This is a genomic window from Pseudomonas sp. UMAB-08 (assembly GCF_900095225.1).
GTDB lineage: Bacteria > Pseudomonadota > Gammaproteobacteria > Pseudomonadales > Pseudomonadaceae > Aquipseudomonas.
Genome location: NZ_LT607421.1, coordinates 170,409 through 211,013, shown reverse-complemented (window position 1 = coordinate 211,013; position 40,605 = coordinate 170,409). Strand labels below are relative to the sequence as shown.

Here is a 40,605-nt window from a genome sequence, read left to right as displayed (position 1 = left end):
CGCCTTTGCTGTTACTATGCGCGAACCGCCGTACGTGACGAGCCTGCGTGTGCCGTTGACGCCAGAAGCACAGCGCGAAGCCGGCCTGATCGAGCGTTTGATGGCCGTCACCGGAGTAACAGATGCAGTGGTGGTGGCTGATGAAGCTGCCATCTATATCAAATTAGACACCGAACTATTGGATCGCACGTCCCTTGAGCGCCTGGTCAACGACCCGGCGCCGACAGCGTGCGAAGCCTAGGAGAACGTTATGGCCCGTGGGGTTAACAAAGTCATATTGGTCGGTACATGCGGCCAGGATCCCGAAGTTCGCTACTTGCCTAACGGTAACGCCGTGACCAACCTGAGTCTGGCGACCAGCGAACAGTGGACCGATAAACAAACCGGTCAGAAGGTCGAAAAGACCGAATGGCACCGTGTTTCGATGTTCGGCAAGGTTGCTGAAATCGCCGGCGAATACCTGCGCAAAGGTTCGCAGGTGTACATCGAAGGCAAGCTGCAAACCCGCGAGTGGGAAAAAGACGGCATCAAGCGCTACACCACTGAAATCGTCGTCGACATGCAAGGCACCATGCAACTGCTGGGCGGTCGTCCACAAGGCGAAGGCGCTCCACAGGGTCAAGGCGGCATGTCCAACTCCGCGCCGCGCCCTCAACAGTCGCGTCCACAGCAGTCCCAACCGCAATCCCAGCCACAACGCGAATCGCGTCCTGCGCCACAGCAGCAGGCCGCACCGCAACCGGCTCCGGATTTCGACAGCTTTGATGACGATATCCCGTTCTAGGGAATATGTTCCTCAGCTGTAAAAAAGGCCCGTAGCGTTTAACGCTACGGGCCTTTTTGGTTTTGCGCGCAGCCTATGTCTGCAATTCATTGACCTCCATCTACCGGCGGGAACCGCCCTACTCTAATAGGTTTCGGCTTGGTTTTCTGGATGACAGAGTTATACGGTTACTTAAAATACTGCGCCACTTACTGCAAAAGTTGTTAATTTCTAATTATGTCAACATGGATTGATGGACGGCTCATGTGGGAATACTCCTGGAAATTATTTTTAATAATTACATGCGCCGCTATAAACCAGCCATTTGCTATGATTTTCTTTTTTAGGCGGCGGTTGGAAATGGAGTGGGGAAGAGGTGACCTAATTAAGGTTCGTATTTCTGAGTTTCCAGGGTATTTTGAAGTAAAGGGTTTTGAACGGAACTACCTTGACTATTTTGATCGCGCCTGTTGTCCGTGGCGTTTTTTGTACGCTATCGGCTTTGTAGTTATTGCTTTTGGTGTGACAGGCTTCTTTGTAAGCCCTACCGCTATCATTTTTGATTCAAAACTCAGCACAATGATTTCGCATCTGATCAGCCTCAATCGTGGGCCCATGATAGTGACTGGCACTCTATGTATGGTGTGTGCCGCCCTGCTGGATGAATGGGCCAATCAGCGTCTGCTTTCACCAAAATTATACTTCGACAAACATTATCGGCTTGAGATGTCTGACACATCAGTTGCCGTGTTGACGACAAAAATACTTTATCAGAAGGGTGACAGATTCTACGTATATTCAGAGCGGGAACTCAAGGCGGCTATACGTGCCGTACAAGGAACGGGTTGAATACGAGGCGCAGTGATGAGTAATGGTTTTTCTCCGGCTGAGTGTTTTTATGAGTATGTTGAGTTATTAGGTGAGGATGATCCCGCTGTCATCGGAAGTGCGGTTATATAGAGCTTGGTGACGTGTAGGTGCGCGCTTGCTTGTGATAAATCGGCTCTGCCCGGTGCGATAGTGAATTCACTACTTTTCCGTCTCTGTTAGCCGATCGCGGCGGGACGCATAGTTGCAAGCGCGCTCTTACATGGTGTTGCTCTCTACCGTTCGATCGTCCGGCTCCAGCGGGCATTTCATTCCGGGCGTTGCTGATTAACCTGATCCCAATCAATCGAGATGGCCGTCTCCAGGTAGGCGTTCATCGCTGCGACCTGAGTGCGGGTTTTATCGGTGGTTGGGGCTTTTGGGTTGGAGGGGATTTGGTCGCCTTCTTCCAGTGCCGGGGCCTGCGCTTCCGGGCTCAGGAGGTAGGCGGCGAGTTTTTGCGCGAGCGCTGGTTGGTTGTTGTGGGCGATGGTGCATTCGGTGACGTTGAGTACCACCGCACCTTCTTTGGGTTGCGCGTATTCAACCGGCACGCCGAGCAGTTTCAGGGTGGAGACCTGGGTCGATGAAGCCAGGGACTGGAACACCACTTTGTCCTTGTAGCGGCAGAGCTGACGCCGGTAACCGGTCGCCGTGTTTGATTTTTTCGAAGGTCCTTCGGACCTTATCGCAGCCTTCGGCAGCTCCTGCATGGGTTTGCGTGATGCCAGCAGACATCCCGAAAATCAGGAATAACCCCGCGATTTTATTTCGCTTGTGGCACATGCGCATTCCTCGCTTAGATGGCCGAGGATTTCTTGACGAGTGTTTTCACGCATGAGCAGCGCATCAATCAGCGGTTCGATATCGATGGTCCACCCCATCACCCTGGATCACGGCAAGAACGCCGAGGTGTGGGATGACGACGGCAAGCGCTACATCGACTTTGTCGGTGGGATTGGCGTGTTGAACCTGGGGCATTGCAATGCGCGCATCGTCGACGCCATCCGCGAGCAAGCGACCAGGCTGACGCATTACTGCTTCAACGCTGTACCTCACGCGCCTTACAAACAATTCATGGCGCGGCTAGCGGCGTTCATTCCGGTCAGTTATCCCGTCGTCGGCATGCTGACCAACAGCGGTGCCGAGGCCGCAGAAAATGCGCTGAAGATTGTTCGTGCTTACACAGGACGCTCGGCGGTTATCGCCTTCGATGGCGGATTTCACGGGCGAACGCTGGCGACCTTGAACCTCAACGGCAAAGTAGCACCTTACAAACAAAAGGTCGGCGTGCTGCCGGGGCCGGTGTACCACTTGCCTTACCCGAGCAAGGATAACGGGGTCACCGCCGCAGAAGCATTGAGCGCCATGGATCGATTGTTCAGCGTCGAAATCGACGCGGAAGAGGTCGCCTGTTTCATCCTGGAGCCTGTCCAGGGCGAAGGCGGCTTCCTTGCGCTGGACGTCGAGTTCGCCAAAACCTTGCGTACGTTTTGCGATGAAAAAGGCATTCTGCTGATCATCGATGAAATCCAGTCCGGGTTTGGACGCACCGGCCAGCGCTTTGCATTCTCCCGGCTAGGCATCGAGCCAGATTTGCTTCTGTTGGGGAAAAGCATCGCTGGCGGTATGCCGCTCGGTGCGGTGGTGGGCAAAAAGGCTTTGATGGATGCATTGCCCAAAGGCGGGTTGGGCGGCACGTATTCGGGCAATCCAATGGCGTGTGCTGCGGGCCTGGCCACCCTGGACCAGATGACTGACGCCAATCTGTCCTCGTGGGGCGAAGCACAAGAACACGCGATCATGAGTCGTTATCAGGGTTGGCTTGACAGCAAATTGTCGCCCTTCCTTGGGCGTCTGACCGGGGTCGGCGCCATGCGCGGGATCGAGCTGATCACACCGGAAGGAAAGCCCGCGACAGCCCAGTTGGCCATGCTCCTTGAAACCGCAAGAAACAATGGACTGCTGCTGATGCCCAGTGGCAAGGCCCGGCATATCATCCGGCTGCTGCCGCCCCTGACCACCGAGCTTGATGTGCTCAGTGAAGGGTTGGATATCTTAGAAAAGTGTCTGGCCGAGCTGGGTTGATGTTTGCGGGCTGCTGGCTGTCAGGTCAGCAAGTCCGGGGTGTTGAAATTGGTCAGCCGCAGATCATCGGGCGCACAGTCAAGCGCCCGTAAATCATGTGCCAATAACACCCGCATCAAACTGCGTTCCCCTTGGTCCCAGCGCTTGCGCAACTCAGGCAGCAAGGCTGTGGGGATCACACTGAACATCGGTTGCCATTGCCCGGCCTGGCGCACCATCAACGGTGAGGCCGCAGGACCTGCGAGGCTCAGCAACTGCTCGATCAGCGGGCGATCAATCCTCGGCGCATCACACGCCAGAACCAGCACCCAGGCATGGTGCGCAACCGAAAGCCCGGCCAATACCCCGGCCAGCGGTCCTGGAAAGTCGTGCTGTTCATCGCCCACTAACTGATCTGCAAACGCCTGATAGCGATCCTGATTGCGGTTGCAGGAGATGATCAGGTCATCGGTCAGCGGCCTGACAACGTCGTGCACATAAGCGATCAAGGGCTGGTCGTTCCACAGAATAAGCCCTTTGTCCTGCCCGCCCATGCGCTGCCCGCGCCCACCGGCCAGTAGCAGAATCGAGCAGGGCACACCTTGCTCTGCGTGGTCATTCGATGAAGCGTTCATGCGTAGCACTCAAAAAATTGATACGGCGACGATCCCATGGACAGTGCCAAGGCGCCAGTCAGCTCAGCACGTAATCCACAGGTTCGAGCACGGGCGGAAGGTTGGTCTCGCCCAGCGCGTCCAGCACTTCACGTTCGATGGTTCGCACGATGAAGTCGGTGGGCAGGTTGTGTTCGTTACGACCAAACGGGTCCTCCAGTTCATCGCCGATGGCGTCGAGCCCGAAGAAGGTGTAGCTGACGATCGCGGTGAAAACCGGTGTCATCCAGCCCAAGGGCTCGGCCATGGCGAAGGGCAGCAGGATACAAAACAGATAAATCGTCCGGTGCAGCAGCAGCGTGTAGGGGAAGGGCAGCGGTGTGGTTTTGATCCGGTCACACGCGGTGAGGGTTCGCGTCAGGTTGCTCAAGCGGGTTTCCATCAGGGTGTAGCGCCATTCACTGATGTCGCCGGCCACGGCCAGATCGGAACACTGTTGGCCAACATGACGCAGGATGCGCTCACTGATATTCGGGGTGCCGGGCGCTGGCGCGAAGTCCAGCCAGGGACGGGCCTCAGCCAATTCGTCTTCCCCGCGCAGGTGGGCGTTCAGCGCATGTGAGAAACCGCACAGATTACGCAGAATGCTCCCACGTTCGGCGGAGTCCTTGATGACCTGGGTTTCGCGGATCATCGAGCGCATGTCCATGATCATTTCCCCCCACAACTTGCGCCCCTCGTACCAGCGGTCGTAGCACATGGTGTTGCGGAAACTCATGAAAATCGACAGCGAGAGCCCGAGCAGCGTGAAGGGTGTGGCACTGACGCGGGAAAAGTAGGCGGGGTGCAGGGTTTCGACCCATACGATGGCCGAGGCCAACAGGGTGACCAGCAAGCTGCGAACAACGATGTGCTTGGCGATGGACCCTTTAAGTGACGTCAGGATCTGCAGCAGGTTCGGTTTGGGTCTGACAATCATGGACTGAGGGTCCTGGAGCAACTGAAGCGATTGAGAACAGACCGGAACGGCTAGCCTCCGGTCATGTTCATGAAACGCACAACTTGAACCTCGTCGTTGACGTCGAAGTTGTGGCGGTAGGGCTTGATCCGCATTGAGTCGATGATGGCCTTTTCCAGCTTCTCCGGCTGCCCCGGATGAGCGCGCAACACGGCCTTGAGGTCGACCGAGTGTTCGTTGCCCAGGCACAGCAGCAAGCGGCCTTCCACGGTCAAACGCACACGGTTGCAGGTCGCGCAGAAATTATGACTGTGTGGCGAGATGAAGCCCAGACGAATATCAGGTGCTTCAGCCAGGCGCCAATAACGCGAAGGGCCTTGGGTCGATTCCGTCGAGTCGATCAAGGTGTAGCGTTCGGCGATGAGTTCGCGGACCTGGTCACTGGAGAAAAAGGATTCCGCGCGGCTGTGCTCAAGGATGGTGCCCAGCGGCATTTCTTCGATGAAGCTGATATCGAGCTGACGGTCGATGGCAAAGCTGACCAGGTCGTTGATCTCGTGATCGTTGCGGCCTTTCATGACCACGCAGTTGAGCTTGGTGCGCCGAAAGCCCGCCGCGTTCGCTGCGTCGATCCCGGCAATGACCTTTGTCAGATCGCCGGTGCGGGTCAGTTCGCGAAAACGTTCGGGGTTCAAACTGTCGAGGCTGATATTCAGCCGATTGACCCCGGCGTCGAACAGTGGCCCCGCCAGCGCGCTCAGTTGCGAGCCGTTGGTGGTCATGCACAGCTCGCGGAGGTCGGGCAGCGCGGCGATTTGCCGACACAAATCGACCACCCCGCGGCGCACCAAAGGCTCGCCGCCGGTCAGGCGAATTTTGCGCGTGCCCAGCGCAACGAAGCGCTCGGCCAACTGGTAAATCTCTTCCAGGGTGAGAATGCGTTGGCGCGGCAGGAACTCCATGTCTTCGGCCATGCAATAGACGCAGCGAAAATCGCAACGGTCTGTCACTGACATGCGCAGGTAATCGACCTTGCGAGAAAAGCTGTCCATCAAGATCCGATCTGACAATTGAACCTCGTTGCTCTGCACTCAAGAGCGCGATGTTGGATTGACCTTCATAGTGGAGGGTCTGAGTCTCCAGAGACTAGAAGGCTGGCCGTTTTTTATCCAATAGCTATTGGTGACTGCATGATCGACTGGCTCTATCAGCAGGTGGATTCACTTTGCGAGTAGAACGAACGTGCAGGGCAAATGTCGATCAGTGTCCAGAAGCCTCATACTCACTGGATAATCAAATGTAAGGGGGGGCCGCGCTTTGTTGAAGTTCAAGACCGTGACGCTGTTGTGCATCCTGTTTTGCGCGGGCAGTTTTAACCTCCAGGCCGCTGATGCGCCTGCCGTAGCGCCGGCCTCGGCTGCCCCAGCGGCGACCGTGGCCCCTGCGGCGCCTGCCAGCATCGCGCCGGCTCCTGCCGCCCCGACACCTCCGGAAATTCTGGTGCAAGGCGGTTTGCTCGGCGCCATCAGCTCCAGCATTGATAACGTCCAGGGCCAACTTGATCTGAACAACGATCTGGTCGACTCCTGGCGTTTGCGGGCGGGCCGAGCCGCCGACGAGATAGATAATCTGGTCAATCAGCGTTCCTCACGCTCGAACGTCAGTATCGCCGGGGACTTCCTGATGCTGTCGGCGGTGTGGATCGGTGTGTTCGCGATTCTGTTTTCACTGGGTCGCCTGATAGCCTCGCGCCTCAATCGGCATCGGGTTCTTATTGAGCGCTACCGTGTGCAGGCGCTGTTGAACTACGTGGTGCCCTATACCCTTCCGGCGGTGATCAGCTTGCCGCTGACGTTGTATGTCAGCCACTTCATGTCGGCGTCGGTAGGGCGTGCGTTGGCGCTGTGTTTTGCCTATGCGACCAGCAGCGGGATTGTTTCGACCTCGGTGTTGTTGTGCGTGATCGTGATGTTCAATGCCGGGCACAAACGCGCTGCGGTACGGATCATTCGCCAATACAGCCCACGGCCTTTGTTTCTGATCGGTTTTCTCGCGGCCCTGAGCGACGCGCTGACCAGCCCGCAGATTTCCCGGCAGTTGGGCAGCAACGTCACCAGCAGTATTGCGGTGTTTACAGGACTGTTCGCCTCGGTGGTGTTCTGCATGCTGGTGATCAAGCTGCGTCGGCCTGTGGCGCATCTGATCTGTAATCGATCCTTGAGTGGCCGCCTGCACCAGCCGGCGCTGCAAGAATCGCTGAAGATTTTTTCCGGCCTCTGGTACTTGCCGATCCTGCTGATGATTCTGGTCTCGGCGATCCATCTGATCGGTGCCGGCGAGGACAGCCAGAAAGCCCTGCGCTGTGCCCTGCTGACTACCGTATTACTAATTGCCACGGTATTTTTGAGCACGGTGTTTCAGCACCTGTTCAAGCCGGCCGATGCCGCCGCCGAGCGTGGTGGGCATGTCTACAAGGAGCGCTTGCTGAGTTTGTGTCATGCCGTGCTGCGAATTGCGCTCGCGGTCGTATTCATCGAAGTGCTCGGGCGGATCTGGGGTTTTTCGCTGTTCGAGTTCGCCCAGCGCAATACGGTCGGTCGGGTGATCAGTGACTCGCTCAGCAGTATCGGCCTGATTCTGCTGGTGACCTGGTTGTTGTGGGTGGTCCTCGACACGGCGATTCAGGAAGCCCTGAAACCACCGCTCAATAAACGTTCTTCACGCCAGCCCAGCACCCGGATAAAAACCATTCTGCCGATGCTGCGCAACGCGATAAAAATTATCCTGGTGGTGATTTGCTCGATCACCACGATGGCCAATCTAGGGATTAACGTCGCGCCGCTGTTGGCCGGTGCCGGGGTGGTTGGCCTGGCCATCGGTTTCGGTTCGCAGCAGTTGGTGCAGGACGTGATCACCGGGTTGTTCATCATCATTGAGGACACTATTTCCATCGGTGATTGGGTGGTGCTCGACTCTGGCCACTCCGGTACGGTGGAAAGCCTGACCATCCGCACCCTGCGCCTGCGCGACGGCAAAGGGTTCGTGCACTCGGTGCCATTCGGTCAGATCAAAGCCGTGACCAACCAATCGCGCCAGTTTGCGTATGCCTTCTTCGCCATCCAGTTCACCTACGACTCCGACATCGACTCTGCCACCGCGCTGATTCGCGAGGCAGGGGGGTCGATCAGCGACGACCTGTTGCTCAAGGGCAATCTGCAAGGGCCGCTGGAAGTGTTTGGCCTGGATCGGATGGACCTCAATGGCGTTGTGCTGACCGCGCAATTCCGCACCGTGTCGGGGGGCCAATATGGAGTGAGTCGCGCCTTCAACGAACGGCTGAAAAAGCTTGTGGATAAAACCCCTGATGTGCGTTTCGCCCAGACTTTTCCACAGGTGGTGATGAGCCCACACGCTGAAGCCAATGCGGATGAACCGCCTGTGCCGCCCAAACCGACAGTGACCAACGGTGATGGGTCGGAGAGTCCAGCAAGTGTCTGATCATTGCTTTTGGCCGAAGGCCGTAGGCGCTGGCTTGCCTGCGAAAAGGGCCGAAGGACCTTCCGGTGGGGGCGAATGCACCCATTTTGCCAGCGCTTCGCACTGGATCGCAGGCAAGCCTGCTCCTACAGTTGATCTGCGCCGGGAGCCAAGAAGTCAATGCAGCAACCGATCCTTCACCTGTGCAATCGCCAGCGCATCCAGCTCCAGCCAATACTGTGGTTTGCCAGAAATGATTGCCGCTGCCGGGATGCCATCGCGGTAGATCAGGCGGTTACCGGCCAGCGCCGGGACTTTGCTGCCGGGTAACAGTGTGCCGACCAGATTCAATGGGTCGGCACCGCACAGGCTGATCAGGCTACCGTCGAGTGGGCGCTTGCGGATTTCCCGTAGCAGCGGAATGGCTTCAGGCAAGGCGAACTGCTCGCCCGCCAGGCCGCTGATAAATCGCCCCCCTCGAATCTCGCCACGTGCTTCCAGTCGATGGAAGGTGCGCAAGAGTTCGCGCCAGCTGGGCAGCCAATCGGCCTCGCGCTCCAGTAAACGCCAGAACACCACGCCGTATCGGCGCAGCAGGGTCATCGCGATATGTTCCAGGGTCGGTGCGGCGGTCTGTTGCGGTCGAGGGTTGTCACTGGGTGCTGGCGCAGGTGAACGACGGAGCAAGGCCCAGCGACCGGCATCGTCCATGCCCCCAATAAACGCGCCACGGTTACGGCGGCGGGTGTGTGCAGAGTGTTTGCTGGCGGGCGTGATCAAGGCGCGCAGGCCGGCAAAGCTGTCGGCGTTCACCAGCCCGGCACCGACTAACTCCTGTAATGCGTTTTCCAGTTCGGTGCGCAGTAGATGGGCTTCGTGCAGCAGTTCATCGAAGAACAGCGCGCCATGACTGACCAATGCCGCGTGGACTTTCAGGGCTCGCAGGGATAGCGCTGAAGGCGATGGCTGCTCGGTCAGCTCACTCCACAGGTTCACTTGGCTTCGGGGCAGCAGCACGACAGGCGTACTGCGCAACGCCGCGGCGCCGGTTTTATTGCGCGGCGCCAATCGCGTCCACACCACTTTGCCCGAGCGGCACAAATCGTCGAGCCAGGTCAGCGAATAGTCCTTGAGTCGGGCCGGAAGAATGTCACTGTCCCAGGCGCTGGCGGCCGCCGAATAGCCTTCCAGCTGATTGACGATCTCGGGCAATGCGGCTTTTCCCTGGCTGCGGGTAGTGCTGGACAGGTGCTGCCAGTCGAATAAAAAGCGCATGAAATCCTGTAGCGACACCGGTTCGATTTCCCGGCGCAAGCGTTTGACGGTGTAGCGATGGATGCGCGCCAGCAGATGGCGTTCGCACCATTGATCGTCGGTTGCGCCGGGGCTGAATCGCCCGCGTAGAACATACCCTTCACCTTCCAGTCGAGCCAGCGCCTGTGCCACGTTGGCGATGGGCAACGCCAGGGGCTCAGCGATCTCGTGCAGCGGTAACGGGCCGAAGCCACCTAGGCGCGCGCGGACGACCTCCAGCGTCGCCTCGTCTTCGTTCCAGTGGTCATCGAAACCGGGCAGCGCCTGCAATGACGGGTGCATTTCGGCCCGTGGATAAACTGCGCGCAGGCACGTCAAGCGTTCCAGGGTCAGCCACAAGGCGTGCTCGGGGCTGACCTGCAGGCGTGTTGCGCGCCCGGAAGTTGCCAGGGTTTCCAGCCACGCCAGCCACTGAGGATGTTGACGCGCTTCGGCGCCGCTGATGCAACTCAGGCTCATCAACGCCTCGTGCATCTCATCGATGTTTTGCGGCTGTGGCCATGCTTCCTCACACACTGCAACAATCGCGTCAGCGTCCAGTGCGCCCAAGTCATCGGTTGATTGTGGGTCGCTCCAACGCCGATTGAGTACCGCCTGCGTGCGGCGCTCCTCCAAGGGCGCATCGTCAAGAAAGGCGTAAGGTCGCGCGCTGAGAATTTCCGCCGCGAGGGGCGAGGGCGCAGGGAGATCGCGGCTGATCAAACGCACCTGGCCCCGTTCCATGCGCCGCAGGAGCGCCAGCCAGCCTTCGCAGTCCATGGCCTCGTGCAGGCAATCGTCGAGGGTTTGTTCGATCAGCGGGTGATCGGGGATTTCACGTTCACCGACCACATTCTCCAGGCACGCGATCTGGTCGGGGAACACGGTGGCGATCAGGTCTTCACTTTTCATCCGTTGTATTTGCGGCGCGACCTTGCGTCCTCCGACGTAGCGCGGCAGGGCCAGCGCGGTGCTGGCGTTCCAGCGCCAACGGACGCCAAACAACGGCGCATCGAGTACGGCCCGGACCAACAGATGCTCGGCGCTGTTGGCGTTCAGATAACGCCAGACCTCATCCAGCTCGAAGCTGTGGCTGGTCGATAGCGACAGCACGATAGCGTCTTCACTGGCGGCGGCTTGCAGCTCGAAATTGAAGGTGCGGCAAAAGCGTTTGCGCAACGCCAGACCCCACGCGCGATTGACGCGGCTGCCGAACGGCGTGTGGATAATCAGTTGCGTGCCGCCGGACTCATCGAAAAAACGCTCCATGATCAGGGTGTCTTGCGACGGTAAGGCACTCAACGCCAAGCGGGCTCGCGCCAGGTAATCCACTACTTGCCCGGCGCTGGCCAGATCGAGTCCGAGGGTGTCGATCAGCCAGTCGATGCACGGTTGTAGGTCGCCGGGGCTGGCGCTGAGCAGTTCATCGATCTGCGCGTGCAGGCGCGCCACGGCAAACGACAGCTCGGCACTGCGTCCCGGCGCTTCGCCCAGCCAGAACGGGATGTTCGGTGGCTGGCCCTGCGCATCCTCGACCCGCACCCGACCGGTTTCAATGCGCAGGATGCGGTATGAGGTATTGCCCAATTGGAAGATGTCGCCTGCGATGCTTTCCACGGCAAAGTCTTCGTTCACCGTGCCGATGTTCAGGGCTTGCGGTTCCAGTATGACGCTGTAATCGGCGTTGTCCGGAATCGTGCCGCCGCTGGTGATGGCGGTCAGTTTGCTGCCGCGTCGCCCGCGCAAGGTGCGGGTCAATGCATCGCGGTGCAGGTAGGCACTGCGTACGCCCTGACGGCCGCTGTAACCTTCGGCGAGCATGCGCAGCAGCGCCTGATAATGTTGGTCATCGAGGGTGGCGTAGGGCGTCGCCCTGCGGATCATGTCCAGCAGCGCTTGCTCCTGCCATTCCTGGCAACTGACTTCGGCGATGATCTGCTGCGCCAACACATCCAGTGGCGCGTGGGGGATGATCACGGTGTCGAGTTCGCCACGCCGCACGCAATCGAGCAGTGCGGTGCATTCGATCAAGTCGTCGCGTGATGTGGCAAACAAGCGGCCTTTTGGCGTGCCGCCGACCTGATGCCCGGAGCGGCCGACCCGTTGCAGGAACCCCGAGATGGAGCGTGGCGAGGCGATCTGGCAGACCAGATCGACGTCACCGATGTCGATGCCCAACTCCAGCGATGCAGTGGCAATCAGCACCTGCAAGTCGCCACGCTTGAGGCGTTGTTCGGCCTCCAGCCGATGCTCTTTTGCCATGCTCCCGTGGTGTGCGGCGACGGCGTGTTTGCTGAGGCGCTCACTCAGATGCCGGGCCATGCGCTCGGCCATGCGCCGGGTGTTGACGAAAATCAGCGTGGTCCGATGCTCGCAGGCCAGTTGCGCCAGCCGGTCATACACCAACTCCCAGACATCGTTGGCCATGACCGCGCCCAGTGGCACGGGCGGCACCTCGATCCCCAAATCGCGTGGGCGGGCGTGACCGATATCGACAATCGCACAGGGCCGTTTGACGGGATCGCTGCCCACCAGAAAGCGTGAAATGCGCTCGATGGGTTTTTGCGTGGCGGACAGACCGATGCGCAGCAACGGCTCGGGGCACAGCGCCTGCAATCGCTCCAGGCTCAACGCCAGATGACTGCCGCGTTTGCTTGAGGCAATCGCATGGATTTCATCGACGATCACCGTGCGGGTGCTGGCGAGCATGCGCCGACCTGAGTCCGAGCCGAGCAGCACGTACAGCGATTCAGGGGTGGTCACCAGAATATGCGGCGCGGTCTTGCGCATCGCCGTGCGTTCTTTTTGATGCGTATCACCGGTACGCACGGCCGTGGTGATGCGCAGTTCGGGCAGGCCCATGCGCGCCAATTGTTCGGTGATACCTGTCAGTGGATTTTGCAGGTTGATCTGGATGTCATTGGACAACGCCTTGAGCGGCGACACGTAGACCACAAACGTCTGGTCCGGCAGCTCACCACCATGCTCCAGGCCCTGATGCACCAGATCGTCGAGTACCGCAAGGAAGGCGGTCAGGGTTTTGCCGGAACCGGTGGGCGCGGCGATCAAGGTCGAACGCCGCGCCTTGATCAGCGGCCACGCCTGCGCCTGAGCGGCCGTCACCGCCGGGAATGTGCTGTGAAACCAGGCACTGACGGCGGGGTGGAACGCGCCCAGAACCGGGTCCGGAAGGCTGAGAAGAGTCATCAGTGATTTATGCGGGCGGCGTGATCAAGATGCAAGAGGGCGCGGGATTGGCCCGATCTGCGGGATCACCTGTCGGGGGCGGTGCGCCTGCAAACCCCGGCAGGCCTTGCGCCTCTTGGGGGATAGGTTCCAACGTGTTATGTTTGCAGACGTTTTTTGACTCTTTTTGAACTGATTCTGACACCGAGCCTGCTGACTCTATGCGAATGCGCCTTATGCTATTGGGCGGCGGGAATGCCCTCGGGCAGGCGCTGATTCGTCTGGGTGCCGAGGAAGACATTGGCTTCCTCGCGCCACGTCCACCGGAAGCCGGTTGGGACGCTGCGAGCCTGACGCAACTGCTCGACGACACCCGCCCCGATGCCTTGATCAATCTTGCTTACTACTTCGACTGGTTTCAGGCGGAGACCGTGAGCGAGCAACGTCTGGCTGGCCAGGAGCGCTCTATCGAGCGCCTTGCCGAACTGTGCCAGCACCACAATATCGTGCTGTTGCAGCCGTCCAGCTATCGGGTGTTCGATGGCTCGCGAGCGACCGCCTACAGCGAAAAAGACGAGCCGATACCGTTGGGTCAGCGCGGTCAGGCGTTGTGGCGCATCGAACAAAGTGTGCGCGCGACCTGCCCGCAGCATGTGCTGCTGCGTTTCGGTTGGCTGCTCGATGACAGCCGTGATGGTGTGCTCGGGCGTTTCCTTGCACGGGCTGAATCGACTGAAGAAATACCGATGGCCGATGACCGTCGCGGTAATCCGACGCCGGTCGATGATGCGGCGCGGGTGATTATTTCCGTGCTCAAACAACTCGATTGTGCGGCGCCGCTGTGGGGCACCTATCACTACGCGGGCCACGAAGCGACCACGCCACTGGCGTTGGGGCAGGCGATCCTGACCGAGGCGAGGTTGTTGCACCCACTGGCCATCGAAGCCCCGACCGCGCGAGCCCACGCCGCCAGCCCCGATGCCAGCGAAGAGCCGCAACATGGGGTGTTGGCCTGCAAGAAAATTCTCCATACCTTTGGCATCAAGCCTCGTGCTTGGCGTGCCGGTCTGCCAAGCCTACTGGATCGTTATTATCGTCATGGTTGATGCACCTGTCTTAGTCACCGGCGGCGCCGGCTTCATTGGCTCGCACCTGGTTGATGCCCTGCTTGAGAGGGGTTATGCGGTGCGCGTTCTGGACGACCTGTCCACCGGCAAACGCAGTAACCTGCCGCTGGATAATCCACGCGTCGAATTGATCGAAGGCGATGTCGCCGATGCGGCATTGGTCGCGCGCGCTGCCATCGGCTGCCAGGCGGTTGCGCACCTGGCAGCGGTGGCATCGGTGCAAGCGTCAGTGGACGACCCGGTGCGCACGCATCAAAGTAACTTTGTCGGCACCCTGAACGTTTGCGAGGCCATGCGGCAGGCAGGGATCAAGCGTGTGTTGTTCGCCTCCAGTGCTGCTGTTTACGGCAACAACGGTGAAGGTGAGTCAACCCTCGAAGACACGCCCAAGGCACCTTTGACCCCCTACGCGGCGGACAAGCTGTCGAGCGAGTACTACCTGGATTTCTACCGCCGTCAGCATGGTCTGGAACCGGTGGTGTTCCGCTTTTTCAATATCTTTGGTCCGCGTCAGGATCCGTCTTCGCCGTATTCCGGGGTGATCAGCATTTTTTGCGAACGTGCCGAGAAAGGGCTGCCGATCGCGATTTTCGGCGACGGTGAACAGACCCGGGACTTTGTCTACGTCGGTGATCTGGCGTCGATACTGGTGCAGGCGCTGGAACTGCCGGATGTCCAGGCAGGGGCAATCAACGTCGGCCTCAATCAGGCCACCACGTTGAATCAGCTACTGATGGCGTTGTCTCAGGTGGTGGGTGACTTGCCTGCGATCAGTTACCTGCCGGCGCGCTCAGGTGATATCCGTCACTCACGGGCCAACAATCAACGCTTGCTCGAACGCTTCAAGTTCCCTGAGCCAACGCCACTGAGCGTCGGTCTGGCACGTTTGCTCGGGCGTTAATTCGCCGACGCAAAAAAGGCACCGCGAAGGTGCCTTTTTTGTACGTGCCTGTTGGGGAACGTTAGAACTTGTAGCCGATACCAACCATGTAAACCCATGGATCAACATCAACATTGACCTTGGTGCGGCCTACGCCGAGGGCAGACGGACCGTCCATGGTTGCTTTGGTGTCGATATCGATGTACCAGACCGATGCGTTAAGCATCATCCGGTCTGTCAGCATGTAGTCCATGCCCACTTGCCCGGCCAAACCGAAGGAGTCCTTCAGCTTGAGGTTGCTGAAGCCTTCGCTTTTGCGTGTGCTGTCCAGGTCTTCATTGAAGAACATGGTGTAGTTCAAGCCGATGCCCGCGTAAGGCTGGAACTTGGACGAGGACTCCATCGGGTAGTACTGCAACGACAAAGTGGGTGGCAGTTGTTTGATGTCGCCCAGTTTGCCATCCAGTGCCGGGCCGAGGCCTTTGACTGCAACGGTGTGATTGAACGGTGTTGCGGCCAGCAGCTCGATACCGATGTGGTTGGTGATCATGTAAGCCACTGCGAGACCCAGTTGGGTATCGCTGTCCAAGGTCGCTTTCGTGCCCGAAACTTTGGCACCATCAAGCTTCAGGTTGCCGCTGTCTTCATTAGGGGCAACGGTTGCCGCACCCGCACGGACGATGATGTCACCGGCTTCGTGGGCGTGGACGAGAGGTGCGCTGAGCGCTAGCGCGAACAGGGACGCGCTGAGCAGTGACTTGTGCATGATTGCTCCATTAGACATTAGTTGTGGCGATGGCTAATGATAGGGGGCGTCTGGAATAGGCCTTTTGACCCAGCGCAATGAAATTGCCATGAAGCTAAAAAAATATCAGGACTCAGGCAACTCATAGACGTAAATCTTGTCGGCCTCCATTTTGTAGCCTGCATCGGCCAGTTCGCTGGTGGAGGCTTCGACCTTCATCGTGCCTTCGATCCAGTAAGGCTGATACAACTCATCAAGTTTTACGCCGACCTTACTGGTGACATGGACGATCTGATTCGAGGGCGGTGGCGGTACGTGGATGCAGGCGCCGAAGTAGGGCACGAGCAAAAACTCGGTGGCCCGACCCTCTTCGCTGACTTCCAGCGGCACGATATAACCGGGCAACCTGATCTGTTGACCGTCCAGTGATTTGACCACGGGTGCGGACGGCGATTGCTGCTTTGCAGCAGGCGCGGCTTCGGCAGACAACGCATCGGCCATGCCGGACAAGTTATGGATCGGCGCCGTTTGTGGGGCGATTACCGGGGCGTCCGGCGGAATCATCTGCGCCCAGGTCAAGTCCTTCGGCGGCGCAGCCAAGAGTGGCGTCGTGACCAGTAAGGGCGCGATCAGCAGCAACAGCGTAAGCAGCGGGCGCGACATGATGGGTGTCCTCATAAACGAATCGACAGGCCGTCAGCCAACGATTGGCGATACGCGCGCCAGGCCGGCACAGTGCCCATCAGCAGCGCGGCGCAGAGAATACCACCGAGCAGGGTCCACTCGTATTCGCTGGGCAGCGACAGCGGCAAGAACAGGCCGTAACTGGATTGCACGTAACCCTGAGCCCCCGCGATGCCGACATACAGCAGGACCAGGCCGCTGACCACGCCCGCCAAGGCCAGAGCGAAGGCTTCGAGTATCAACAAGCTGGCGATATGCCAAGGGCGAGCGCCCACGGAGCGCAGGATCGCCATTTCGCGCCTTCTTTCATTGAGGCTGGTCAGGATTGCGGTAAGCATCCCGATCAACCCGGTCAGTACCACGAACAGCGAAATCACGAACAGCGCTTTTTCGGCGGTGCCCATCAGGCTCCAGAGCTCTTGCAGGGCCACGCCGGGCAGAATCGCCAGCATCGGTTCACCCCGGAACTCATTGATATCGCGCTGCACGGCGAAGGTCGAAATTTTGTTGTTGAGGCCAAGCATGAATGCAGTGATCGCTGTCGGCGTCAGGTCCATGTTGCGTGCCTGATCAGCGCTGACGCGCCCGGCGCCATGAGCCGGTACACCGTTGTGCCAGTCGACATGAATCGCTTCCATGCCGCCAAGGCTGATGTGCAGCGTGCGGTCCACTGGCGTGCCGGTGCGTTTGAGAATCCCGACCACGGTGAACGGTTTGTCGTCGTGCTTGACCAGACTGACGACCGCGACGCCGTGAGCCAGTACCAGCTTATCGCCCAGCGTGTACTTCAAGGCGTCGGCGACTTCGGCACCCAACACCACTTCGAAAGGGTCAGTGGCAAACGGACGACCGTCGGCCAGTTCCAGATGTTGCTGGCGACCGAACTGGTAGTGCTCGAAATAAGATTCGTTGGTGCCCATGACACGGTAGCCACGATGGGAGTCGCCGAGGGAAATCGGGATCGCCCACTTCACATGAGGGTCGTTGGCGAAATGCTCGAAGCTGTCCCAGCGGATATTGTTGGTGGCGTTGCCGATGCGGAACACCGAATACAGCAGCAGGTTGACCGAGCCAGACCGGGCGCCGACGATCAGGTCGGTGCCACTGATGGTGCTGGCAAAACTGGCGCGGGCTTCAGTGCGCACGCGCTCGACGGCCAGCAACAAACAGACCGACAGGGCGATGGCGAATGCAGTGAGAAAGGCGGTGAATCGGCGGTTAGCCAGACTGGCCATGGCTAGGCGAAACAAATACATCTCAGACCTCTGCGGCGATGGCGGCGCGATTAAGTTCGGACAGCGACAGGTTACGGTCGAACAGCGGCGCCAGGCTTTGGTCGTGGCTGACGAACAACAGACTGGCCCCGGCGTCGCGGCACTCGGCGAACAGCAGGCGAATAAACGCCTCGCGGGCATCGGCGTCCAGTGCGGACGTCGGCTCGTCGGCGATCACCAATTCCGGTTGGCCAATCAGTGCACGGGCCGCAGCGACCCGTTGTTGCTGGCCGATGGACAACGAGTCTGCGCGGCGACTCAGCAGCGCCGGGTCTTTCAAACCCAAATGCGCGAGCAGCGTTGCGGCGGCCTGATCGACACTGCCATGACGCTGGGTCGCGCGCGCGGTGCGCAGCTTGGAGAAGCGGCAGGGCAGCTCGACGTTTTCACGCACCGACAGGAACGGCAGCAGGTTGAACTGCTGAAAAATATACCCGGTGTGATCGACCCGGAAACGGTCGCGACCTCCGGCTGACAGCTGTGTCAGCTCCTGACCCAGCAGGCGAATGCTGCCTCGGTTGGGTTTTTGCACGCCGCCCAACAGCCCCAATAGAGTGGTTTTGCCACTGCCACTGGGGCCTTTCAGGAACAGGGTTTCACCTGGCTCCAGACGAAATGCAGGGATATCCAGCAACGGTGCGTGACCGGGCCAGGAAAAGCCAAGATCGGACAGCTCGATAAGTGCTTGGGTCATTTGAGGCGTGTTCACCGGGGGTTATCAGAACTTCAGCGTGGCGTTTTCTGGCGTTGCTTCAACACCCTGCTGACCACTCGGGGCGATCAGTTGTACCTGAATTTTGTGGGTAGCGGGGAAGGTCTTGAAGAGTTGCGTCAGGTCGAGTTTCTTCAGTGCGGACGGTGTGTCGCACACGAATTGGTAATGCGCATGGATCTCGCTGTGCTCGTGATGGTGCTCTTCACCTTCGCCCTTGGCGTGATCATCATGGTCGTCGTCATGATCGTCGGCATCCGGTTTGTCGCCGAACAACGGGCTTTCCAGTTTTTGTGCCAGCACTGCGCACTTGGCCGCCAACGGCAGATTGAACAGCGCCTGCGACTTCAGCAACAGCTCGCGGGCCTCGGCGACCTTGGTCTTGTCTGCATCGGTGCTGGCGGGATGTTCGAAGCCAACGATGTTCATCGAAGGGCTACGCAGCTCGAATTCCAGCGCCTTGCCGTCGAGCACTATATCCAGCTGCGCGACGCCGTGCTCGTGAGCGCCGAGACTGGCATGCTCCTTTTCTTCGGCGGCATGAGCAATGGCCAGTGGAAGCAGGGCAAAAGGCAGGGCGAGCAGCAGGCGGCGCATAAAGAATCTCCGGGCACGGCATGGATGTTGGAAAGTGTTATGTGATCTTATAACATTTGTTGCTTCGTGACACACCGAGTTTTCCATGCGGCGCGTGGGGACGCCCGGTCCTTGCCCGCGATCGATCACGTAGCGGTCGCAAAAGAGGCTGGATTCACCTTCGTCGGAAAGTCCTTCGGCCTTTATCGCAGGCAAGCCAACTCCTACACTGGGTGTTCACTGAAAAAGGTAACGAGATCATGTTGCGTATCCGTGGAACCCTCGGCGAGTGGCCGGTGGACTTGACCCTGGAATTGGATGACGGCGACTGGGCCCGGTTAGGTGCGCAATTGCAGGCGACGAAACCTGCGGCTGAGCAGGCTGCTGCGCTGCCCGTCAATCAGGACGACGCTGTCTGGCAAGTCGCCAAAGAATTACTGCGCAAGGCCGGGCAAATGAGCGGGCCGGATTTGCTCAACCAGTTGGAAGGCCTGACGGGCAGCACGGCAGCGGGAAAACGCCTGATGGTGCGCATGCGTCACAGTGCCGAGGTCAACGTCGTGAGCGGCACAGATGCACCGCTCTATAGCTGGGTCAGTTAATACAACGCAGCAAACAGCTTGCGACGGTAAGTGGTGACCAGCGGGTGATCGTTGCCCAGCAGGTCGAATACCTGAAGCAAGGTTTTGTGCGCCAGGCCTTCGGCGTAGTTGCGGTTGCGGATGAACAGCTTCAACAGGCCATCCAGTGCCGCATCGTATTGCTGGCGTGACAGTTGCTGAATCGCCAGTTGATAAGCGGCTTCATCGTCCTGAGGATTCTGCGCCAGGCGGGTTTTCAGGTCGGCGACGTTGGGCAGTTCGGCGGCTTCGCGCAGGAAGGTCAGTTGTGCACGCGCGCCAGCGAGCTCGGCTTTATGGGCGTCACCTTTGACCGCCTCGAGCACACTCTGCGCTTCTCCCAGTTCGCCGCGTTCGGCCAGGCAGCGTGCGTACAGAATCAGCGCCAGCGCGTTAGTGTTGTCTTCGCTCAGCAAGGCTACGAGCACCGCCTCGGCGTCAGCGATCCGGCCTTCGGCAAACAGCGTTTGCGCCTGTTCCAACGGATCGGCAGCGGCGGGTGGCGGCATTTGCACATGCGGTTCCAGGATCGCGCGAATAGCCGACTCTGGCTGCGCACCGGAAAAGCCGTCTACCGGCTGGCCGTCCTTGAACAGCACCACGGTTGGCAGGCTGCGGATGCCGAAGCGGGCGACGATGTCTTGCTCGGCGTCGCAATCGACCTTGGCCAGCAGCAACTCGCCCTGGTAACCCTCGGTGATTTGCTTGAGGACCGGCATCATCGCTTTGCACGGCGCGCACCATTCAGCCCAAAAATCCACCAGCACCGGCGTGAGGAATGACTTCTGGATAACCAGTTGGTCGAAGTCGGCGCTGGTGGCGTCGAAGATGTACGGGGTGTCCTGGCTCATCGCTAGTCTCGGAAGTCGTTCAATGGCGGCAACTATAAAGGTCGCGGCGTTTTGTCGAAAGCGGTGTGCGTCAGGCCGGGTCGCGGCACGCGTGATAAAGGCTGACGTTACGAAACTCCGCAGGCTCTGCCAGATCGGGCAGGGTGTGCGCTTCAAGCATCGCTAATCGGAGATAAGCCGGGTGCTGGAAGTCGCGCACCCGCGAGTCGGCAACCAATGCCTGGCGGCCACGACTGAGGAATTGATCCAGTAATGGCAGGTTGGCGCGGTCATACAGCACGTCGGCGACCAGGATCAGGTCGAAGCGGTCGGTCTCGGCGAAAAAGTCTGCCGAGTAGCTCAGTTGCACGTCATTCAGCCGGGCATTGGCTTGGCACGCGGCGAGGGCCAGCGGGTCCAGGTCACAGGCCACCACCTCCAGCGCGCCGGCTTTCACCGCTGCAATGGCGGCTACGCCAGAACCTGAGCCGAAATCCAGGACGCGTTTGCCGGCCACCCACTGCGGTTGTTCGGCGAGAAAGCGGGCCAATGCCAGACCGCTGGCCCAGCAGAAACTCCAGTACGGCGGTTCTTCAAGAGTGCGCCGGGTTTCTTCCGGGCTGAAGGCGCGATCCATGTTGTCGGCATCAATCAGCCAGAGTTTCAAAGCGGTGCCCGGCAGCGCAGTGGCAACCAGCTGCGCGTCGCCGAGCAGTTCGCTCAGCGCCCGTTGCAGGTCATGCGGAGGTGTCATGGCGCCGGTACGAACTGCAACGGGCCCATTGCCTGGGTGGTGGCTTCATTGATACGCACCGAAGGCAGGTGCAGGGTCAACTGGCCGGACTGACTGGCACGGCCGCGCAACTCGACGCGCGCACCCGCCGGAAAGGATTCCGGGTTGAAGCGCAGTTGGAACGGCAGGGACTGGTTGTTGCCGATCAGCTTGGTGCTGGCCAGCAAACGTTGCGGGCGGCTGCGCTCATCGATCAATAGCAGCGCCAGCTCGACTTCCGCGCCAGCCGGTACACCGAGCAGTTGACCACTCAGTTCCCGTTGATAAGGCAGCAAGGGGCCAAGACTGGCAGGGTTTTTGATCACTTGCGTCGCTTGTGATTTGGCCGCGACAGGTTTGGGTGGCTCGCTGCTACAGGCGACCAGCAGGCCGACAAGACTGAGCAAAACAAGCGGTCGTAGCGACATGAACAGCTCCAACAAAACAGAAAAAATCAGGGGGCGGCCGAGGCGCGTCATGCAGTATTGCCCAGCCGTATAAATTTCACACCGCCTGCCGCGCGACTATATACCGCAAACCTTAAGTATTGTCTTGCCAGCGGGATGCGCCAGAGGAAAGCCGCAATGAGTTGCAGCGCTGGAAATAAATGACGACTCGCCCTACCATGAGCCTCCCTTTTTTTGTTGCCTGCCACCATGCACTGTCCCTTTTGCGGTGCCAACGACACCAAGGTCATCGACTCGCGCCTCGTCGCCGAGGGCGAGCAAGTGCGTCGCCGTCGCGAATGCCTGGCCTGCGGTGAGCGTTTCACCACCTTCGAAACCGCCGAACTGGTGCTGCCACGTCTGATTAAACAAGACGGCAGTCGTCAGCCCTTCGACGAAGAAAAACTGCGCGCGGGCATGCAGCGAGCGCTGGAAAAGCGCCCGGTCAGTGTCGAACGTCTGGAAGCCGCATTGGCGCGGATCAAGCACAAGCTGCGGGCAACCGGTGAGCGCGAGGTGAAATCGCTGGTGGTCGGTGAGCTGGTGATGGGTGAGCTACAGAAGCTCGACGAAGTGGCGTACATCCGCTTTGCCTCGGTTTACCGGCGCTTCCAGGACCTCAATGAGTTCCGCGAAGAAATCGACCGTCTGGCCCGTGAACCGGTGAAAGAGTGAGCCTGCCATCGACTGAGCAGAGCGCTCTGGACCAGCATTACATGGCGCGCGCGCTGGAATTGGCGCGCAAAGGCATTTACTCCGCGCACCCGAACCCTCGTGTGGGTTGCGTGATCGTGCGCGATGGACAGATCGTCGGCGAGGGCTGGCACGTTCGCGCCGGTGAGCCGCACGCCGAAGTGCATGCGCTACGACAGGCAGGCGACAAGGCTCGCGACGCCACCGCGTACGTCACCCTCGAACCGTGCAGCCATCAGGGGCGGACGCCGCCGTGTGCCGATGCATTGGTCAATGCCGGGGTCGCGCGCGTGGTTGCGGCAATGCAGGACCCCAATCCTGAAGTTGCGGGCAAAGGCCTGCTGCGGTTGATGGCGGCGGGGATCTCCGTGCAGAGCGGCGTGCTCGAAGGCGAAGCCCGGGCGCTGAACAAAGGTTTCTTGAAACGCATGGAACACGGCCTGCCTTACGTGCGGGTCAAGATGGCGATGAGCCTCGACGGGCGCACGGCGATGGCCAGCGGCGAAAGCCAATGGATCACCGGCCCTGCCGCGCGTTCAGCGGTGCAGCGCTTGCGTGCGCAATCAAGTGTGGTGCTGACCGGCGCCGACACGGTGTTGGCAGACGGTGCGCGCCTGACGGTGCGCCCGGATGAGCTGGGCCTGGGGGCCGAACTGACTGCGCTGGCCGTCACCCGGCCGCCGCTGCGGGTGTTGATCGACGGGCGCTTGCGCGTACCCCTCGACGCGCCATTCTTTCAGGCCGGCAACACGCTCGTCGTAACCTGCGCGGCGGCTGAGGCGCGTGAGCGTTATCACGATCAAGGCCATGAAATGCTGGCGTTGGCCAACAGCGGTGGGCATGTTGATTTGCGCAAGCTGATGCACGAACTGGCCGCCCGTGGCGTCAATGAAGTGTTGGTCGAAGCAGGCCCCCGATTGGCCGGCGCGTTCACGCGGCTGGGGTTGGTCGATGAGTATCAGATTTTTATCGCGGGCAAGTTCCTCGGTTCAACGGCTCGGCCGCTGCTTGATCTGCCGTTGGCGCAGATGAGTGAGGCGCCAGCGCTGAAAATCGTTGAAATGCGTGCGGTGGGTGATGATTGGCGAGTGATTGCCATCCCCGTGACCGCTGGCAGCGTATAATTTCCGGCCATCGCACAGCGCTGGCCTTGTTCTCGTGGAGGACCACATGTTTACCGGCATTATTGAATCGATCGGCAGCATCCGCGCTCTGACCCCCAAAGGCGGGGATATCCGCGTTTATGTGGCCACTGGCAAGCTTGATCTCAGCGACGTCAAACTCGGCGACAGTATTGCGGTGAACGGCGTCTGCCTGACCGCCGTCGAGTTGCCCGGCGACGGTTTCTGGGCCGATGTCAGCCGCGAAACGCTCGACTGCACCGCTTTCGTCGATCTGAAGACCGGCAGCCCGGTCAATCTGGAGAAAGCCCTGACACCGACCACGCGTCTGGGTGGTCACCTGGTCAGCGGACATGTCGACGGTGTCGGCGAAGTTCTGTCCCGCGAAGAAAATGCGCGCGCGATCCAGTTCCGTATCCGCGCACCGCGTGAGTTGGCCAAGTACATTTCGCACAAAGGCTCGATCACCGTCGACGGCACCAGCCTGACGGTGAATGCGGTCAATGGCGCTGAGTTTGAACTGACGATTGTCCCGCACACCCTGGCTGAAACGATCATGGCCGAGTACCGGCCGGGTCGTAAGGTCAACCTTGAAGTGGACTTGCTGGCGCGTTATCTGGAACGTCTGTTGCTGGGAGACAAGGCCGCAGAGCCGAGCCACTCATCAGGCGGCATCACCGAAAGCTTTCTAGCCGCCAATGGCTACCTCAAATCCTGAACCGAAAGGGGGTGCCTTGTGGCGCTCAACAGCATTGAAGAACTGGTTGAAGACATCCGCCTGGGCAAGATGGTCATCCTCATGGATGACGAAGACCGTGAGAACGAAGGCGACCTGATCATGGCCGCCGAGTGCTGCAAAGCCGAGCACATCAACTTCATGGCCAAGCACGCCCGTGGCCTGATCTGCATGCCGATGAGCCGTGAACGCTGCGAAATCCTCAAGCTGCCGTTGATGTCGCCGCGTAATAACTCCGGTTTTGGCACCAAGTTCACCGTCTCCATCGAAGCCGCTACCGGCGTTACCACCGGTATCTCCGCCGCCGACCGTGCCCGCACGGTGCAGGCCGCTGCCGCCAAGGATGCCACCGCCGAGGATATCGTCAGCCCGGGTCATATTTTCCCGCTGATGGCTCAGGCCGGTGGCACCCTCGCGCGTGCCGGCCACACCGAGGCTGCCTGCGACCTGGCGCGCATGGCCGGTTTCGAACCGAGCGGCGTGATCTGCGAAGTGATGAACGACGACGGCACCATGTCCCGTCGCGCCGAACTCGAAACCTTTGCTGCCGAACACGGGATCAAGATCGGTACCATCGCCGACCTGATTCACTACCGGATGATCCACGAACGTACCGTTCAGCGGATTGCCGAGCAGCCTTTGGACAGCGAACTGGGCCAGTTCAATCTGGTGACCTACCGCGATTCGGTCGAAGGTGACGTGCACATGGCGCTGACTCTGGGCAACATCTGCGCCGAAGAGCCAACCCTGGTTCGCGTGCACAACATGGACCCGCTGCGCGACTTGCTGATGGTCAAGCAGCCCGGCCGCTGGAGCCTTCGGGCTGCGATGGTCGCGGTCGCCGAGGCGGGCAGTGGCGTGGTGCTGTTGCTGGGTCACCCGCTCAATGGTGACGTCTTGCTCGCGCATATTCGTGACACTGCCGAAAACGTGCCGGTGAAAACCCCGACCACGTACAGCATCGTCGGTGCGGGTTCGCAGATTCTTCGTGACCTGGGCGTGCGTAAAATGCGCCTGATGAGTTCGCCAATGAAGTTCAATGCGATATCCGGTTTCGATCTGGAAGTTGTAGAATACGTGCCCTCCGAATAAAGACCGGTTGGGCAGTGTGTGAAAACCTGATGGCTTTCACGCTTTCTGCCCGACAGTCTGCAATTGGTGGCCTAAAATCCCTCAAAGCGCGCCGATCGGGCGTGCTTGCTCTTTAAGACGAGACTCACCCGAATGACCCTGAAGACCATCGAAGGTACCTTCATCGCTCCCCAAGGCCGCTACGCCCTGGTGGTTGGCCGTTTCAACAGCTTCGTCGTCGAAAGCCTGGTGAGCGGTGCCGTTGATGCACTGGTTCGCCATGGCGTGAGCGAAAGCGACATCACCATCATCCGCGCGCCGGGTGCCTTCGAAATTCCGCTGGTAGTGCAAAAAGTTGCCCAACGCAGCGAATACGTCGCGATCATCGCCCTGGGCGCTGTGATCCGTGGCGGTACGCCGCACTTCGAATACGTGGCGGGCGAATGCGTCAAAGGCCTGTCTCAGGTTTCCATGGAGTTCGGCGTGCCGGTATGTTTCGGCGTGTTGACGGTTGACACCATCGAGCAAGCCATCGAGCGTTCCGGCACCAAGGCCGGTAACAAAGGCGCCGAAGCTGCGCTGTGCGCGATCGAAATGGTCAGCCTGCTTTCTCAGCTGGAGGCCAAATGATTTCCGACGAAAGCGACCAGTTCAACCCGCGCGACGAAAAAGATCCTGCAGTCGCCAAGAGCAAAAGCGCCAAGCGTCGCGAAGCGCGTCAGCTGGCGACTCAGGCCCTGTATCAGTGGCACATGGCTGGTCATTCGATCAATGAAATCGAGGCGCAGTTTCGCGTCGATAACGATTTCACCAATGTCGATGCCACGTACTTCAGTGAATTGCTGCACGGTGTACCGTCCAACAAGACCGAGATCGATACTGCCCTCGTGCCTTGCCTGGACATCACCCTTGAAGAGCTCGACCCGGTTGAACTGGCGATTTTGCGTCTGTCCACCTATGAGCTGCTCAAGCGCGTCGACGTGCCCTATCGTGTTGTGATCAACGAAGGCATCGAGCTGGCGAAAGTCTACGGCTCCACTGACGGCCACAAATTCGTCAATGGCGTACTGGACAAACTGGCTCCTCGCTTGCGCGAAGCCGAAGTGAAGGCTTTCAAGCGCTAAGAGGCTCTGGATGAGAAGTGCCTGAGCATCGCTCGGTACCTTTCTATTCCAGATCCCCGGCGCCTGCATCCTATGGGTGAGTTCGAGCTGATCCGCAATTTTTTCGCCGCTGCGCCGTGTGCGCAGACGGGTGAGGGAGTCGTATTGGGGATCGGCGACGACTGCGCCTTGCTGGCGGTGCCGCCCGGCGAACAGCTGGCGATTTCTACTGACACCCTGGTTGCCGGGGTGCACTTCCCCGACGCCTGCGATCCCTTTCTGCTGGGTCAGCGTGCCCTCGCGGTGGCTGCCAGCGACCTGGCCGCCATGGGCGCAACCCCACTGGCATTCACCCTCGCCCTGACACTGCCCGACGTCGATCCTGACTGGCTGCAAGCTTTTGCGCATGGTCTGAATCTGATGGCGCAGAGCTGCTCGCTGAGCCTGGTGGGTGGCGACACCACCCGTGGGCCATTGAGCCTGACCATGACCGTGTTCGGACGCGTTCCTGCGGGTCAGGCGCTGACCCGCAGTGGCGCTCGACCGGGTGATCTACTGTGTGTCGGTGGTCCACTGGGCGATGCGGCGGGTGCTTTGCCATTGGTGTTGAACCAGCGCAGTGCCGAGGCCTCTATCGCTCACGCGTTGCTGGCGCAATACTGGTCGCCGCAGCCACAGTTGGCGCTGGGCCTGGCCTTACGGGGCAAGGCCACGGCGGCGCTGGATATTTCCGATGGGTTATTGGCTGATTGCGGGCATATCGCTTTGGCCTCTGGTGTGCGTGTGGTGGTCGAGCGCGATGCGTTGCCGCTGTCAGTCTCGCTCACGACGTTTCTCGGACTGGAAGCGGCTCGGGACGCGGCGCTTGGCGGGGGCGATGACTATGTCCTGGCGTTCACGCTGCCAGCGTCGCAACTGGCCGGGTTGCTCGCCGCCGGATTCTCGGTGCATGTGGTCGGTCGGGTCGTGGCGGGGCAGGGTGTGGTCTTGATCGATGGCGATGGGCAGGACGTCACTCCGTCGACACGGGGCTATCAACATTTTAGGGAGACTCCGTGACAGATCATCCAAAACAGGTCCCTGCGGATCAAGTCCCACCCTCGGTGTGGACCAATCCCTGGCACTTTCTGGCGTTCGGTTTCGGCTCCGGCACGCTGCCCAAGGCGCCCGGTACCTGGGGCTCTCTGGTCGCACTGCCGTTCATTCCTCTGTGGCAGATGCTGCCCGATTGGGGCTATTGGCTGATGCTCGGCATCACCATGCTGTTCGGCTTCTGGCTGTGCGGCAAGGTCGCCGATGACCTGCGTGTGCACGACCATGAAGGCATCGTCTGGGACGAAATGGTCGGGATGTGGATAACCCTTTGGCTTGTACCGGAAGGATGGTACTGGTTGTTGGCGGGTTTTTTGATGTTCCGCTTCTTCGACATCCTCAAGCCGTGGCCGATTCGCTGGATCGATCAAAACGTACACGGCGGCGTGGGAATCATGCTCGACGATGTGCTGGCCGGCGTTTTTGCCTGGCTGGGGATGCAGGGTCTCATGTGGGCATTCGCTTAAACGTGTCAGGCGTCTGCGGGTGACTGATCAAGTCTATCGATCTTGATAGGTGATAATTCAGCCTAAGCGTCTGTCAGAACCTGCTGTTACAATGCTGCCTCTGCGAATCTCCAGTCCTCAATATGATCAGGAGCACAACGGTGCCCGTCGTCTTTGTTGCCGCTTCCAAGCTGCCCACACCTTTTGCGCAATTTACCATGCACGGTTTTCTCGAGCAGGCGACCGGGCGTGAGCACCTCGTACTCAGCCTCGGTGACGTGGCTGATGGCGAGCCAGTTCTGGGCCGATTGCATTCCGAATGCCTGACCGGTGATGCCCTGTTCAGCCAGCGCTGCGACTGCGGCTCGCAACTGGAAGCTGCGTTGCGTGCCATTGCTGCTGAAGGCCGTGGTGTATTGCTGTATCTGCGACAGGAAGGCCGGGGCATTGGTTTGCTGAATAAAATCCGCGCCTATGAATTGCAGGACGGCGGCGCCGACACCGTTGAAGCCAACGAACGTCTGGGCTTCGCCGCCGATCAGCGTGATTACGCGATCTGCCTGCCGATGCTCGAACACATGGGCGTCAAATCCCTGCGCTTGATGACGAACAACCCGCGTAAGGTCAAAGCCTTGACCGACATGGGGATTACCGTTGCCGAGCGCGTGCCGCTGCACACCGGGCATAACCCGCACAACAAAGTGTACCTGGCGACCAAGGCCGGCAAGCTCGGTCACATGATGGGCAACGAGCATCTGGACGAGGTTGATCGCGCGTGACGCGCAGTAATGTGCGTCGTCGGCTGGCGCTTGCCTGGTGGTGGCAGCTGTTCCTGACGCTGGCGCCGCTGGTGGTGGTCAACGGGTTTTTCGGCCGCAACGAAGCCATTATTCCAGTGTTGGCGATGCCGATTTTCATTGCCGGCATCGCATCGATGTTTGTCAGCTTGCGCTTCTTTGGCGCCTACAAGCGCGCCTTGATCGCCACAGAAAAATCCCTGAATAGCCCTGAAGAGCCTGCTGCCTGGATCGAGCTCGCCGCCCGTCGACGCAGCGCGTTTCTTGCTGCCGGCCTGCCTGCGTGGATCTCCGCCTTGGCGGTATTCGTCGGGCTGGAGGCGGTGCCGTTGTTCCTGCTGGCGTTTTCCAGCGTGGTGCTGCTGTACCTCTATCGCATCCCCCGCCAATTGGGCTGATGAACCGGCTCTTCGCTTGCCTGCTGCTGGCGTTCGTCAGTCCGGCACAGGCTGTCGAACGGGTAGTCAGCCTCGCACCATCCCTCACTGAAATCGTTGTCGAACTGGGCGCGAGCGACCTGCTGGTCGGCGTGCTCGATGGCGGCGAACGCCCGGCCGAGGTGGCCGGGCTGCCGTCAGTCGGTCGCTACGGCCAGTTGGAAATGGAGCGTCTGCTCAGCCTCAAGCCTGATTTGCTGTTGCTCTGGCCCGGCAGTGTCGGGGTTGCCCAACGCACGCAATTAAAGCACCTGGGTATCCCGACCTATACCGTCGAACCGCAAAGTCTCGACCAGTTGGCGGCTCAGTTTGAGCAAGTCGCGGCGCAGTTGGGGCGCGCGGAAGCCGGACAACGAATGGCTCAGGCGTTCAGCACCCGGTTGAACACACTGCGTCAGCGTTACCGGCGAGAGGTGCCGTTGCGGGTGTTCTACCAAGTGTGGGATCGCCCGCTGTACACCGTTGGCGGCGGGCAGATCATCAGCGATGCGCTGAAGGTGTGCGGGGGTGAAAACGTATTCGCCGACCTGCCGCTGGCGGCACCGCAGATCAGCCTGGAGTCGGTGCTGCAACGCAATCCAGATGTCATCCTGGCAAGCAGCACCGCACAGCTCGATGCCTGGCGCGTATGGCCGCAAGTCGCGGCCGTTGCTCATGGGCAATTGTTGCAGATTCCGGACAACGGTCTGGAGCGGCCGAGCGGGCAAATGCTCGATGCCATCGAAAAGCTTTGCGAAAGCATGGCGCTCTACACTAACGGAACCAAGCGCTGATCCCCGTAGGCTATCCCGTCCCGTTTTTGTGCCGCAATCGCTGTTGTAGGTTGCTAGCCTAGCCCGTGCCTCGATCTCGACTCGATTAAGCGACCCCGGTTCCGGTGAACAGCCGTATGCCCGAAAGTCTAGACAAGACCGAATTCGTCTACTGCGAAAAGTCCAAACAATACCAATAGAGGCACGCAGCCGCCCCAGTGCAATACAATCAGTTTGCGTTTAAGGTCGGAAGGGAAACTCTTTAAATCCTCAGCGCTAGCCCCTCCATCGCGGAGATAGAGACGAGGGACTGTCATTAGCCCCATTATTGCACCCAGTACAAACAGCCTTCCTCCAGGCCCGCCGTTCTTAAAGGGGGCTCGGATCATAACAGCGGGACAGTTTTTTAAATGGTCCAGCATCAGATCCATCTTGGTGTAGGCGAGATGCAGCGCAATGCCAATCCAAAGGAACACACCTCCAAAACCAATTAAGCCGACACAGAGCATTATTTTGTCAGCGGTACCCAAGCTCATTGAGTGGCCTCGTAAATTCGTTCACCTATCTTTTCACCTGTCTTGCCGAGGAGAGTCCCCGCGACCAAAGAACCGCCTCCGACCACCACAATGCCGCATACAAGCGTTCCTACCCCAACAGTGGGCACGCCGAGAGCAACACAGATAGCGCCAGTCGTACCCGCGGATAAAAGCCCACCCGCGATAACACCCCCCGAGACTCCGCCGATAAAACCTCCGCCTTCGGTGTATTTCACCTTTTCGCAGGCCTCGGTATTGCCCGCTGTGCACACGTCTTGAACCTTCATGTATGAAGCTCCACCGCCGACAGCGATGCCGACCCAGCCGCCGTATTGGACGTACTTGGAGGCCTTGGCCACTGCGGCCAGGCGAGTGGCATAGCCGGGGTTCTGGCCGAATCCGCCCGCTCTTCCTGCGCGATGCACCAGGCTGCGGCTGGAAATACCCAGAGCAGTTTTCAGCTTCGGGTGGTCGGGAAAGCCGATGCTTTTTTTGGTCAGCGAGGTGAGTTGGGTATCGAGTTGGGTAAACAGGTGCTTGCGTTCGGCAAAGAACTCCGCTGAGCGTAGATGCCCATCCCGCTGAAAGGTGCGTTGGTGCAAGGACTCGATGGCCTTCAGCGAGGCTTCCACGCTTTCCAGGTTCTTGCCGAAAACCGCCGTTCCTACGCCGACCGCAGTGGCGCCATGTGTGAGGAAGGATTCGATTTCGTCACGGTGGTGGACCATGAAATCGGCTTCTTCCGGGCTAAGGTCCGCCAGCGCCTCATTCACCCGGCTTGCCGTTGCCATCAGCAGCGCTTCTTCTCGGGTACATCGCGGATTTTCGGGATCGCTTAGCACGATCATCTGCCCCGCTTTTACCTGATCCAACCCAGGGTTAAGGGCCCTGAATTTGGCAATCACGGCCGGGTTGCGTGAGGTGAACAGCTGCGCTTCCAGCTGTTCCGCCTTTGTGCTCTTGGGGACGATGTAGAACCCTGGGTCGTGTAACTCGATTGGCGTTGGCCATTGTTCTCGGGGGGAAAACTTATGCGTTTCGACGGGAGGTGGCGGGGCTGCCGCTTGTGTTGTGTGCTGAGCCTTCTCGTCAGGCGTGTTGAGGTGTTGAGCATGGACAAAGCGCAATAAGCGCTCGGGGTCGGGTTGTAATACGGGTTGGGTGAGTCTGTATGCCGGGATGCGCTTGACCGCATCGCTTATTGCAACGTGGCCGTTGCGTACCACGGCCTGCGCCTGGTTTAACAGGTCGTTCCGTTCTTGCCGCAGCGCCTGTATGCCTTGTTCGGGGGTTTTATGACCGAGCTCGACATCATCGACAATGCGCTTTGCGTAATAGGCCACTTCCCGATTGAAGTGCACACGCGGGATGCCATGACTAAGGTGGCGAGCGCTGAGGCTATGGGCTTGCGCCAGCACTTGGCCGGCGGCTTGGTGGACATCCCAGAGGTCATAACGGTTGGGTTTCATCCCTCTTCGCCCCAAAAGCTATGGCCGCTGGTCCCCGCCAAGTGGTGCCTCCAGGTGATTTCGCGGTAGCGAATAGCGACATGTTCTTGAGGTTCTGCATCGGATTGTAAAATGACATGCGGCATATCAAGCGTCAGGTCAGAAATAATCCCACCACTGATCGACACTGAATAAAATTTTTCCTGCTTCCCCGCGGGAGATACGCGGTAGAAACTGATGGTACCGTTTATTTCTTCTCTGCTTGAGAGCGCTTGAGCAAGTAGTGGCGATGATTTATCAACGTTTTTGGTGATGATAATCGGGTGGTGGGTTGGCCTATCGATATTTCCAATATTGACCATGTTGTGGTTGTAGGACAGCACCATTATTTCGTCGGTATGGCCAGACTGATATTTGTTGCCCATGGACTCTTGGGTTGAACAGCTCGCTGAAATCAGTCCTTGAGTCTTACCTGCCAGGGTCATGTAACCGTGGTTAGCCATACGTGCCAGTCCTTGTCTTCGTCGGCTGGACAGTCTATTGCCAAGGGGGCCAAGCCGGCTGTAGGACGCTTCCGAATATAGTGAAGGAGGAGGGCGCCGCGGAACAACATCAGGCTTATGTTGGTTTTGGTTCCATTGCTCCTCCAAACTTTGAGAGTAAGTTGGCTGAGGGGCGAGTGGTGGCTACAACTCAGGTGTCCAGGTCAGGCTCAGCATCCAGGTGCGGCCTTCTTCGCGATAGCCGTAGTTGTTGCCTTCGAAGTTGTAGAGCGTTCGACTGTAGCGTCTGTCCAGAGCGTTATCGAGTTTCAGTTCCAGTTTGATTTCATCACTCGCCGCCCAACTGCTGCGCAAGCCAAACAGGGCGTAACCGCCGATGGGCTGCTGGTTGTTCTCGTCGTTGTAACTATGGCTGAAGGCTTGCCAGGTGGCGCCCAGACCCAGCCGGTCGAATTGACGATCCACATCCAGGCTGAGCGTGCGCCGGGCACGGCGGTTCAGGGTGTGGCCGGTGTCACGGTCGCGCGGGTCGATAATCGCCAGCCCCAGGCTGCTTTGCCAGCCAAACAGCTCTTGGTGCAGCGCGGCTTCGAAGCCGTTGATGCGTGCCGAGGCGAGGTTTTGCGGGCGGTAGTCGCTGTCCAGCGCAATCGCGTCCTGCAAGTCGGTGCGGTACAGCGACGCTTCCAGGCGGCTGGTCTCGGTCAGGCGGCTGCGCCATTGCAGTTCATAGCTTTTTGAATGCTCGGGCTTCAGGTTGGGGTTGCTGAAGTCGGGGTAGTACAGGTCGTTAAAGGTCGGCGCACGAAACCCTTCGCTGTACGAAAGCAGCACATCGTTGTCGGGATTAATCGGCACCGTCAGCGTGCCGCTCCAGGTGTTCTGTCCGCCGAACTGCTGGTTCTGATCATGACGGAGCCCGAGCTCCGTTGAAAAATGTTCGCTCTGATAACGATGCTGGATAAACGCGGCACGATTCCAGCGGCTGTCTTCATCGAATACCGTGCTGCTGTTGACCCGGTCCTCGTACCAGTCGGCGCCCAGTATCACGCTGTGCCGATCATTGAGCGTCAGGGTGTTCTGCCAGTTGGCCGAGTCCCTGTAGGTATTGAAGACGCTGCGGTCGTCGCTGAGCTTATCGAGGGACGTGTCGCGGTTTTCGCTGTGGCCCAGCTCCAGGCGGGACTTCCAGTGGTCGCTGAGTCGCGCGTCGAAATAGGTACTGACGCTGCTCAGGTCGAACTTGCTGTACGGCTTTTGCCCGACGCTGCTCTGCGTGGCGGGGTCATAGCGGCCGAAGCTGTTGTCGAACTCGGTTTTGCCGCGGTTATCCAGCAGGTTCAGGCCGATCTCGATATCGTCGTCGAGTTGATGGCTGAGGTTCAGGCTCAGCGACTTGTTGCGATAGGCATCGTCATCGCCGTCGCTGGCGAAAGACTCCTGGGAGCGGTTTATTCCGGCGGTTTCATCAAGGCTGACGCCAAGGTTGAAATGCGTCTGCTGATCGCCCCCGGACAGTCCCATGCTGCGCTGCCAGCTATTATTGCTGCCGTAGCCCATCTTCAGCCGTGGCTTCAGTCCCTGCTCAGCGCCACGCCGGGTAAAGATCTGAATCACCCCGCCAATCGCGTCTGCGCCATAGATCACCGAGCGTGAGCCGCGCAGCACTTCCACCCGCTCGATCTGATCGACGCTGAGAAACTGCAGATTGCTGTCAGCCGAGGTGGCATTGGCGATGCGTTGTCCGTCGACCAGTACCAGGCTCTGCGCCGACTTGGTCCCGCGAATGAAAATCCCCGGGAGGCTGCCGCGCCCGCCGCTCGGTGCGACTTGCACGCCGGGCACGCGGCTGAGCAGGTCGTTGACGCTGCCGGGTTGCAGGCGCTCGATGTCTTCACGGGTGAATACGCTGCTCGCGGCGCTGCTGGTACTGCGCTCTTCAACCTGGCGGTTGGCGCTGATCAGCATGTCCGGCAGTTTCAGCGCGGCATCGCGTTCAAGGGTATCGGCCAGCGCGTTCGTGGCGGGCAATAGCGAAAGGGTCAGGGCAAGGCGGCGCAGAGTCATAGAGGTCGCATAAGGCAAAACCGGCGCACGACCCGGGTTAACGAGTGTGCGCCGTTTCAGAGGGGCAGGCTTAGCGTGAAGCCTGTTCGATCAGGTGCAGACGCTGTTCGATCGATGCTTCGATACCCGGCGCATCCAGCCCGCATTCAGCCAGCATTTGCGCAGGCTTGGCGTGCTCGACGTAGCTGTCCGGCAAGCCCAGGTGCAGCACCGACTTGAGGATGTTTTCGCGGGCGAGAAACTCGCTGACCGCCGCCCCCGCGCCGCCCATGATCGCGTTCTCTTCGATCGTTACCAGCAACGCATGACTGGCTGCCATCTCTCGAACCAGCGCTTCATCCAGCGGTTTGACGAAACGCATGTCGACGACCGTGGCATCCAGCGTTTCGGCGACCTTGAGGGCTTCGGCCAGTTGCACGCCAAACACCAGTATCGCGACGTTCTGACCGGTACGACGTACCACGCCTTTGCCGATTTCCAGCGGCTCAAGGCTGCTGTCGATCGGCGCATTCGGGCCGGTGCCGCGTGGGTAACGCACCGCCGCCGGGCCTGAATGCAGGAAACCGGTGCTGAGCATTTTGCGCAGTTCATTCTCGTCGCTGGGGGTCATGACCAGCATGCCGGGAATGCAGCGCAGGTAAGACAGATCGAAGCTGCCAGCGTGGGTCGGACCGTCTTCACCCACCAGACCTGCGCGGTCGATGGCGAACAGCACGTCGAGGTTCTGCACGGCCACGTCATGGATCAACTGGTCGTAGCCGCGTTGCAGGAAGGTGGAGTAGATCGCCACCACCGGCTTGGCGCCTTCGCAGGCCATGCCCGCCGCCAGCGTGACCGCATGCTGTTCGGCGATGGCGACGTCGAAGTAGCGCGCCGGGTAGCGTTCGCTGAACTCGACCAGGTCCGAGCCTTCTTTCATGGCGGGCGTGATGCCGACCAGACGTGAATCGGCTTGCGCCATGTCGCACAGCCATTGACCAAACACACCGGAATACTTCGGCCCGCTGGTTTTTTTCGGGGCAACGGCAGGGGCGTCCAGCGGTTCCAGCTTGGTGATCGCGTGGTAGCCAATCGGGTCTGCTTCCGCCGGGGCGAAACCCTTGCCCTTTTTGGTCACCACGTGCAGGAACTGTGGGCCTTTGAGGTCACGCATGTTGCGCAGCGTCGCGATCAGCGTCGGCAGGTCATGGCCGTCGATCGGGCCGATGTAGTTCCAGCCCAGCTCTTCGAACAAGGTGCCGGGGACCAGCATGCCTTTGGCATATTCTTCGGTGCGACGGGCGATTTCCCACGCGCCGGGCAAGCGCGACAGCACTTTTTTGCTGCCTTCACGCATGCTTGCGTAGGTGCGGCTCGAGAGAATTTTCGCCAGGTAATTCGACAGCCCGCCGACGTTGCGCGAGATCGACATGTCGTTGTCGTTGAGGATCACCAGCATGTCGGCGGCCACTTCCGGCGCATGGTTCAGCGCTTCGAAGGCCATACCGGCGGTCAGTGCGCCGTCACCGATTACGGCGATGGACTTGCGCGAACTGCCTTGCAGGCGGGACGCCAGGGCCATGCCCAGCGCTGCGCTGATTGACGTGCTGGAGTGGCCAACGCCAAAGGTGTCGTACTCGCTCTCGCTGCGGCGCGGGAAGGCTGCGATACCGTCCTTCTGACGCAGGCTGCCCATCCGGTGCCGACGGCCCGTGAGGATTTTGTGTGGATAGGCCTGATGGCCCACGTCCCAGACCAAACGGTCGTCCGGGGTATCGAAGACATAGTGCAGCGCGACTGTCAGCTCGATGACACCCAGGCCGGCACCAAAATGCCCGCCAGTCTGGCCTACGGTGTAGAGCAGCTCCTGGCGCAGTTCATCAGCCAGGGTTTCCAACTCAGCCTCACCCAACCGACGCAAACCGTCTGGCGTTGCCGCGCGGTCGAGCAGGGGCGTAGTGGGGCGCTCGCGGGGAATCTCTTTGAACGTCGTGGGCATCAGGCGAATCGATATAAGTAAAAGAGGCGGCAGTTTACCTGATGCAACGCAAGCTGCCCACGAAGCACGGCAGAGGATGATCAGACAGTGGCTTTAATCTCGTGGATTTTCAGATCTGACGGTTGTCCGTGAGCGCGTTGTTGCGGTGTATTTCAGCTGCGACGCTCAACGATATAACGCGCAAGTTCGCGCAAGGGCTCTGCCGCCGCGTCGAAAGGTCGCAGGGCGTGCAGCGCCTGATCACGCAGCTCCAGGGCATAGCCTTTGGCAGCTTCCAGGCCCAACAGCGACGGATAGGTCGGCTTGTCGCGGGCAATATCGGCGCCCTGGCGTTTGCCGAGGGTGGCGGTATCGCTTTCGACGTCGAGAATGTCGTCCTGCACCTGAAAGGCCAGACCAATGGCCTGTGCATAGACTTGCAGGGCTTTGAGGTCGGCTTTCTCGGCGCGGCCACTGGCCAGGGCGCCGAGTTTTACACTGGCTTCGATCAAGGCACCGGTTTTATGCCGGTGCATGAAGGCCAGGGCGGCCTGGTCGAGCTTGAGGCCCACGGAGCCCAGATCAATGGCCTGACCACCGACCATGCCCGCCGGGCCTGCGGCCAGGGCTAGGGTGCTGACCATGCTTAAGCGGGTTTCGGTGTCTTGCGGCGACAATGCGGAGTCGAGCAGCGCACTGAATGCCAAGCTTTGCAGGCCGTCACCGGCAAGGATCGCGCAGGCTTCATCGAAGGCTTTATGGGTAGTGGGTTGGCCGCGGCGCAGATCGTCGTCGTCCATCGCCGGTAAATCGTCGTGCACCAGCGAGTAAGCGTGGATCAGTTCCACCGCGCAGGCCGCGCCGTTGGCGAGCTCCGGGTTGGCGCCCAAGGCTTCGCAGGCCGCATAAACGAGCAGCGGACGGACACGCTTGCCGCCGTTCATCACGCTGTAGCGCATGGCGGCATACAGGCGGGTCAATTCGAGGCTGGGTGCCTGGAACAGGCCATCTAGAGCCGCATTGACGCGGGCCTGACTGCGGGCCTGATAGGTGGCAATCATTCTGGCTGATCCTCGTCGAAGGGCTCTTCAGCCAGTTCGCCGTCGCGTTCGAGCAGCACTTGCACCTTCTGCTCGGCCTGCGCCAAGGCGCCTTGGCAGTCGCGGGTCAGGCGGATACCTTGTTCGAAGGCGGTCAACGAATCCTCCAACGACAGCTCGCCGTTCTCCAGGCGCTCAACCAGCGTTTGCAGATCAGCGAGGGACTGTTCGAAATCCGGTGCAGCTTTCTTGCGGGCCATGGCGGCTATCTCGGTAGACGTTAAACCGGCGCGACACTAGCAGAGCGGCGGCTTTGGGGCAAATAACAGGCGCGTCCGGGTCTTGGTTGCCGTTTGGTTGACGTGGTCTACACTTCGCGATTGTTGGAGGTGAGGCGATTTTACGACCCGTGCATCCCCTGTAGTCGAGCTTGAAAGTGTCGAGAGCCTGTCTATTTTTACCTGCGAGGGACGCATGACGGTATTGGTTACCGGCGCGGCTGGATTCATTGGCTTCCATACGGCTAAACGTCTTTGCCAACAGGGCCTGAAGGTTGTAGGGATCGACAACCTTAATGATTACTACAGCGTGGAACTCAAGCGTGGACGTCTCGCGCAATTGGCGGCTGTTCCCAACTTCAGTTTCCAGACGCTGGACATTATCAACAAAGCCGCGCTGCTCGAACTTTTTCAGACCCATGGTTTTACCCAGGTCATTCATCTCGCGGCGCAAGCAGGTGTGCGCCATTCGCTGGATAACCCGGATGCCTATGCCGAGTCCAATGTGAGCGGTTTTCTGCATGTGCTCGAAGCGTGTCGGCAGGTCAAACCGAAACATCTCATTTATGCCTCGAGCAGCTCCGTGTATGGCCGCAATGACAAAGTACCGTTTTCCACGGCCGACGCCGTCGATGCCCCGGCTTCGTTTTATGCGGCCACCAAACGTGCCAATGAGTTGATGGCTTACACCTATTCCCATCTCTACGATATTCCAACGACAGGGCTGCGCTTTTTTACCGTGTATGGGCCGTGGGGGCGGCCTGATATGGCGTTGTTCAAATTCACTCATGCGATTTTGAATAGGCAGCCCATTGATATTTATAACAGTGGGCTGATGTCACGCGACTTCACTTATATCGACGACATCGTCGAGGGGATTGTGCGCTTGCGCCCGCCGTCAGCAGAGACCTCTGCTATGGTTGGTGTCACTGGGCCAGCAGCCCCGAACAAGGTTTACAACATTGGACGGGGCGCACCGGTGAAGTTGTTGGACTTTATCGAGTGCCTTGAAGATAAGATCGGAATCAAAGCGCAAAGGAACTATTTGCCTATGCAGCCGGGGGAAGTGTTGCAAACCTGGGCCGATGTGTCGGAGCTTGCACAGTCGATTGATTTTCTCCCGAAGGTAACCATTCAGACAGGGGTGAAGAACTTCGTCGACTGGTACCGGGATTATTTCAAGGTCTAGCTGCTACCGGGTCCAGCCTCACAGCACTTATATAACGATCATGGGTGACCAATGAGCGACAGCGTTTATGTTTCCGTCCTGATTCCGGCAAAGAATGAAGCCAGTAATCTGACCCCTCTTCTGCAAGAGATCCGTAGCGCACTGGTCGGCGAGGACTATGAAGTTATTGTGGTCGATGATGGCAGCACGGATGACACCGTCGCTGAGTTGCGTGCGCTGAAACGTGACGGCTTCCATCAGTTGCGAATCATCCGTCATGCCCGCTCGCTTGGACAAAGCACTTCGATCTATCACGCGGCAACCGTAGCTCGTGGTCACTGGCTCGCGACACTCGATGGCGATGGGCAGAATGATCCGGCGGACATCCCCGGCATGCTCTCATTGGTGCGCGGCAGTGAAGGGCTTGCTGGCGGTATCAAGCTGGTCGCTGGACACCGGGTAAACCGCCGCGATACGGCCAGCAAGCGTTGGGCCTCGCGGTTTGCCAATGGCTTGCGCAGTCGCCTGCTGAAGGATGCGACGCCAGATACCGGTTGCGGTCTCAAAGTGATCGAGCGAGAGGCTTTTCTGCGGTTGCCGTACTTCGATCACATGCACCGCTATATTCCGGCGCTGATTCAACGTCACAAGGGTCGAATGATCGTGCATCCGGTCAATCACCGGCATCGTGTGGCAGGCGTCTCCAAGTACGGAAACATTGACCGGGCGCTGGTCGGTATTCTTGATCTGATGGGCGTCTGGTGGCTGATCAAACGCACGAAACTGGATGCCACGCCGGAGGAGTTGCAGTGATGAACATGAGCCGGGAAGCGCTGTGGTTGGCGGTCGGCTTTATCGGTCAACTGGCTTTTACGGGTCGCTTTGTCTTGCAGTGGCTCTACAGCGAATACAAAAAGCGCAGCGTCATTCCGGTTAGCTTCTGGTACTTGAGCATCATCGGCAGCCTGTTGCTGCTGGCGTATGCAATTTATCGCGCAGACCCGGTATTCATTGTCGGGCAGTCCTTCGGCATCATTGTTTACCTGCGTAACCTGCAGTTGATTGCCCGCCATAAACAGCAGAAGGACGACTAGCCCAGTGCGTAGAGTACTTTCTCCCCGAATGGAACAGCTGGGGTTGATGCTGTTGGCGTTGCTGCTCATCGGCGCGGGCCTGGGTTTGCGACAACCGCTTGATGTGGATGAAGAGCGTTTCCTCGGAGTATCCCTGGAGATGCTGCAGGACGGTTCCTGGTTTATTCCGCACCGCGCCGGGGAAATTTACCCGGACAAGCCCCCTCTGTTTATGTGGGCGGTGGCGTTTTTTACACGGTTGACGGGCCTGTCCAAGATTGCGCTGTACTTGCCCGCGCTGCTCGCCGGCGTGGTCGCGACAGGGTGCTTGTACGACCTGGGTCGGCGCTTGTGGAATCGCCGTGTCGGGGTCATCGCTGCGCTGCTGTTCCTCGG

The 40,605-nt window shown here is 59.5% G+C and carries 41 protein-coding genes and 2 pseudogenes (1 of these 43 cut by a window edge); 23 read left to right on the top strand and 20 right to left on the bottom strand.

The genetic code is table 11. The features are described 5' to 3' along the window. The 3 genes and pseudogenes from K0F75_RS25790 to K0F75_RS15550 form a co-directional block, all read left to right on the top strand. Positions 1 to 241: pseudogene (locus K0F75_RS25790) on the top strand (MFS transporter); the annotation flags it as partial. A 9-nt stretch (positions 242 to 250) separates the two neighbouring features. Then, positions 251 to 784 (top strand): single-stranded DNA-binding protein, encoded by a 534-nt coding sequence (locus K0F75_RS15555; RefSeq protein ID WP_219062767.1) that lies wholly within the window; start codon positions 251 to 253, stop codon positions 782 to 784. 243 nt (positions 785 to 1,027) lie between these two features. Beyond that, entirely contained in the window at positions 1,028 to 1,612 is a 585-nt protein-coding gene (locus tag K0F75_RS15550) for a hypothetical protein (RefSeq protein WP_219062766.1), read from the top strand. A 287-nt stretch (positions 1,613 to 1,899) separates the two neighbouring features. On the opposite strand, the pseudogene K0F75_RS15545 reads toward K0F75_RS15550, so the two are convergent. Beyond that, positions 1,900 to 2,220: pseudogene (locus K0F75_RS15545) on the bottom strand (ABC transporter substrate-binding protein); the annotation flags it as partial. A gap of 247 nt (positions 2,221 to 2,467) precedes the next feature. On the opposite strand from K0F75_RS15545, the gene K0F75_RS15540 reads away from it, so the two are divergent. Then, complete coding sequence (locus K0F75_RS15540; protein WP_219062765.1) at positions 2,468 to 3,718, top strand: aspartate aminotransferase family protein; 1,251 nt, start codon at positions 2,468 to 2,470, stop codon at positions 3,716 to 3,718. 20 nt (positions 3,719 to 3,738) lie between these two features. On the opposite strand, the gene mobA is transcribed toward K0F75_RS15540, so the two are convergent. The 3 genes from mobA to moaA are packed head-to-tail and all read right to left on the bottom strand — an operon-like array spanning position 3,739 to position 6,339. After that, positions 3,739 to 4,332 (bottom strand): molybdenum cofactor guanylyltransferase MobA, encoded by a 594-nt coding sequence (gene mobA, locus K0F75_RS15535; RefSeq protein WP_219062764.1) that lies wholly within the window; start codon positions 4,330 to 4,332, stop codon positions 3,739 to 3,741. 58 nt (positions 4,333 to 4,390) lie between these two features. Further along, positions 4,391 to 5,290: a bestrophin family protein gene (locus K0F75_RS15530; RefSeq protein WP_219062763.1), complete on the bottom strand. Its 900-nt coding sequence runs from the start codon at positions 5,288 to 5,290 to the stop codon at positions 4,391 to 4,393. Between the two features lie 50 nt (positions 5,291 to 5,340). Next, positions 5,341 to 6,339: a GTP 3',8-cyclase MoaA gene (gene moaA / locus K0F75_RS15525; RefSeq protein WP_219062762.1), complete on the bottom strand. Its 999-nt coding sequence runs from the start codon at positions 6,337 to 6,339 to the stop codon at positions 5,341 to 5,343. 247 nt (positions 6,340 to 6,586) lie between these two features. Here moaA and K0F75_RS15520 point away from each other — a divergent pair, with 247 nt between their 5' ends. Next, positions 6,587 to 8,767: a mechanosensitive ion channel family protein gene (locus K0F75_RS15520; protein WP_219062761.1), complete on the top strand. Its 2,181-nt coding sequence runs from the start codon at positions 6,587 to 6,589 to the stop codon at positions 8,765 to 8,767. A gap of 156 nt (positions 8,768 to 8,923) precedes the next feature. Here the strand turns inward: K0F75_RS15520 and K0F75_RS15515 are convergent, their stop codons facing one another. Beyond that, positions 8,924 to 13,246, bottom strand: coding sequence for a DEAD/DEAH box helicase (locus K0F75_RS15515; RefSeq protein ID WP_219062760.1), 4,323 nt, complete (start codon positions 13,244 to 13,246; stop codon positions 8,924 to 8,926). A 200-nt stretch (positions 13,247 to 13,446) separates the two neighbouring features. On the opposite strand from K0F75_RS15515, the gene K0F75_RS15510 reads away from it, so the two are divergent. Both K0F75_RS15510 and K0F75_RS15505 read left to right on the top strand, forming a co-directional pair. Beyond that, entirely contained in the window at positions 13,447 to 14,331 is an 885-nt protein-coding gene (locus tag K0F75_RS15510; RefSeq protein WP_219062759.1) for a sugar nucleotide-binding protein, read from the top strand. Next, a complete protein-coding gene (locus tag K0F75_RS15505; RefSeq protein ID WP_219062758.1) occupies positions 14,324 to 15,253 on the top strand; it encodes an NAD-dependent epimerase/dehydratase family protein in 930 nt (309 codons plus the stop codon). Before K0F75_RS15510 ends, K0F75_RS15505 begins: the two co-directional genes overlap by 8 nt. 61 nt (positions 15,254 to 15,314) lie before the next feature. Here the strand turns inward: K0F75_RS15505 and K0F75_RS15500 are convergent, their stop codons facing one another. From K0F75_RS15500 to K0F75_RS15480, 5 genes are all read right to left on the bottom strand, one after another. Beyond that, the gene (locus tag K0F75_RS15500) at positions 15,315 to 15,998 is read right to left on the bottom strand and encodes an OmpW family protein (protein WP_219062757.1); all 684 of its coding nucleotides are present in this window, start codon (positions 15,996 to 15,998) and stop codon (positions 15,315 to 15,317) included. 105 nt (positions 15,999 to 16,103) lie between these two features. Beyond that, positions 16,104 to 16,655, bottom strand: a complete 552-nt coding sequence (locus K0F75_RS15495) for a DUF3299 domain-containing protein (RefSeq protein WP_219062755.1) — start codon at positions 16,653 to 16,655, stop codon at positions 16,104 to 16,106. Then, positions 16,652 to 17,917: an ABC transporter permease gene (locus K0F75_RS15490; RefSeq protein WP_219062754.1), complete on the bottom strand. Its 1,266-nt coding sequence runs from the start codon at positions 17,915 to 17,917 to the stop codon at positions 16,652 to 16,654. Before K0F75_RS15490 ends, K0F75_RS15495 begins: the two co-directional genes overlap by 4 nt. Before the next feature lies 1 nt (position 17,918). Continuing rightward, positions 17,919 to 18,629: an ABC transporter ATP-binding protein gene (locus K0F75_RS15485; protein ID WP_219062753.1), complete on the bottom strand. Its 711-nt coding sequence runs from the start codon at positions 18,627 to 18,629 to the stop codon at positions 17,919 to 17,921. A gap of 24 nt (positions 18,630 to 18,653) precedes the next feature. After that, a complete protein-coding gene (locus tag K0F75_RS15480; protein ID WP_219062752.1) occupies positions 18,654 to 19,244 on the bottom strand; it encodes a DUF2796 domain-containing protein in 591 nt (196 codons plus the stop codon). 239 nt (positions 19,245 to 19,483) lie between these two features. On the opposite strand from K0F75_RS15480, the gene K0F75_RS15475 reads away from it, so the two are divergent. Further along, the gene (locus tag K0F75_RS15475; protein ID WP_219062751.1) at positions 19,484 to 19,825 is read left to right on the top strand and encodes a hypothetical protein; all 342 of its coding nucleotides are present in this window, start codon (positions 19,484 to 19,486) and stop codon (positions 19,823 to 19,825) included. On the opposite strand, the gene trxA is transcribed toward K0F75_RS15475, so the two are convergent. The 3 genes from trxA to K0F75_RS15460 all read right to left on the bottom strand — a co-directional run bounded on the left by trxA (position 19,822) and on the right by K0F75_RS15460 (position 21,873). After that, positions 19,822 to 20,694: a thioredoxin gene (gene trxA, locus K0F75_RS15470; RefSeq protein WP_219062750.1), complete on the bottom strand. Its 873-nt coding sequence runs from the start codon at positions 20,692 to 20,694 to the stop codon at positions 19,822 to 19,824. The genes K0F75_RS15475 and trxA overlap by 4 nt on opposite strands. Before the next feature lie 70 nt (positions 20,695 to 20,764). Beyond that, positions 20,765 to 21,427 (bottom strand): methyltransferase, encoded by a 663-nt coding sequence (locus K0F75_RS15465; protein WP_219062748.1) that lies wholly within the window; start codon positions 21,425 to 21,427, stop codon positions 20,765 to 20,767. Beyond that, positions 21,424 to 21,873, bottom strand: a complete 450-nt coding sequence (locus K0F75_RS15460; protein ID WP_219062747.1) for a hypothetical protein — start codon at positions 21,871 to 21,873, stop codon at positions 21,424 to 21,426. The genes K0F75_RS15465 and K0F75_RS15460 overlap by 4 nt, the downstream gene beginning before the upstream one ends. A 228-nt stretch (positions 21,874 to 22,101) precedes the next feature. Here K0F75_RS15460 and nrdR point away from each other — a divergent pair, with 228 nt between their 5' ends. From nrdR to K0F75_RS15405, 11 genes are all read left to right on the top strand, one after another. Then, entirely contained in the window at positions 22,102 to 22,566 is a 465-nt protein-coding gene (gene nrdR / locus K0F75_RS15455) for a transcriptional regulator NrdR (protein ID WP_219062745.1), read from the top strand. A gap of 41 nt (positions 22,567 to 22,607) precedes the next feature. Next, on the top strand, positions 22,608 to 23,708 hold the full coding sequence (gene ribD, locus K0F75_RS15450) for a bifunctional diaminohydroxyphosphoribosylaminopyrimidine deaminase/5-amino-6-(5-phosphoribosylamino)uracil reductase RibD (protein WP_219062825.1): 1,101 nt from the start codon (positions 22,608 to 22,610) through the stop codon (positions 23,706 to 23,708). A gap of 46 nt (positions 23,709 to 23,754) precedes the next feature. Continuing rightward, positions 23,755 to 24,423, top strand: coding sequence for a riboflavin synthase (locus K0F75_RS15445; RefSeq protein ID WP_219062743.1), 669 nt, complete (start codon positions 23,755 to 23,757; stop codon positions 24,421 to 24,423). An 18-nt stretch (positions 24,424 to 24,441) separates the two neighbouring features. Then, positions 24,442 to 25,533 carry a bifunctional 3,4-dihydroxy-2-butanone-4-phosphate synthase/GTP cyclohydrolase II gene (ribBA, locus tag K0F75_RS15440; protein WP_219062742.1) on the top strand — a complete coding sequence of 364 codons (1,092 nt, stop codon included), beginning with the start codon at positions 24,442 to 24,444 and terminating at the stop codon, positions 25,531 to 25,533. Positions 25,534 to 25,665: 132 nt separating this feature from the next. Then, positions 25,666 to 26,142 carry a 6,7-dimethyl-8-ribityllumazine synthase gene (gene ribE / locus K0F75_RS15435; protein ID WP_219062741.1) on the top strand — a complete coding sequence of 159 codons (477 nt, stop codon included), beginning with the start codon at positions 25,666 to 25,668 and terminating at the stop codon, positions 26,140 to 26,142. Next, positions 26,139 to 26,636, top strand: a complete 498-nt coding sequence (nusB, locus tag K0F75_RS15430; RefSeq protein ID WP_219062740.1) for a transcription antitermination factor NusB — start codon at positions 26,139 to 26,141, stop codon at positions 26,634 to 26,636. Before ribE ends, nusB begins: the two co-directional genes overlap by 4 nt. A gap of 72 nt (positions 26,637 to 26,708) precedes the next feature. Then, the gene (gene thiL, locus K0F75_RS15425; protein ID WP_219062738.1) at positions 26,709 to 27,674 is read left to right on the top strand and encodes a thiamine-phosphate kinase; all 966 of its coding nucleotides are present in this window, start codon (positions 26,709 to 26,711) and stop codon (positions 27,672 to 27,674) included. Then, the gene (locus K0F75_RS15420) at positions 27,671 to 28,174 is read left to right on the top strand and encodes a phosphatidylglycerophosphatase A (RefSeq protein ID WP_219062736.1); all 504 of its coding nucleotides are present in this window, start codon (positions 27,671 to 27,673) and stop codon (positions 28,172 to 28,174) included. Before thiL ends, K0F75_RS15420 begins: the two co-directional genes overlap by 4 nt. A gap of 140 nt (positions 28,175 to 28,314) precedes the next feature. Then, on the top strand, positions 28,315 to 28,932 hold the full coding sequence (gene ribA, locus K0F75_RS15415; protein ID WP_219062734.1) for a GTP cyclohydrolase II: 618 nt from the start codon (positions 28,315 to 28,317) through the stop codon (positions 28,930 to 28,932). Then, entirely contained in the window at positions 28,929 to 29,348 is a 420-nt protein-coding gene (locus K0F75_RS15410) for an MFS transporter (RefSeq protein WP_219062732.1), read from the top strand. The genes ribA and K0F75_RS15410 overlap by 4 nt, the downstream gene beginning before the upstream one ends. Then, entirely contained in the window at positions 29,348 to 30,160 is an 813-nt protein-coding gene (locus K0F75_RS15405; protein ID WP_219062731.1) for a cobalamin-binding protein, read from the top strand. Before K0F75_RS15410 ends, K0F75_RS15405 begins: the two co-directional genes overlap by 1 nt. A gap of 128 nt (positions 30,161 to 30,288) precedes the next feature. On the opposite strand, the gene K0F75_RS15400 is transcribed toward K0F75_RS15405, so the two are convergent. The 7 genes from K0F75_RS15400 to K0F75_RS15370 all read right to left on the bottom strand — a co-directional run bounded on the left by K0F75_RS15400 (position 30,289) and on the right by K0F75_RS15370 (position 37,950). After that, the gene (locus tag K0F75_RS15400) at positions 30,289 to 30,675 is read right to left on the bottom strand and encodes a hypothetical protein (RefSeq protein WP_219062730.1); all 387 of its coding nucleotides are present in this window, start codon (positions 30,673 to 30,675) and stop codon (positions 30,289 to 30,291) included. Beyond that, entirely contained in the window at positions 30,672 to 32,144 is a 1,473-nt protein-coding gene (locus K0F75_RS15395) for a hypothetical protein (protein WP_219062728.1), read from the bottom strand. The genes K0F75_RS15400 and K0F75_RS15395 overlap by 4 nt, the downstream gene beginning before the upstream one ends. Further along, positions 32,141 to 32,626, bottom strand: a complete 486-nt coding sequence (locus tag K0F75_RS15390; protein WP_219062726.1) for an Hcp family type VI secretion system effector — start codon at positions 32,624 to 32,626, stop codon at positions 32,141 to 32,143. Before K0F75_RS15390 ends, K0F75_RS15395 begins: the two co-directional genes overlap by 4 nt. Positions 32,627 to 32,809: 183 nt before the next feature. Continuing rightward, positions 32,810 to 34,693, bottom strand: a complete 1,884-nt coding sequence (locus K0F75_RS15385; protein ID WP_219062725.1) for a TonB-dependent receptor domain-containing protein — start codon at positions 34,691 to 34,693, stop codon at positions 32,810 to 32,812. Between the two features lie 70 nt (positions 34,694 to 34,763). Continuing rightward, positions 34,764 to 36,671 carry a 1-deoxy-D-xylulose-5-phosphate synthase gene (gene dxs / locus K0F75_RS15380; RefSeq protein ID WP_219062724.1) on the bottom strand — a complete coding sequence of 636 codons (1,908 nt, stop codon included), beginning with the start codon at positions 36,669 to 36,671 and terminating at the stop codon, positions 34,764 to 34,766. Positions 36,672 to 36,823: 152 nt separating this feature from the next. Beyond that, positions 36,824 to 37,711, bottom strand: coding sequence for a (2E,6E)-farnesyl diphosphate synthase (gene ispA, locus K0F75_RS15375; protein WP_219062723.1), 888 nt, complete (start codon positions 37,709 to 37,711; stop codon positions 36,824 to 36,826). Continuing rightward, positions 37,708 to 37,950, bottom strand: coding sequence for an exodeoxyribonuclease VII small subunit (locus K0F75_RS15370; RefSeq protein WP_219062722.1), 243 nt, complete (start codon positions 37,948 to 37,950; stop codon positions 37,708 to 37,710). The genes ispA and K0F75_RS15370 overlap by 4 nt, the downstream gene beginning before the upstream one ends. 214 nt (positions 37,951 to 38,164) lie before the next feature. On the opposite strand from K0F75_RS15370, the gene K0F75_RS15365 reads away from it, so the two are divergent. The 4 genes in view from K0F75_RS15365 to K0F75_RS15350 are tightly spaced (at most 51 nt apart) and all read left to right on the top strand, a layout consistent with a single transcriptional unit that may run on beyond the window. Further along, positions 38,165 to 39,157, top strand: a complete 993-nt coding sequence (locus K0F75_RS15365; protein WP_219062721.1) for an NAD-dependent epimerase — start codon at positions 38,165 to 38,167, stop codon at positions 39,155 to 39,157. A 51-nt stretch (positions 39,158 to 39,208) separates the two neighbouring features. Then, the gene (locus K0F75_RS15360) at positions 39,209 to 39,949 is read left to right on the top strand and encodes a glycosyltransferase (RefSeq protein WP_219062720.1); all 741 of its coding nucleotides are present in this window, start codon (positions 39,209 to 39,211) and stop codon (positions 39,947 to 39,949) included. Beyond that, positions 39,949 to 40,230, top strand: coding sequence for a lipid-A-disaccharide synthase N-terminal domain-containing protein (locus K0F75_RS15355; RefSeq protein WP_219062718.1), 282 nt, complete (start codon positions 39,949 to 39,951; stop codon positions 40,228 to 40,230). The genes K0F75_RS15360 and K0F75_RS15355 overlap by 1 nt, the downstream gene beginning before the upstream one ends. Before the next feature lie 4 nt (positions 40,231 to 40,234). Continuing rightward, on the top strand, positions 40,235 to 40,605 hold the beginning of the coding sequence (locus tag K0F75_RS15350; protein WP_219062717.1) for a glycosyltransferase family 39 protein. The gene runs 1,153 nt beyond the window's last position; the window shows 371 of its 1,524 coding nt (coding positions 1-371); it begins with the start codon at positions 40,235 to 40,237; its stop codon lies off the right edge, out of view.

Bases quoted from the DNA above. Each gene is read 5' to 3' on its own strand.
- K0F75_RS15555 (WP_219062767.1), top strand. From the start codon at position 251: ATGGCCCGTGGGGTTAACAAAGTCATATTGGTCGGTACATGCGGCCAG.
- K0F75_RS15550 (WP_219062766.1), top strand. From the start codon at position 1,028: ATGTGGGAATACTCCTGGAAATTATTTTTAATAATTACATGCGCCGCT.
- K0F75_RS15540 (WP_219062765.1), top strand. From the start codon at position 2,468: ATGAGCAGCGCATCAATCAGCGGTTCGATATCGATGGTCCACCCCATC.
- mobA (WP_219062764.1), bottom strand. From the start codon at position 4,332: ATGAACGCTTCATCGAATGACCACGCAGAGCAAGGTGTGCCCTGCTCG.
- K0F75_RS15530 (WP_219062763.1), bottom strand. From the start codon at position 5,290: ATGATTGTCAGACCCAAACCGAACCTGCTGCAGATCCTGACGTCACTT.
- K0F75_RS15515 (WP_219062760.1), bottom strand. From the start codon at position 13,246: ATGACTCTTCTCAGCCTTCCGGACCCGGTTCTGGGCGCGTTCCACCCC.
- K0F75_RS15510 (WP_219062759.1), top strand. From the start codon at position 13,447: ATGCGAATGCGCCTTATGCTATTGGGCGGCGGGAATGCCCTCGGGCAG.
- K0F75_RS15505 (WP_219062758.1), top strand. From the start codon at position 14,324: ATGGTTGATGCACCTGTCTTAGTCACCGGCGGCGCCGGCTTCATTGGC.
- K0F75_RS15500 (WP_219062757.1), bottom strand. From the start codon at position 15,998: ATGCACAAGTCACTGCTCAGCGCGTCCCTGTTCGCGCTAGCGCTCAGC.
- K0F75_RS15495 (WP_219062755.1), bottom strand. From the start codon at position 16,655: ATGAGGACACCCATCATGTCGCGCCCGCTGCTTACGCTGTTGCTGCTG.
- K0F75_RS15490 (WP_219062754.1), bottom strand. From the start codon at position 17,917: ATGTATTTGTTTCGCCTAGCCATGGCCAGTCTGGCTAACCGCCGATTC.
- K0F75_RS15485 (WP_219062753.1), bottom strand. From the start codon at position 18,629: ATGACCCAAGCACTTATCGAGCTGTCCGATCTTGGCTTTTCCTGGCCC.
- K0F75_RS15480 (WP_219062752.1), bottom strand. From the start codon at position 19,244: ATGCGCCGCCTGCTGCTCGCCCTGCCTTTTGCCCTGCTTCCACTGGCC.
- K0F75_RS15475 (WP_219062751.1), top strand. From the start codon at position 19,484: ATGTTGCGTATCCGTGGAACCCTCGGCGAGTGGCCGGTGGACTTGACC.
- trxA (WP_219062750.1), bottom strand. From the start codon at position 20,694: ATGAGCCAGGACACCCCGTACATCTTCGACGCCACCAGCGCCGACTTC.
- K0F75_RS15465 (WP_219062748.1), bottom strand. From the start codon at position 21,427: ATGACACCTCCGCATGACCTGCAACGGGCGCTGAGCGAACTGCTCGGC.
- K0F75_RS15460 (WP_219062747.1), bottom strand. From the start codon at position 21,873: ATGTCGCTACGACCGCTTGTTTTGCTCAGTCTTGTCGGCCTGCTGGTC.
- nrdR (WP_219062745.1), top strand. From the start codon at position 22,102: ATGCACTGTCCCTTTTGCGGTGCCAACGACACCAAGGTCATCGACTCG.
- ribD (WP_219062825.1), top strand. From the start codon at position 22,608: ATGGCGCGCGCGCTGGAATTGGCGCGCAAAGGCATTTACTCCGCGCAC.
- K0F75_RS15445 (WP_219062743.1), top strand. From the start codon at position 23,755: ATGTTTACCGGCATTATTGAATCGATCGGCAGCATCCGCGCTCTGACC.
- ribE (WP_219062741.1), top strand. From the start codon at position 25,666: ATGACCCTGAAGACCATCGAAGGTACCTTCATCGCTCCCCAAGGCCGC.
- nusB (WP_219062740.1), top strand. From the start codon at position 26,139: ATGATTTCCGACGAAAGCGACCAGTTCAACCCGCGCGACGAAAAAGAT.
- thiL (WP_219062738.1), top strand. From the start codon at position 26,709: ATGGGTGAGTTCGAGCTGATCCGCAATTTTTTCGCCGCTGCGCCGTGT.
- K0F75_RS15405 (WP_219062731.1), top strand. From the start codon at position 29,348: ATGAACCGGCTCTTCGCTTGCCTGCTGCTGGCGTTCGTCAGTCCGGCA.
- K0F75_RS15400 (WP_219062730.1), bottom strand. From the start codon at position 30,675: ATGAGCTTGGGTACCGCTGACAAAATAATGCTCTGTGTCGGCTTAATT.
- K0F75_RS15395 (WP_219062728.1), bottom strand. From the start codon at position 32,144: ATGAAACCCAACCGTTATGACCTCTGGGATGTCCACCAAGCCGCCGGC.
- K0F75_RS15390 (WP_219062726.1), bottom strand. From the start codon at position 32,626: ATGGCTAACCACGGTTACATGACCCTGGCAGGTAAGACTCAAGGACTG.
- K0F75_RS15385 (WP_219062725.1), bottom strand. From the start codon at position 34,693: ATGACTCTGCGCCGCCTTGCCCTGACCCTTTCGCTATTGCCCGCCACG.
- dxs (WP_219062724.1), bottom strand. From the start codon at position 36,671: ATGCCCACGACGTTCAAAGAGATTCCCCGCGAGCGCCCCACTACGCCC.
- ispA (WP_219062723.1), bottom strand. From the start codon at position 37,711: ATGATTGCCACCTATCAGGCCCGCAGTCAGGCCCGCGTCAATGCGGCT.
- K0F75_RS15370 (WP_219062722.1), bottom strand. From the start codon at position 37,950: ATGGCCCGCAAGAAAGCTGCACCGGATTTCGAACAGTCCCTCGCTGAT.
- K0F75_RS15365 (WP_219062721.1), top strand. From the start codon at position 38,165: ATGACGGTATTGGTTACCGGCGCGGCTGGATTCATTGGCTTCCATACG.
- K0F75_RS15360 (WP_219062720.1), top strand. From the start codon at position 39,209: ATGAGCGACAGCGTTTATGTTTCCGTCCTGATTCCGGCAAAGAATGAA.
- K0F75_RS15355 (WP_219062718.1), top strand. From the start codon at position 39,949: ATGAACATGAGCCGGGAAGCGCTGTGGTTGGCGGTCGGCTTTATCGGT.